Source organism: Natrinema sp. LJW11, from assembly GCF_056135975.1.
This window is the reverse complement of record NZ_JBWBDM010000010.1, coordinates 56,200-112,667: the sequence shown is the minus strand read 5'-3', so window position 1 is coordinate 112,667 and position 56,468 is coordinate 56,200. Positions and strand designations below refer to the sequence as shown.

52 protein-coding genes and 11 pseudogenes (1 of these 63 running past the window's edge) are annotated in these 56,468 nt (G+C 53.3%); 31 read left to right on the top strand and 32 right to left on the bottom strand.

The window, feature by feature from the left end; all coding sequences use genetic code 11:
- Nucleotides 1-31 precede the first annotated feature (31 nt).
- From AC0QDI_RS22200 to AC0QDI_RS22180, 5 genes are all read left to right on the top strand, one after another.
- Nucleotides 32-616, top strand: a complete 585-nt coding sequence (locus tag AC0QDI_RS22200) for a DUF7504 family protein (RefSeq protein WP_474671916.1) — start codon at nt 32-34, stop codon at nt 614-616.
- A gap of 14 nt (nt 617-630) precedes the next feature.
- Nucleotides 631-870, top strand: coding sequence for a HalOD1 output domain-containing protein (locus AC0QDI_RS22195; RefSeq protein ID WP_474671914.1), 240 nt, complete (start codon nt 631-633; stop codon nt 868-870).
- Nucleotides 871-1,190: 320 nt separating this feature from the next.
- Nucleotides 1,191-1,835 carry a helix-turn-helix domain-containing protein gene (locus tag AC0QDI_RS22190; RefSeq protein ID WP_474671912.1) on the top strand — a complete coding sequence of 215 codons (645 nt, stop codon included), beginning with the start codon at nt 1,191-1,193 and terminating at the stop codon, nt 1,833-1,835.
- A gap of 49 nt (nt 1,836-1,884) precedes the next feature.
- The gene (locus AC0QDI_RS22185; RefSeq protein ID WP_474671910.1) at nt 1,885-2,184 is read left to right on the top strand and encodes a HalOD1 output domain-containing protein; all 300 of its coding nucleotides are present in this window, start codon (nt 1,885-1,887) and stop codon (nt 2,182-2,184) included.
- Nucleotides 2,181-2,552, top strand: a complete 372-nt coding sequence (locus AC0QDI_RS22180) for a DUF7522 family protein (RefSeq protein ID WP_474671908.1) — start codon at nt 2,181-2,183, stop codon at nt 2,550-2,552. The genes AC0QDI_RS22185 and AC0QDI_RS22180 overlap by 4 nt, the downstream gene beginning before the upstream one ends.
- 37 nt (nt 2,553-2,589) lie before the next feature.
- On the opposite strand, the gene AC0QDI_RS22175 is transcribed toward AC0QDI_RS22180, so the two are convergent.
- Nucleotides 2,590-2,838: a MarR family transcriptional regulator gene (locus AC0QDI_RS22175; protein WP_474671993.1), complete on the bottom strand. Its 249-nt coding sequence runs from the start codon at nt 2,836-2,838 to the stop codon at nt 2,590-2,592.
- A gap of 357 nt (nt 2,839-3,195) precedes the next feature.
- Between AC0QDI_RS22175 and AC0QDI_RS22170 the strand changes: the two genes are divergently transcribed.
- On the top strand, nt 3,196-3,444 hold the full coding sequence (locus tag AC0QDI_RS22170) for a HalOD1 output domain-containing protein (RefSeq protein WP_474671906.1): 249 nt from the start codon (nt 3,196-3,198) through the stop codon (nt 3,442-3,444).
- A gap of 115 nt (nt 3,445-3,559) precedes the next feature.
- Here the strand turns inward: AC0QDI_RS22170 and AC0QDI_RS22165 are convergent, their stop codons facing one another.
- Nucleotides 3,560-3,946 carry a MaoC family dehydratase gene (locus AC0QDI_RS22165; RefSeq protein WP_226777680.1) on the bottom strand — a complete coding sequence of 129 codons (387 nt, stop codon included), beginning with the start codon at nt 3,944-3,946 and terminating at the stop codon, nt 3,560-3,562.
- Between the two features lie 667 nt (nt 3,947-4,613).
- A complete protein-coding gene (locus AC0QDI_RS22160; RefSeq protein WP_474671991.1) occupies nt 4,614-4,883 on the bottom strand; it encodes a PadR family transcriptional regulator in 270 nt (89 codons plus the stop codon).
- A gap of 169 nt (nt 4,884-5,052) precedes the next feature.
- Between AC0QDI_RS22160 and AC0QDI_RS22155 the strand changes: the two genes are divergently transcribed.
- Nucleotides 5,053-5,610 (top strand): TATA-box-binding protein, encoded by a 558-nt coding sequence (locus AC0QDI_RS22155; protein WP_474671904.1) that lies wholly within the window; start codon nt 5,053-5,055, stop codon nt 5,608-5,610.
- Between the two features lie 52 nt (nt 5,611-5,662).
- The gene (locus tag AC0QDI_RS22150) at nt 5,663-5,821 is read left to right on the top strand and encodes a DUF7563 family protein (protein WP_425607556.1); all 159 of its coding nucleotides are present in this window, start codon (nt 5,663-5,665) and stop codon (nt 5,819-5,821) included.
- A 137-nt stretch (nt 5,822-5,958) separates the two neighbouring features.
- Here the strand turns inward: AC0QDI_RS22150 and AC0QDI_RS22145 are convergent, their stop codons facing one another.
- From AC0QDI_RS22145 to AC0QDI_RS22125, 5 genes and pseudogenes are all read right to left on the bottom strand, one after another.
- Nucleotides 5,959-6,243: a hypothetical protein gene (locus AC0QDI_RS22145; protein ID WP_226777678.1), complete on the bottom strand. Its 285-nt coding sequence runs from the start codon at nt 6,241-6,243 to the stop codon at nt 5,959-5,961.
- Nucleotides 6,240-6,782: a hypothetical protein gene (locus AC0QDI_RS22140; protein WP_226777677.1), complete on the bottom strand. Its 543-nt coding sequence runs from the start codon at nt 6,780-6,782 to the stop codon at nt 6,240-6,242. Before AC0QDI_RS22140 ends, AC0QDI_RS22145 begins: the two co-directional genes overlap by 4 nt.
- A 499-nt stretch (nt 6,783-7,281) precedes the next feature.
- Nucleotides 7,282-8,562 carry a tyrosine-type recombinase/integrase gene (locus tag AC0QDI_RS22135; protein WP_474671901.1) on the bottom strand — a complete coding sequence of 427 codons (1,281 nt, stop codon included), beginning with the start codon at nt 8,560-8,562 and terminating at the stop codon, nt 7,282-7,284.
- Nucleotides 8,563-8,729: 167 nt separating this feature from the next.
- Nucleotides 8,730-9,140, bottom strand: coding sequence for a hypothetical protein (locus AC0QDI_RS22130; protein WP_474671899.1), 411 nt, complete (start codon nt 9,138-9,140; stop codon nt 8,730-8,732).
- 104 nt (nt 9,141-9,244) lie between these two features.
- Nucleotides 9,245-9,945: pseudogene (locus AC0QDI_RS22125) on the bottom strand (IS5 family transposase); the annotation flags it as partial.
- 40 nt (nt 9,946-9,985) lie between these two features.
- Here AC0QDI_RS22125 and AC0QDI_RS22120 point away from each other — a divergent pair.
- Nucleotides 9,986-10,621: pseudogene (locus AC0QDI_RS22120) on the top strand (IS6 family transposase).
- Between the two features lie 16 nt (nt 10,622-10,637).
- On the opposite strand, the gene AC0QDI_RS22115 reads toward AC0QDI_RS22120, so the two are convergent.
- Nucleotides 10,638-11,315 carry an IS6 family transposase gene (locus tag AC0QDI_RS22115; protein ID WP_474671897.1) on the bottom strand — a complete coding sequence of 226 codons (678 nt, stop codon included), beginning with the start codon at nt 11,313-11,315 and terminating at the stop codon, nt 10,638-10,640.
- A gap of 535 nt (nt 11,316-11,850) precedes the next feature.
- On the opposite strand from AC0QDI_RS22115, the pseudogene AC0QDI_RS22110 reads away from it, so the two are divergent.
- Nucleotides 11,851-12,671 (top strand): annotated as a pseudogene (locus tag AC0QDI_RS22110) (IS5 family transposase).
- A gap of 84 nt (nt 12,672-12,755) precedes the next feature.
- On the opposite strand, the gene AC0QDI_RS22105 reads toward AC0QDI_RS22110, so the two are convergent.
- Nucleotides 12,756-14,666: a TRAP transporter permease gene (locus AC0QDI_RS22105; RefSeq protein WP_474671895.1), complete on the bottom strand. Its 1,911-nt coding sequence runs from the start codon at nt 14,664-14,666 to the stop codon at nt 12,756-12,758.
- A gap of 124 nt (nt 14,667-14,790) precedes the next feature.
- The gene (locus AC0QDI_RS22100; RefSeq protein ID WP_474671893.1) at nt 14,791-15,795 is read right to left on the bottom strand and encodes a TAXI family TRAP transporter solute-binding subunit; all 1,005 of its coding nucleotides are present in this window, start codon (nt 15,793-15,795) and stop codon (nt 14,791-14,793) included.
- A 132-nt stretch (nt 15,796-15,927) separates the two neighbouring features.
- Here AC0QDI_RS22100 and AC0QDI_RS22095 point away from each other — a divergent pair, with 132 nt between their 5' ends.
- On the top strand, nt 15,928-16,557 hold the full coding sequence (locus AC0QDI_RS22095) for a flavin reductase family protein (RefSeq protein ID WP_474671891.1): 630 nt from the start codon (nt 15,928-15,930) through the stop codon (nt 16,555-16,557).
- A 159-nt stretch (nt 16,558-16,716) separates the two neighbouring features.
- Entirely contained in the window at nt 16,717-17,901 is a 1,185-nt protein-coding gene (locus AC0QDI_RS22090) for a CaiB/BaiF CoA transferase family protein (protein WP_474671989.1), read from the top strand.
- A 1,524-nt stretch (nt 17,902-19,425) separates the two neighbouring features.
- On the opposite strand, the pseudogene AC0QDI_RS22085 reads toward AC0QDI_RS22090, so the two are convergent.
- Nucleotides 19,426-19,643: pseudogene (locus AC0QDI_RS22085) on the bottom strand (2,3-bisphosphoglycerate-independent phosphoglycerate mutase); the annotation flags it as partial.
- A gap of 46 nt (nt 19,644-19,689) precedes the next feature.
- Between AC0QDI_RS22085 and AC0QDI_RS22080 the strand changes: the two are divergent.
- Nucleotides 19,690-20,325 (top strand): IS6 family transposase, encoded by a 636-nt coding sequence (locus tag AC0QDI_RS22080; RefSeq protein WP_474671889.1) that lies wholly within the window; start codon nt 19,690-19,692, stop codon nt 20,323-20,325.
- A gap of 14 nt (nt 20,326-20,339) precedes the next feature.
- Here the strand turns inward: AC0QDI_RS22080 and AC0QDI_RS22075 are convergent.
- From AC0QDI_RS22075 to AC0QDI_RS22065, 3 genes and pseudogenes are all read right to left on the bottom strand, one after another.
- Nucleotides 20,340-20,626, bottom strand: a pseudogene (locus AC0QDI_RS22075) (2,3-bisphosphoglycerate-independent phosphoglycerate mutase); the annotation flags it as partial.
- Nucleotides 20,627-20,799: 173 nt separating this feature from the next.
- A complete protein-coding gene (locus AC0QDI_RS22070; protein ID WP_474671887.1) occupies nt 20,800-21,591 on the bottom strand; it encodes an IclR family transcriptional regulator in 792 nt (263 codons plus the stop codon).
- Between the two features lie 167 nt (nt 21,592-21,758).
- Nucleotides 21,759-22,759 (bottom strand): annotated as a pseudogene (locus tag AC0QDI_RS22065) (IS630 family transposase).
- A gap of 356 nt (nt 22,760-23,115) precedes the next feature.
- Here AC0QDI_RS22065 and AC0QDI_RS22060 point away from each other — a divergent pair.
- From AC0QDI_RS22060 to AC0QDI_RS22050, 3 genes are all read left to right on the top strand, one after another.
- Nucleotides 23,116-23,295 carry a DUF7837 family putative zinc-binding protein gene (locus tag AC0QDI_RS22060; RefSeq protein ID WP_474671885.1) on the top strand — a complete coding sequence of 60 codons (180 nt, stop codon included), beginning with the start codon at nt 23,116-23,118 and terminating at the stop codon, nt 23,293-23,295.
- 381 nt (nt 23,296-23,676) lie between these two features.
- The gene (locus AC0QDI_RS22055) at nt 23,677-24,267 is read left to right on the top strand and encodes an RNA polymerase sigma factor (RefSeq protein ID WP_474671884.1); all 591 of its coding nucleotides are present in this window, start codon (nt 23,677-23,679) and stop codon (nt 24,265-24,267) included.
- 18 nt (nt 24,268-24,285) lie between these two features.
- Nucleotides 24,286-24,843 (top strand): hypothetical protein, encoded by a 558-nt coding sequence (locus AC0QDI_RS22050; protein ID WP_474671882.1) that lies wholly within the window; start codon nt 24,286-24,288, stop codon nt 24,841-24,843.
- Between the two features lie 440 nt (nt 24,844-25,283).
- Here the strand turns inward: AC0QDI_RS22050 and AC0QDI_RS22045 are convergent, their stop codons facing one another.
- The 4 genes from AC0QDI_RS22045 to AC0QDI_RS22030 all read right to left on the bottom strand — a co-directional run bounded on the left by AC0QDI_RS22045 (nt 25,284) and on the right by AC0QDI_RS22030 (nt 26,910).
- The gene (locus AC0QDI_RS22045; RefSeq protein ID WP_474671880.1) at nt 25,284-25,793 is read right to left on the bottom strand and encodes an HTH domain-containing protein; all 510 of its coding nucleotides are present in this window, start codon (nt 25,791-25,793) and stop codon (nt 25,284-25,286) included.
- 132 nt (nt 25,794-25,925) lie between these two features.
- Complete coding sequence (locus tag AC0QDI_RS22040) at nt 25,926-26,126, bottom strand: HalOD1 output domain-containing protein (RefSeq protein ID WP_474671878.1); 201 nt, start codon at nt 26,124-26,126, stop codon at nt 25,926-25,928.
- A gap of 133 nt (nt 26,127-26,259) precedes the next feature.
- Nucleotides 26,260-26,421: a helix-turn-helix domain-containing protein gene (locus AC0QDI_RS22035; protein ID WP_474671987.1), complete on the bottom strand. Its 162-nt coding sequence runs from the start codon at nt 26,419-26,421 to the stop codon at nt 26,260-26,262.
- 252 nt (nt 26,422-26,673) lie between these two features.
- Nucleotides 26,674-26,910: a bacterio-opsin activator domain-containing protein gene (locus AC0QDI_RS22030; RefSeq protein WP_474671876.1), complete on the bottom strand. Its 237-nt coding sequence runs from the start codon at nt 26,908-26,910 to the stop codon at nt 26,674-26,676.
- A 306-nt stretch (nt 26,911-27,216) separates the two neighbouring features.
- Between AC0QDI_RS22030 and AC0QDI_RS22025 the strand changes: the two genes are divergently transcribed.
- Entirely contained in the window at nt 27,217-27,777 is a 561-nt protein-coding gene (locus tag AC0QDI_RS22025; protein WP_474671874.1) for a TATA-box-binding protein, read from the top strand.
- 52 nt (nt 27,778-27,829) lie between these two features.
- Here AC0QDI_RS22025 and AC0QDI_RS22020 read toward each other — a convergent pair whose 3' ends face one another.
- A complete protein-coding gene (locus tag AC0QDI_RS22020; protein ID WP_474671872.1) occupies nt 27,830-28,105 on the bottom strand; it encodes a HalOD1 output domain-containing protein in 276 nt (91 codons plus the stop codon).
- 100 nt (nt 28,106-28,205) lie between these two features.
- Nucleotides 28,206-28,865: a helix-turn-helix domain-containing protein gene (locus tag AC0QDI_RS22015; protein ID WP_474671870.1), complete on the bottom strand. Its 660-nt coding sequence runs from the start codon at nt 28,863-28,865 to the stop codon at nt 28,206-28,208.
- A 172-nt stretch (nt 28,866-29,037) separates the two neighbouring features.
- On the opposite strand from AC0QDI_RS22015, the gene AC0QDI_RS22010 reads away from it, so the two are divergent.
- On the top strand, nt 29,038-29,199 hold the full coding sequence (locus AC0QDI_RS22010; protein ID WP_474671868.1) for a DUF7563 family protein: 162 nt from the start codon (nt 29,038-29,040) through the stop codon (nt 29,197-29,199).
- 94 nt (nt 29,200-29,293) lie between these two features.
- Here AC0QDI_RS22010 and AC0QDI_RS22005 read toward each other — a convergent pair whose 3' ends face one another.
- Nucleotides 29,294-29,602, bottom strand: coding sequence for a thiamine-binding protein (locus tag AC0QDI_RS22005; RefSeq protein ID WP_098727586.1), 309 nt, complete (start codon nt 29,600-29,602; stop codon nt 29,294-29,296).
- Between the two features lie 152 nt (nt 29,603-29,754).
- Nucleotides 29,755-30,577 (bottom strand): annotated as a pseudogene (locus tag AC0QDI_RS22000) (transposase).
- 521 nt (nt 30,578-31,098) lie between these two features.
- Between AC0QDI_RS22000 and AC0QDI_RS21995 the strand changes: the two are divergent.
- The 6 genes and pseudogenes from AC0QDI_RS21995 to AC0QDI_RS21970 all read left to right on the top strand — a co-directional run bounded on the left by AC0QDI_RS21995 (nt 31,099) and on the right by AC0QDI_RS21970 (nt 37,260).
- A complete protein-coding gene (locus tag AC0QDI_RS21995; protein WP_474671866.1) occupies nt 31,099-31,758 on the top strand; it encodes a hypothetical protein in 660 nt (219 codons plus the stop codon).
- Between the two features lie 1,046 nt (nt 31,759-32,804).
- Nucleotides 32,805-33,869, top strand: a complete 1,065-nt coding sequence (locus AC0QDI_RS21990; RefSeq protein ID WP_474671864.1) for a sodium:calcium antiporter — start codon at nt 32,805-32,807, stop codon at nt 33,867-33,869.
- A 145-nt stretch (nt 33,870-34,014) separates the two neighbouring features.
- Nucleotides 34,015-34,170: a hypothetical protein gene (locus tag AC0QDI_RS21985; protein ID WP_474671862.1), complete on the top strand. Its 156-nt coding sequence runs from the start codon at nt 34,015-34,017 to the stop codon at nt 34,168-34,170.
- A gap of 271 nt (nt 34,171-34,441) precedes the next feature.
- Nucleotides 34,442-35,376 (top strand): annotated as a pseudogene (locus AC0QDI_RS21980) (cation diffusion facilitator family transporter).
- Nucleotides 35,377-35,432: 56 nt separating this feature from the next.
- Nucleotides 35,433-35,825, top strand: a complete 393-nt coding sequence (locus tag AC0QDI_RS21975) for a SpoIIAA family protein (protein WP_474671860.1) — start codon at nt 35,433-35,435, stop codon at nt 35,823-35,825.
- Nucleotides 35,826-36,072: 247 nt separating this feature from the next.
- Nucleotides 36,073-37,260 (top strand): sodium:calcium antiporter, encoded by a 1,188-nt coding sequence (locus AC0QDI_RS21970; protein ID WP_474671858.1) that lies wholly within the window; start codon nt 36,073-36,075, stop codon nt 37,258-37,260.
- A 41-nt stretch (nt 37,261-37,301) separates the two neighbouring features.
- Here the strand turns inward: AC0QDI_RS21970 and AC0QDI_RS21965 are convergent, their stop codons facing one another.
- From AC0QDI_RS21965 to AC0QDI_RS21955, 3 genes are all read right to left on the bottom strand, one after another.
- Entirely contained in the window at nt 37,302-37,550 is a 249-nt protein-coding gene (locus AC0QDI_RS21965) for a hypothetical protein (protein WP_474671856.1), read from the bottom strand.
- Nucleotides 37,551-38,331: 781 nt separating this feature from the next.
- A complete protein-coding gene (locus tag AC0QDI_RS21960; protein WP_474671854.1) occupies nt 38,332-39,234 on the bottom strand; it encodes an ABC transporter substrate-binding protein in 903 nt (300 codons plus the stop codon).
- A 433-nt stretch (nt 39,235-39,667) separates the two neighbouring features.
- Entirely contained in the window at nt 39,668-40,120 is a 453-nt protein-coding gene (locus AC0QDI_RS21955; protein WP_474671852.1) for a hypothetical protein, read from the bottom strand.
- On the opposite strand from AC0QDI_RS21955, the gene AC0QDI_RS21950 reads away from it, so the two are divergent.
- Together AC0QDI_RS21950 and AC0QDI_RS21945 are read left to right on the top strand one after the other, a co-directional pair.
- A complete protein-coding gene (locus AC0QDI_RS21950) occupies nt 40,119-41,174 on the top strand; it encodes a hypothetical protein (RefSeq protein ID WP_474671850.1) in 1,056 nt (351 codons plus the stop codon). The two genes, AC0QDI_RS21955 and AC0QDI_RS21950, sit on opposite strands and share 2 nt — an antisense overlap.
- Before the next feature lie 1,484 nt (nt 41,175-42,658).
- A complete protein-coding gene (locus tag AC0QDI_RS21945; protein ID WP_474671848.1) occupies nt 42,659-42,826 on the top strand; it encodes a helix-hairpin-helix domain-containing protein in 168 nt (55 codons plus the stop codon).
- A 444-nt stretch (nt 42,827-43,270) separates the two neighbouring features.
- On the opposite strand, the pseudogene AC0QDI_RS21940 reads toward AC0QDI_RS21945, so the two are convergent.
- The 3 pseudogenes from AC0QDI_RS21940 to AC0QDI_RS21930 all read right to left on the bottom strand — a co-directional run bounded on the left by AC0QDI_RS21940 (nt 43,271) and on the right by AC0QDI_RS21930 (nt 47,054).
- Nucleotides 43,271-44,413, bottom strand: a pseudogene (locus AC0QDI_RS21940) (tyrosine-type recombinase/integrase).
- Nucleotides 44,414-44,776: 363 nt separating this feature from the next.
- Nucleotides 44,777-46,356: pseudogene (locus AC0QDI_RS21935) on the bottom strand (transposase).
- 63 nt (nt 46,357-46,419) lie between these two features.
- A pseudogene (locus AC0QDI_RS21930) lies at nt 46,420-47,054 on the bottom strand (IS6 family transposase).
- A 1,063-nt stretch (nt 47,055-48,117) separates the two neighbouring features.
- Between AC0QDI_RS21930 and AC0QDI_RS21925 the strand changes: the two are divergent.
- The 3 genes from AC0QDI_RS21925 to AC0QDI_RS21915 are packed head-to-tail and all read left to right on the top strand — an operon-like array spanning nt 48,118 to nt 50,390.
- Entirely contained in the window at nt 48,118-49,281 is a 1,164-nt protein-coding gene (locus tag AC0QDI_RS21925) for an amidohydrolase family protein (RefSeq protein WP_474671846.1), read from the top strand.
- The gene (locus AC0QDI_RS21920; protein ID WP_474671844.1) at nt 49,278-49,676 is read left to right on the top strand and encodes a Rieske (2Fe-2S) protein; all 399 of its coding nucleotides are present in this window, start codon (nt 49,278-49,280) and stop codon (nt 49,674-49,676) included. The genes AC0QDI_RS21925 and AC0QDI_RS21920 overlap by 4 nt, the downstream gene beginning before the upstream one ends.
- Before the next feature lie 45 nt (nt 49,677-49,721).
- On the top strand, nt 49,722-50,390 hold the full coding sequence (locus AC0QDI_RS21915) for an RraA family protein (RefSeq protein ID WP_474671842.1): 669 nt from the start codon (nt 49,722-49,724) through the stop codon (nt 50,388-50,390).
- Between the two features lie 527 nt (nt 50,391-50,917).
- Here the strand turns inward: AC0QDI_RS21915 and AC0QDI_RS21910 are convergent.
- Both AC0QDI_RS21910 and AC0QDI_RS21905 read right to left on the bottom strand, forming a co-directional pair.
- Nucleotides 50,918-52,084, bottom strand: a complete 1,167-nt coding sequence (locus AC0QDI_RS21910) for an MFS transporter (protein ID WP_474671840.1) — start codon at nt 52,082-52,084, stop codon at nt 50,918-50,920.
- 234 nt (nt 52,085-52,318) lie between these two features.
- Nucleotides 52,319-52,666: a hypothetical protein gene (locus AC0QDI_RS21905; RefSeq protein WP_474671838.1), complete on the bottom strand. Its 348-nt coding sequence runs from the start codon at nt 52,664-52,666 to the stop codon at nt 52,319-52,321.
- Nucleotides 52,667-53,775: 1,109 nt separating this feature from the next.
- Here AC0QDI_RS21905 and AC0QDI_RS21900 point away from each other — a divergent pair.
- Nucleotides 53,776-55,446: a BCCT family transporter gene (locus AC0QDI_RS21900; protein ID WP_474671836.1), complete on the top strand. Its 1,671-nt coding sequence runs from the start codon at nt 53,776-53,778 to the stop codon at nt 55,444-55,446.
- 157 nt (nt 55,447-55,603) lie between these two features.
- Nucleotides 55,604-56,026, top strand: a complete 423-nt coding sequence (locus AC0QDI_RS21895; protein WP_474671834.1) for an EamA family transporter — start codon at nt 55,604-55,606, stop codon at nt 56,024-56,026.
- A 137-nt stretch (nt 56,027-56,163) separates the two neighbouring features.
- Here the strand turns inward: AC0QDI_RS21895 and AC0QDI_RS21890 are convergent, their stop codons facing one another.
- Nucleotides 56,164-56,468: the end of an IclR family transcriptional regulator gene (locus AC0QDI_RS21890; RefSeq protein WP_474671833.1), read on the bottom strand. 460 nt of this gene lie beyond the right edge of the window; only the last 305 of its 765 coding nucleotides appear in the window; its start codon lies beyond the right edge, outside the window — the gene reads right to left on this strand; it ends in the stop codon at nt 56,164-56,166.

The following is a 56,468-nucleotide window of genomic DNA, read 5'->3' as shown; positions in this document are numbered from 1 at the left end:
AGAGCGCAGGGCTTCGAGTAATTAGAAAATCATGGACTTACAGAGAGGGAATGGGGATGAGCCGGAAACAGGAACGAATACGTTGATACTCTCGCCACTGTCTGACTCACAGGACGAGTTAGATCGGAACACGAATCCAAACTTTTCGGGAGAGGAACCTGTAGTGTTCGTGGCCTACAACCTATCGTCAAAGCAGATTATCGATTGTTGGCGAGATCAAGCGGGAACACTACCGGAAAATCTGGGTATCATTACTGCCGGAGAGTTAACGCGGTCTACATCAGTACGAACTTCCACAGTAGAGCTAAGTGATGATCTAAGCATTACAACAGTAGAGTCTGACGATTTATCCGGCCTTGGAATCGCAGTAAGTGATCATCTTTCACGCTGGAATAACGAGTCCTCGAGAGTATGGTTTTACTCGCTAACCCCTCTCGTACAGTCCATTGGTCTCAAGCTGGCATTCAGGTTTCTTCATGTTCTCGTAGGTAGAGTGAGGAGCTCTGAGGCTATTGCGTACTATCATATGGATCCATCAGCCCACGACATAGAGACGGTTACATCTCTCCAATATCTCTTCGATAGATCAATAGGGCTTGATGCCAACCGGAAATAACTCGTTCATATCCCATGAGCTACACAACCGAAAAGCAAAAAGACGAAACGTACTGTCATGCAATCATTCGTGCAGTAGCTGCTGTTGAAGATCGAGAACGGACAAATATCCATCCACCGCTCTACAATAGTGTTGATCCAGAAGCGCTAGATAGATTGTTTCATGCAGAGAAAGGACGAGTGACTTTTTCCTATCATGGTTACGAGGTTGCCGTAAAAGGTAGCGGTGAAATTCATCTCCGAGAGATCGATTGATAATCTTTCATGTATAGTTCGCGGATTTATTATGGAAAAATAACCACCATCCAAATTGATCGTTCGGGGTTCGACTCGACCCCACACGTTGTCCTGTGTGGACCGACATCGGCGTGTGGGCGCGTTTCGATAACGAACAGGTGGTATAACATCGAAACAACGAACAGTATTATGAGCAATATACGTGGGTTCAATGGATCGGACTTATACTATAATTTGGGAGGTATCTATCTTGCAGACTGTACCTTGTTGGAACCTACGTTACCCATTGGTCTGCATATCAGTGCTAATAAATTGACTTTCACTATAAATGTTAACCTATGAGTGTTACTGCTGAGTTTACAATCCCTCTTGCTGGAGTACCTGGCAAGCAAATTTTCGACTCACTCCCTGATGTGGAGATCGAGTTAGAGCGCATTGTACCAACTAATGAATCTGCATTACCCTTTTTCTGGGTATGGGGAGGAGATGGAGAGAGCTTTCAGGAAATTGCGGAACAAGAACCTGAAATACAGAATATGTGCCTGCTTAAAGAAGTTCAAAATGGCGCGCTATACAGCGCGGACTGGCATCCTGATGTAGATTTTATTGACATCCTCAAGGAATGCAATTCAGTAATACTCGAAGGTAAGGGGACGACTGATGGCTGGTTCTTTCGACTGCGTGCGGAAGACAGGGAAGATATTACTGACTTTCAACAATCGTTTGCTGAACTCGGAATACGGGTTCAGCTGCAGCGGATCTATGATTTAGAAGAACGTACTGAAGGACGCCATTTAAGCCTTACACGGAAACAGAGAGAAACGTTGACAATGGCCTACGAAGAGGGCTATTACGAGGAGCCTCGAGAGGTTTCCCAAGAGGAACTTGGTGAGATGATAGGGATCACTTCACGCGCTGTTTCACATCGGCTTCGGCGAGGGACGAGGCAACTCATTGAAAGCACCCTCACTTATACCCTGTAAATAGGGAATCTGCCTATTTAGAAAGAGAGCGAGTTGGTGTACTGGTGAAATGGTTCCCGAAGATAACAGCAACGAACACGATAAGGATAATGAAAGTACGGAAGGAAACGTGCATCAGAGTCATTGGAATGAGTCAACGGAGCGACCAAGTATGGTTGTCATTCGGTCATTAGCAGCATGCTCTGGAAAAGATCCACTAACATTAGACCCAATTAACCACAGTGCTGATCTTGAGGCGTTAGACAAGCTATTCGGAAATGGAAAAACCGATATCAGTGTCTCATTTTCTGTAGATCAGTACGAAATCACGATTACTGAGGGATGTATTGAGGTGAGAGAGTGTCCATGAAAGAACTTGCCACTGAGATTCACAACGTCTTGGATCGTATTGTCGGGCATGATCTGAAAGCACTTGGGTATTATACACCAGACGATTATGGACCGATCTATCTTTGTGACGAGATGCGTGACGAGTACACAGAAGACGAGGTTGAAGCCATCCTCAAAAATGCCCTACTCGAGACAATCAGCCAACCTGCGCACGAGGATCTACATGACGAGAGACTATATGTAACAATCCGAGTCTTCGAGAAAAAGGCTGACATTGCGATAACAACCGGAGAAAATTCTGGAGTGATTTTTGCACTTGATCCAGAAGGCGAATACTCCTATCAAGAAATTATTGATACGGTGTACGAAACAGTCGATTTGGACTAACGCACTAAGCGGGTACTCTGTTAAGAGATGAGGGAGATTACTCTGATAGTGAATATAGCTTCTGACGGGCATCTTGAAAGCTCATTCTCTCCACTATCACCCCCTCTTCCTCGAGTCTTGCGATAGCATATCGGACAGTTCGAGCCGCTAAAAGCGTCTCCTCTACAAGTTGTTTTTGGGTAAGTTCGTCTTCGTATTTGAGGACTCTATACACCAGTTTTGCGCTGGGTGGCAATTCCTCAAGTGCAGTTTTCTCTGTAGGAGGGGTCACGAGGTATGCTATCATTCCCTTCTGATTGGGCGGCTTAGAGAGTTTCGGTTCATTCATCAGATGTCTTCCGATTTTAACAAGTAAACACTCGACACAGCTTTCGGCATTTACTTATATTGTGTCACATGATGGCACAGTATGGTAGTGCGAATAAATGTAGAAGACGAAGCCGCCATCGAATTATCTAATATTGATGTCACTGTATATGGTGACTCTATAGAATTTTCGGTAGACGGAACAATTTCGGAGGTGCCAGACAGGATCCTGACCGAACTCTCAGGCGAACAGCTATCGCCAGTAGAAATATCTTTCAGTCAAAAATAATATATCGGAACAACTATCTTAGGCCAGCCTAAGCGTAATACTATACAGATGACGGAACACGAAGCAGAGTCCTTCTCAAATACTCCTAATAGCATCCAAATTGTTGAAACCATTGCTGAGCAAGATGGCAGAGATCCGACCGAGGTTGACTTCACGCTGAATGACCATGTGAATCCTGATGCGCTTGATTCGCTCCTTGAGACCGGGTCTGAAGAATTAGTTGTCACATTTACAATCGACGACAAAGTCGTTACAGTCGCCAACGATGGGACAATCGAAATAACAGACGAAGAGTAGCCAGCTGGTTTTTCAACAGTAAGAGGGAGGCATAGAACAATTCGCATAGCGTTCCTTTCGCTCAATTTGGACCGAACTATCCGTTCACTACACGCACGTATATCCGTTAATCGAGTTACTCGTCTTTCCAAATAATTCCGTTAGTTGCCGAGGTCAACACAGTCTCATCATCCGCGTTCTCACAAACAACGTCTGACGTGAATTCGTAACGGTCATCTCGTTCCTTAACTGTGTCAAACGTTGATCGACACGTGATTGGTTCGCCAGTGTAGACCGGCTGATGAAAGTTGAATTCCATCGTACTGGCTAACACTTCGTTGTCGCTACCCAGTTTCGTCGGCAGAGTCGCGGTCAATAATCCCTGCACCATCACCTGTCCGTCTTCATCCGGCTCGGTATGACGGGGTTGATCGTCACCAGTGAGTTCTGCAAACTGCTGCACATCTTTAACTGTAAACGTTCGCTCAAATGTTCTCGTCTCACCTTCAGTTGGCTGAGTCATCGGAATCGACTTCGAGAAAGAGACTCGTAGTATAACAAGATAACGTTGACGAGATAAACGAGTTGTCTGCATGCAACGTTCCCTTCCGCTACTGACGCGCAGTCCGGGAATTGCTTGGCTATACTGAGCAAGATGTGCTTCACCTATACTTATCGAATCAGGGTGCCTACATAGTAGGTGTGAGAGCTGTACTATGACACCCTCCTTAACTGATTAACGCTCGGTACTCATCCTCCAACTCAACCAGATACATCTCCGAACTAATCCATCCATCTCAATCACCCAATTAGAACAAACACCTGCAAGCTCCGAACATATCTCAAACAATCCCCTCATCAAACCCTCACTCCCGATCCACTAACTGCACCTCACGGGAGATCCTAGTACAAGACTCAATATTTTATACCACAGCCGGCTTACGAGATTTATGCAAGAACGCGGCCTTCACATTCTCGAGTTTCCTGCGGATCACCACACGCCCGTCTCAACCTAATCTCTCTTCGGTAGCTCACTACCCCTCTGCTTTAACCATTGACCAACTCCTTACCGTGGATCTTCAGACCTGGTGAGACTGACGCCGATTCTAAACCAACCATACCACATAGTATCCTATGTAACTTGCTTAACAGCACCTATGAAAACAGAGACGACTTCTCCGTAGAATATTTTAGAGATACTCCTCCTCCCACTCAAGGCGCTCACTGATCAACTCCGCCCCATCATCAGTAATCTCATAGAAGTTAGTCCGACGATCCAGCTGGCCTTTCTCGACAAGTTCTTTGTTGACAAGGGTATCCAAGTTCGGATACAGCCGCCCATGGTTAATATCCGTACTATAGTATGTCTCAACCTCATCCTTCACATCTTGGCCAGATGGCTGGTCAGTGCCAGCAATCACGTACAACAGATCTCGCTGGAATCCCGTCAAATCGTGCATTGGCAGGTACTCAAATACTCTCATCGGTCAAGCAGCTAATCGTAACTCGCCACATACATCCTATAAGCCTCTCTCTACACGCCCTACAAGCTCTTCTACGATTTCTACGGTAGTTGCGTAGCCGCCTCCGGAATTTATAACCCATCTACAACCTCTAGTCTATCTACCGATGACAGATCTGATAGATACCCTCTCTACAGAGAATGTGGTTGCTTCTACTAGTATTGACCAAGAACTCAACTTAGAAGCATTATCAAACGATCTTAACGGAGTAGACTATAATCCAGAGCAATTCCCCGGCTTAGTCTACAGAACACAGAACCCAAAAGCCGCATCTCTGATTTTCCGCTCTGGAAAATTGGTCTGTACCGGAGCATCCTCAGTCGATGATGTGAACTCCGCTATTTCCATAACCTTCGAACAACTCCAAGAGCTAGGGATCGAGATACCAGATGATCCCGAGATCATCGTTCAGAATATTGTGACTAGCGGAGATCTAGGGGGTACATTGAACTTGAACGGGGCTGCTATCGGGCTTGGGTTAGAACATATTGAGTATGAGCCAGAGCAATTCCCTGGATTGGTTTACCGTGGCGAGGATTTAGATGCGGTAGCTCTCCTCTTTGGGAGCGGGAAAATCATAATCACTGGAGGCACGGAAATCGATGAAGCAAAAGACGTTATTCAGAATATTGCCTCAAAGCTTCAAGACTTAGGTCTGCTGTAAAGTAGAAATGATCAATATATCCCAAAGGCTACCGAACCAGAGATGAAAGGAGATGCCTGAATGTCAAAATTGCGGCACTCATGTTACTGTACAATATGCTCGTGTGTTCACTCCGGATGGCGTTGATGAACCACGGGTCTGTCCACAGTGTCCCGATAAACTTCGAGATGGCGCAATTATTCGGGAGGCAAAATCACAACGCCGGGGATAGAATACACCGTACTCTACACCGGACATGGCAGTCCGTTTTTCTTCAACTTGATCTCGGCTGACTTCCGCGGTTGCTATAGGACGCTTACTAAGCAAGATAGGGAACAGAAGGTATACCTTAGGCCACCCTCTATTCTATTAGAACTGGTTCATCACCTTTCTTGCAATTTGTTCAGCTTCTTCCCCACGCTCTACATCCATCCCGACAGCAATCTCTTTGACCCCTTCACATGGATCAATCAGAATCACCCGGTGAGCGTTAGCAAAGCCCGGCTGTTCGTAAGTCTTGTACGGATTCACTCTCACTTCCGCTCCCGACTCTTCGTGATCGAATCGAGCGATCAGCTTGAAGTTCCCGGAGAATTTGTATGTGGTAACTTCCCATCCTTCAGGAAGATCATCTGGTGGCTCTGCTTTTCTCATCGTTTCCCCTCTACCTTCGCAAGTCCCTCTTCAAGCGTGCCCTCAAACCGCCAGTCTGCGAGTTCAAATGCTCGTTCTGTCTCCTCTCGAGAATCCCGAGGGAAATCATCGCGTCCTGCTATCTTGACTCGCCAATCTAAGTACTTCGTGTCTGAGACCTCCACCACGTAGAGGAAATCCTCATCTCCGTGGATCCCGCTTGCTGGGTCTTCTACGCCGTGGCCGAGAAGATAGGATGGAGTTGGCGAACACTCCTTCCAAGAGTCAACCTTGAGGACTTCAGCAACCGATTTCGGCGATTCGTTGTAACTCCCACTCTTGTCTCTGAAGGACTGTTCCAACGACCAAAGCTTGTCTACGAAGACGAATTGAGCAGCCGTATATGCTGCAGTCCTCTTTGCCATTGTTACCTGCAAGAGTCGTTTGAGGTGATCGAGATTCGAGAGGACGTTTTCAGGATTTCCATAGGAATGACGGAAAACCTGAGAAGCGTATTCCGATTCTTCTTCAGTGAACCGGAGTTGACAGCGGCAGCTCATAGCGAGTACCTCGTTGGATCAAGATCGGTGTTTCTCGAGATTGATCTGACTCGTTTGACCTGATATTCGCCGGTTGCTCGGTCGCTCTCACCCCACGAACAGATCGGACAGCCCTTTCCATGTAATAACTTCTCGCGTTTTCCCATCGACATCTCGTTACAGAGATAGTAGAACCCCCACGGCTCGCCACACAACCCACAAGTAATGTCGTTCATCATTCATTCCCCCATGTCTGTACGACTCGATACGAGTAATTCTCCTGGCTTGGCCCACATACTGCGTGTGTGTGGGTCGCTATACTATCGGCTAAGCAATTCTTTTGGACTTTCATAGGTAGTAACCTCGAGAATCGGCTGAATTACGCGTTGTATAGCCGATTCAATACTTTCAGAACCACACCAAAACAATCAAATTTTTTAAGAGTAGTTGAGATGAGTTCCAGACTGTGCCGACACAGATGGTTCTCTATTGTGTAGGTGCTCGGCGCAAGATCACATAATTATGACTCGGCGGTGCCACCAGGCCCGAACTTTCGATAGGCCCGTTTCAGGTCTTCCTTCGTGAACCGGAGATATTCTTTCGTCGTGTCGAGAGAATTATGACCCATGATGTCAGCTAAGTTCTTAATGTCCATTCCGTTCTTGAGTGATTGAACAGCGAAGCCATGTCGAAGGCCGTGAGGAGTGATCTTATGCCGAGGATTCCCATTTGCGTCTATATACATCGTCTCCTGAATTCCAGCTGCTTCCGCAGCCTGGAGCACGGTACGATTGATCTGCTGAGGGTGGAGTTGTTCACTTTGCTCAGTCAGGAATATATAGGGTGACTCTTCGGCGTACATCGAGCTATTTCGGAGGCCGCCATCAAGCCAGATATTCAACCGATCACTGAGATCTGATTGATAGAAGACAGTCCGGTTCTTCCCGTTTTTACCTCTTACGTCGATGTAGCCCTCGTCTCTATTCAAATCGCTTATCCTGAGATCCACGACCTCTTGTCTGCGCATCCCTGTCTGCCACATCAATTCTATCATCAGTTCATTTCTGATTGTCGGGCTAGGTACGTTTTCCAAGAGCAGGTCTTTTTGCTCCGATGTGATGTAGAAAATCTCCTCTTTCAACTCCTCGCTCTTCCGAGAGGGTTGTTTGTAATCGACGATGTCTGCTTTGTCCAGGTTCACATCGTCTGCTGGATTTTCGTCTAGGCTTTTCTCTTTTTCATGAAGAAAGGTCAGCAAGGTCGAGACTGTCGAGTACCTATCTATGACCGTTCCATTCGAGTAGCCTTTGCCAGTGAGGTAGATCGCGTAATCCTCGAGATCGAGCGGTTCCACCTCAACCAATTCGCTCTGGAGATCCCGTTCAAGCCACTCTGAGAAGAGGATGAGTCCATATTCTCTCGTTTGAATCGTCGTCTTTGTTTTTGTTGCTCGCACTCGCCTGAGGAATTTCGTTGCCTCATCAAGAACGAGACACTCTACGACATCGACGTTCTCGCATGGGTTGGTAGTGACACTCCCTTCCTCCGCCAGATAGCCGTAGTATCTTGTGAGACTCCAGAACACGGTATTCCTGATCTCGTTGTAGGGCTGTTCCCAGTTGTGCTTGAGCCACACAACGAACTCTCTCAGATTATTCCCTGTGACCGTTTCAGCTTCCAGTTCAGTGGTATCGAGACACTGAGAATAGAGGGTGAGGGCCGTCGTATGGGACTCAATCGTGGACGCTGCTAATCGGCGCTCTTTGCACTCTTCGATGAAGGTGTCTGCAGAAGCTATCATTGTGCTTACTCTCGTTTGTAGTAGTGAACGAGCTCGTCCTCACTCTCTGTTTGACAGATTGAGTGAGTCGTATTCCGCAATCGTTGGACAGCCATCTCGACAGCCGATTCGTCTGCGTCCAGATGTTGAGCCAGATCTTCAACCGAACCAGTATTTCCAGGCTTCCCCTATAGCTTCTTCGCCTCTGCTTTGTGGATGTCGTGGATCGAGGTAGGTAGTTGCTGATAGACGCGAGTAACCAACTCGTCAAGGTCATCATCACCATAGCGATTAGCTTCGATAGCTGAAAGCCGCCGATCCATCGAACTGAGTTTGGTGGTAATCCCACTCAGCTTCTCGAGGATCTCCTCAGATGAATCGTCTTGGTGGTACGATGACTGAGGTTCGCCATCATTGGCTTCTGCTTGAGCTATCTCTTTTTCGGCTGCCGTTCTGAGGAAGTGCGAGAGGGTTGCATAATCGCTTTTCTCGACAAACGACTCCCATCCTATCTTCTTTGCATCATTAACTCTGAAGTTGACCTGTTGCTTTTCATTATCTTGGTTAAGATCTTGCTGTCCATTGTTTTCTCTACGCATCTTTTGTTATTTGATATACCATATAATGGTATGTTTACCAATTATATAAATGTATGGACGTTCATCGGCATTCAGAGGATGGGGCCTTGTTTGAACGCGTGATTTCACGGGTGTGAGTCCTCTATTGCGCGTTCGATGTTGCGGACGGCGGATTTCATGACAAGTTCACGGAATTGACCGAACCATGTTCTCGACCAGAGCGTATCGCCGTATCTGCGTTGGAGTCCGAAAAACACCGATTCAGCGTTTGATCGCTGGTGATACGCCCGATCCTTGATGAGCAAATTTCTCGCCCACCCCACATTCCAGGGTCTCGCTGCGGAATCAGCGGCGTGATACTTTCTGCACGCAACCTGGTGCGAATCTCTTCCCAATTGTAGCCCTTATCGGCAGCGACAGTCGCCAAATCGTCGAGATTCCGCACTAACACCTGCCAGCCGACCTGTGTATCGTGCGGTTGTCTCATCGAACAGTGTATATCAAGAATTGCACTGGTTTCACAATCGATGAGCAGCGTCGTCTTCACCGCCTCAAACGTGTAGTCCGTCCGTTTTGCGTAGTGCTGGCTGGCTTGGACGCGATCGACACCGGTTGCGTCGATCGCCTGCACATCACCGAGATCATACAGTTCGACGGACTGATCGAGGATCGCTCGCCGCCACTTCATCGGAATTGCCTGCTTTCGCGTACACACCGTCGAGAAGTGTGGAACCGTTTCAGGCGTCAATCCGAGTGATTTCGTCATTCTCGGCATCTCGCGGAGGACGTCAATCAGCTTTCGGTACGGATGGCCGGCGCTGTTTCGTTAAGCATGAAAAGTGAGGCGGCACGATTTTGTGGTGTCCATGCCAAAAATCCGCCGCCTCAGTGGGTGTAGCGACTGGATCAATTTGAGTTTTGTGGAGCGAGAGCGGACACCGCGCCAGCTAATAGAGCTTGGTATTCGACTCCATCTTGCTGGCCTCTCGCTTTCGAATACCGTTCGAGAATTGGAGAAGTTCGGTGTCGAACGCAGTCGTAAGGCAGTCCACGATTGGGTCCACAAGTGCAATCTACAGCCGGCGGATGACGAGAAGTCGAATCACGTCGCGCTCGACGAGACAGTGATTCAAATCGACGAACATCGGTATTGGCTGTACACTGCTATCGATCCGGAAACGAACAATATTCTCAATATACGGCTGTATCCAACGACTACGACCGCGTTAACAGAACGATTCCTGCAGGAACTCTCTGAGAAACATGATCTCGATGATGCCGTGTTTCTCGTCGATGGAGCAAAACATCTCCAGACTGCACTCCGTCGATCTGGGCTTCGATTTCGATATGAAAAACATGGAAATCGGAACGCTGCTGAACATGTCTTCCGTTAGATAAATCGACGTACTTCTTCGTTCTCAAATTGTTTTAGTCATGCACAACCGTCAACAGCTGAATCATGGCTCCAAGCCTTCGCCGTCTGGCACAATGCTACAAATTAAACACGACCGGCACTGTCTAGTTTAGCACCTCGGCGGGAGTCTGTCCGTTGAGTGACTGGTGCGGTCGTTGTGTGTTATAGTAGTGTACAAACTGTTCAAGCCATTCTCTAACGCTCGCCCGACTACCCACCCACGAGTTATGGAAGCGGTCAACTCTCATCTTCAAGGTGTGAAACCACCTTTCGATCAGGTTTCTTTCGACGTAGTTGAGCTGACCGCTCAATTCTAATCGAGAGAGGGCAGTCAGATATCCGTAGCCATCGACGAGAAACACCGTGTCAGAGAGATCGTGTTTCTCGGTCAATCGATGGAGGAACGCAGCGGCTGGATCGGTGCCTCGGCGTCCAAAGACTGCGACATCGAGAATCAACCGTGAGTCTAGGCCGATTGCAGCGTACACCCAAGACCAATCGCCGTTAATCTTGACAGCGGTTTCATCAATGGCGACCCGCGACGGCGAAGCCGTCGGCGGGTCTGGCACGCTGTCAGCCAGCCGATGTACCCAGTGCCAGATCGCTTGATGAGAGCGTTCTACGCCGATCAAGCGAAGAATCGCTTGTGTCTCTCGAAGCGAACAACCGGTCGCGTGGAGACGAACGACGAACACCCTGACGGGCGTCGCCGTCCGCTCACGCTCCCAAGCTTCATCAAATTCCGCCGCGTAACACTCGCTGAGCAGGTCTGCGAGCATCATCCTCAACTCACTCCACGACCTGCTCGCTTCTCAAACCGCGCTAACTAGACGGTGCCACACGACCTCACTGGTCCATGAATCGGGAAGTCCTTCTTGACGTACAGCGGCGTATCATCCGATTCATCGTATCTACGTTTCACCTAAACATATTCTCACATATGGGACCAATCCGATGCTGGTCTTTCTCCAACGGAACCACACATTTCAAACTCTTGTCCTCAAGTGTGTCGATTACATCTGCTGAGTGGAACTCCCGGTCGGAATACACCGTTCGAATGTCGACGTACTATTCAGCAATCGAAAGCAGTCGTCAAGCAACATTACCAATATAATAAGACTTATTATCTCCAAGGTATGAATTCGTGTCGGCGTACTCGGTACTTACGAGTGATAGACACCAATAATAAGGGTGTGTTGTTTCCAATATCATCGATGAAGTGTGTCTTATCGGCTGCGTTGAATCACTAGACAGCGTCGGGGAATGTCAGTAAATCGAAGGAGTTGAAGCGGGAGACTTCAGTTGTTCGTGACCTAAATATCCCGTTTCACCGAGCATTGTGTCTCGATTGCTCAAAGAGTTACGGGTGAACGAGGCGAATCCGCCGCCCCAAGCGGTGGCGGCGGATTCGCCGACTATACCCTTGTTTCGCTGCATTGTCTCCGTATTTACCTCGATACGTCCTACCGGATGACGATCGATCTTCTGAAGGAAATGCCGCAAATAACAGGGGAGATCGGCCTTGACGAGGCCGATCTCTCTGCGCCTTCCATGCTGGGTAAGGCGTTTGATCGGATCGAGATGAGCGTCTGTCGAGTGCTGCTACGCCAGTCGGCGCAGCTGCACGACCCCTCTGGACATGCTGCAATCGACGTAACGCTCTATGAACGAGATCGTGCTAGCCGCCACTACTGCCACCGAACAAATTATCGCGTTCAGACGCTCAAAGTGACAAAATCGTCGATACAGCAACGCAAGCTGTGCTCGATCTTCACTGCTCGACGACGTTAGAAGGTAGCGACGCAGACCTCTGTGAGCAGATCGCCCGCCGAAATGCGGGCGATCTGCGGTCTCTGGCCGCTGATAAGGGCTATGACAAGCAGCAACTCCGTGAGCGATTTCGTGAACTCGACATTCGCCCGCTGATCAAACACCGGATCTTCGCGCCGTACGATCACGCACACAACGCCCAAATTGACGATGATCGGTACGCTCAGCGGTCAATGACCGAAACCGTCAACTCCGCCGTCAAGCGCTCGCTCGGCTACGCCGTGCGAGCGCGTAGCTGGAATCGTGAGTTCCGTGAAATTGCTCTGATGTGTGTCGTCTACAACATCAAACGTGCCGTCAAACAGTGAAATCCTCCGCCTTACAGCGATTCAACAGAGCCGTCTTATCATACTGTTTTTATTGTCGGAGAAAGCGCCGTCCCGCCTACGCCGTTACCCGAGTCGGGCGGAGACGGACGTAGTGATTGATCCGATGTACTGGGCAGTAAACATCACGATCAGGACGCCTAGGATGACGAGCGAGACGGCGATATTGGGGTAGACCATGACCACGAGACCGCCGGCAACGTAGATGGCCCGAACCACGCTGTCGACGTATCGGTTGGACCCCCATGTACTCGGGTAGTTGATCCCATGGGTGATAGTGATCCCACCACATAGGATGATACTCGCGACGAGGATACGTGTGGTGATCCCGCCCGCGATGAACAGTTCAGGGTTGTAAAGGAATACGATAGGGAGAACGAACAGGACTGCAGAGATCCTGATTGCCGCAAAACAGGTCCGCCAAAAGTTTGCCCCGGCGATACCGCTAGCGACAACCGCTGCCGTCGCTATGGGTGGGGTGATAAATGAGAGAATGGCTGAGTAGAATACGAAGTAGTGCGCGGCAATATCGGGCACCAGGAACGACTCGACGAACGTGGGTGCGACGAGGATAGCGACAATAGTGTAGGCCGCGACCGAGGGCATCCCCATCCCGAGGAGGATGCAGATAAACATCGACATGATCGCCGCAATCAGTAGCGTTCCGCCCGCGATATCGATCAACGCAAGCGTAAGCGATCCCGGCAACCCGGTGGCGTTGATGATATCGACAATACCAGTGATCAGGGCAATGATGATCGCGATAGGTGCGAGGATGATTGCTCCATATCGAAAGCCATCGAGTGTCTGAGTTGACGAGGAGACGAGCACGCTTGTGATCGCCTCGCCGTTGGATACGACGGATTTGAGCAACGGAAACACGTAGCCCGATACGACTTGGACGAAAACAGTGACCATTGCCGCGGACATGATCGTCCACTGTGCGATACCGAGCGTGTAGACGAGAACCACGAACGGCACCACGAACTTGAGAACATCAAATGCCAGTTCGACATTCGACTGACCCGTGTCGACGTCGACGTCAATATCGGGCGAGAGGCCGCCCGGCGAGTATCGAAGTGCCGCGTAGTGGACGCCGACGGCAACGGAGACAATGAAAATTACTGCTGGGAGCAATCCGGCAGTAACGACGTCAAAGTAGGTTATTCCCAGCAGCGACGCCATCACGAACGCTGCCGATCCCATGATCGGCGGCATTAACTGCCCGCTGGAGGAGGCGGTCGCCTCGACACCGCCTGCCGCCTCGGGGGGGAGGCCGCTTTCTTTCATCAGTGGGATTGTCACTGACCCGGTCATGGCGGCGTTCGACGACGGCGACCCGTTGATCGAGCCAATAATCATGCTGGCGACGACGGCGAACTGTGCGACGCCGGAGCGCGACCACGTTGCTACCCGGGAAACGCCTTTCATGATCAGGTCAAACGCGCCGTAAGCCTGAATCAAACCAGTGTAGAGCAGGAATAGTGCGACCCAGGCGGCAATGATTCGGGAGATGCTTCCAAAGAAGCCGGTGATGTCGAGGACGTATACCTCGAGCAAGCGTGTGGGACTCAGGCCGCTGTGGCCGAAGATCCCGGGTATGAACCCGCCCCCGAGACCGTAGAGGGTGACAAGGCCGGCTACGACGAGGAAGGCGACGCCAAAGGCGCGGTACGCGAGGTACGCGATCGTGGCCACTAGGAGGGCAGCAATCACGTACTCGTGCATGAAGTAGACCCCGGGCCGTTCGTAAAATAGTGGCCAGAAGTACGCCGTCACATAGCTAATGGTGGCGACCGTGATCACACCGAAGACACCAAGGACCGCGACCGTTCGGGTGTCGTCCTCGGCGAGGGATTTCGAGGCTTCGTTGACGATGAACACGAGCGCGCTCCCGCCGACGAAGAGGATGGTATACCGTGGCCGTGGGATCCAAAGCGTGATTGCATAGACGAGGATAAATGTCCAGTACAACAACGAGAGCCCAATTAGCGGCCAATCTAATCTAGTCGTAGTCTCTTCCAGCTCAAACGAGTTTCCTGTGGACATAGTAATATGGTGGTGTGTGGTCTGAACGGTTCCTCCGTGAAGAACACGACAGTTACAGGCTCGCCCCGTTGTCCTCGTAGAACTGCTGTGCGCCCGGATGAAGGGGCATATCCTCCGACAGCATGCTGGTCATGGCCTCAATGTCCGTGTGGTCGGGATAGGTATTGTCCGCTTCGCGGACGACGTTGTTCGCCTCGTGGCTCACCCGGCAGAGTTCGGCGACGGCGTCGTTTGATACGTCCTCACCCAGATATATATGAAATGGCATCGGCCAAGAGACGACCTCGTTGACGCCAACGTCCTGTTCCCATCCGTAGGTTTCGATCGTCTCAACGAAGGTCGAACTGGTCGCCTCGATGCCGCTGATCAGCGTGTCAGTGGCCTCGACGGCGTGGAGATCGTTTCGTGCGTCGACTTCGTCGGTCCATCCTGCAAGATCGGTATTGTTGGTCCCGTAGATGAGAACAACGTCGACGCGGCCCTCGTCGATGGCACCAGCGACTTCGCCAACCTCAAGGTTGACGACCTTCGGTTCAATGTCCTCCCAGACGCCAGCGTTTTGTAGCACTTCCTCGGCAAGTCGACGTAGGCCGAAACTAGGCGGCAGCACGTAGACGTTGACGTCCATCTCGACGATATCGTCGAACGTCTCGACGCCGCTATCTGCGGTCGCGACGAAGTAGTGTTGCAATGACGTTAGATGCATAACCTGTTGTGCTAGGCTCTCCACTGGCTGCTGGTCGAAAGGTTCACGCTCGTCCTGGGCACGCCGGACAATATCAAGTCCTGCTGAGTAGCCGTTGATATCACCGCTCGCGAACTGTCGAATGCTCGCCGGATCGCCAGAGTTCTGCTGGACGCGAAGCCTGATGTCCTCACCTTCCTGTTGAACGGCACGTTGGAGCGCACTTGTCGACTGTGCAGAGGAAGTCCCGCTTCCGGGGTTGGAGACGCTGAGAGTGGTCATATCGCCGTTACTTGAACATCCTGCGAGGCCAGCGATCGATGCACCAGCCATCCCTGCGAGGAACCGTCGACGTCGTACTGAGTCGAACATAGATCGTATTGGACAGACTTTAGTTATAGTTCTACCGGTTTTATAGATATTGTCGGGTTGAACTCTCGTTGGGTCGGATGGGGAGCAGGCGTAGCGAAAGAACCAAATCAATCGTTCGTCATGCGATAAATGATGCCCGTCTCATTTAGACCCAAGGAGGTCGAAAACAGGAAGGTCTATCGAACGCTGGTCGGCACTGTCGTTCCGCGTCCTATCGGGTGGATTTCGACGTGCGACGCCGACGGTAACGCAAACCTCGCCCCGTTTAGCTTTTTCGGCGTCGCCTGTGTCGATCCGCCGATGGTCCACTTCACGCACGGAACTACCGCCGATGGGTCATTAAAAGATACTGCGAACAACATCCACGAAACGGGCGAATTCGTTCACAACCTTGTAACTGAAGAGACTCTGGAAGATATGCATAACTCGAGTGCGTCATTCCCACCAGATGAAAGCGAGTTCGACGCCTGTGATATCGCGGCTACTCCTTCGAGCACCGTCGCCCCGCCTCGCGTCGTAGACTCCCCGGTATCGTTCGAATGTTCGCTTCACGAGGCACTCGAACTTGGAACGCATACGCTGTTCATCGGCGAGATACAGTGCGTTCACTTCAACCCCGCCGTCACGACGGCCGACGGCGAACTCGATATTGACAAGTTCGACGGCGTCGGCCGGCTCACTGCCGGCCGCTACGCAACACTTGAGTCCCAGCTCTCACTCGAGAGCGTGAAAGCTGAGGACTTCCCAAAGGAGGCGAACTGATCTCGTTGTGAGCGGTCACCTGATGCAATCGACATCTCGTGTCGCGGGGGTTTTTAGTCCGAAGTAAGGGCGTATTGAGCGGTGCACACCGCCCTTGAGGCTGATTTCGGCGGCTTAGGTCCACAAGGTCTTTATTCGTTGGGCAGAATCGCACTTGATATGAAGCCGTTAGACGATGTTACTGTCGTCGACTTCACACAGTCGATCGCTGGTCCAGTCTGTACCCAACTGCTTGGTGAGATGGGGGCGACCGTTATGAAGGTCGAACCTCCATCAGGTGACAACTTTCGCAGTCTTATGGGCGGCAGCATGTTTACACCCTTCAATCACGGAAAACAGAGCATCTGTATCGATATGAAAACCGACGAGGGGCTCTCAGTCGTGACGGATCTCGTCGAGGAAGCCGATGTCATTGTCGAGAGCTTTCGTCCCGGTGTCCTAAGGACGTTCGACCTGGATTACGATTCGGTCTCGAAACGAAACGAAGACATTGTCTACTGTTCGCTGACTGGGTTCGGACGAACCGGACCCTACAGTTCTTACCCCGGTTACGACCCCTGCGTACAGGCCGTCTCAGGTTTGATGGCGATCACCGGCTACATGGACCGACCGCCCGTACGTATCCGAGCAAGTCTCATCGACTGTGGAACCGGCGCGAACGCGGCATTCGCGATTCTTGCCGCGATCCGACAGCACGACCGAAACGGCGAGGGAACTCAGATCGACATTTCCCTGTTTGACGTCGCCATCGCTTGGATGTCGTACTGGATCTCGCGGTACGATCGGACGGGAGAAATCCCCGATCGCGCAGGCGGCCGCGGTATCGGTAGCGCACCGAACGGTGTCTTCCCAACGGGTGACGGACACATTTACGTGGCGACACTCTCGGATGCGATGTACGACCGACTCTGTTCGGTGCTTGACCGGCCAGATCTCCTCGAAGACGAGCGTTTCGAGACTATCGACGGGCGTCTCGAGCATCGCGAACTGCTTCGCGACGAGTTCACTGCAGAGTTTGCCGCCCGTGATGCAATCGAACTTGAGGGCGAACTACTAGACGGGGGTGTTCCCTCAGGTGCCGTTCGGACCGTCGCGGAACTCGTCGACTCCGATCCCCATGTTGAGGAACGCTCGATGCTTACCGAATCGTACAACCCCGAAACCGATGAATCGGTCATCGCACCAGCTCTCCCGTTCAAGTTTAGCTCTCCCATCCACGACGGATCATTCTCTTCGAACCCGCCGAAAAAGGGTGAACAGACCACAATGGTTCTCGAAGCGCTCTCCTATTCCGACGATGAAATCGACCAACTGCTTGAACGGGACGTCGTCTTCGTGGACTAACACCGGGGACTATTGTATCTGCGGACAGTTATCCGCGATCTGCAGACTTTTACTCTCCGTAGGAGCGTATAAGACCGTTTGTTTTGGTTCCATAGGTCTATTGGGGCGACAGACTTCAAAATGAGACAGACTCTAATTGCTTGCTTCGTCCGACGGTCGCACCCATCTGCGTTGAACGCCGTGGAGTGTTGATTTCAAATCATTGAACAAGCCGCAGTATTTCCTGAGGTCTTGGGCTACACTTCGTTTCGCAATACGATAGAAATTTCGACCATCGCTCTCAAATCGAAATCGATTTAGAACTCATACTTGATATAACTAATATTAATTAAATACCCCAAGTGATTTGGGGGACAGACGCGATTCATATTTTGGTAGTGGCCGAACCGATACCCAGAGGAGCCGTCTGTCGTCTGCTTTCAATTACATACATACGTTTGTAATGTAAAACGAATACCTGTCCACTTGAGGACCGCTAACGTCTCTGGCACGAATCGAAATTAGACATTTATTTCTCATAACGAAATATATTCTATATCGACGCTATACCTGAGTTTGCCTGAGACCGGGTATTTACGCGGATAGAAACTTTATTGGCGATATGCCTTACAAGACGAATGATATAGTATTTCGAGATGTGAAATTCCTTTCGGAGACCGCGAGTTACTATTGAAACCCCCTCGTATAAACACCCACTTTCGTGAAAATGTCGCTCACTACAGTTGCGCAAGTACCTTTTTCCGCCTCGGGTTCGCTCGCTGCGCTCGCTCACCTCTCGTCTGCTCACGGTCGCTACGCGACCGTTCGCATGGCCCGCGGGACCCCCGGTCCCGCGCTGGCGCAAAAATATACGCTAAAAAGACCGCCTCCGCGGGCTTCGCCCGCTTCGGCGGTGAACTGCTCGTCACGGTAACTCCTTCACCTATATTGATCATTAGAGGGCTCTGTCAAGATTGTGGACGACACACGCAAGGGCAAGTTCACGAACAGCCACCACCAATGTCGTAAATGGACGTACGCGCCGTATCTCCGCTTGAGTCGAGATTCACCGTTTCACTCCGACTCTGTTGTCCGTTAGAGTTCAGCATCTTGCTGAGCATTCCACGCTTTCTACAACGATAAGAACTCACGACGTTTGATGGGTGGTCGAATCCCATTCTTGCGGGCCATTACTCGAATATGTTGATTGTCGTACCACCTTGTCTACAAGCAAAAATCTGACTTGAGTTGCGTTGCGGTTGACGAAAGATAGTGCGATCTCTGTATCGCGTTTTTGGGTGGTTGTAACGCAAAAATTAAGGGACGTGTTTGATTCGTATCAACTAATAGCGTGCTGAATCGTTAGCTTTGCCAGTTTCGTATAGTGTTTCAAGGCGTAATTTCGGTCGAACCCTGATGCATCGATACTAACGCTGCTGTTTGTCGGGAGCAGCGAAACAGAGCCCCGACGGCGTCGACGGCCGACTCGGTTGTCTACTTGGCATCCCGGTTCACAATCGCGTCGTAGGCCTGTTCCCAGTTCTAGTCGAGGTCCATCGCATGATACGCTCCGAGATCATCACCACGTCGCCAGTGCCATGGTCGGCGACGACGTTTTCAAGCGTCTCGAAATACTCTTGACTACCCGCTCGGCGAGTGTCCCGTCAGTCGGTGATTGCGTGGGTGACCGCTTCGACGTCGCGGTCAGCTGCCAGTTCGATTAGCGCATGTATATGTTTTTGGTCAGAGTAGACGGCGCTGTTTCGTTAAGCGTGAAAGAAGTGAGGCGATACGATTTTGTGGTGCTCTATGCCAAAAATCGACCGCCTCAGCGGATGTGGCGACTGGATCAATTTGAGTTTTGTGGAGCGAGAGCGGACACCGCGCCAGCTAATAGAGCTCGGTATTCGACTCCATCTTGCTGGTCTTTCGCTTTCGGATACCGTTCGAGAATTGGAGAAGTTTGGTGTCAAACGGAGTCGCAAGGCTGTTCACGATTGGGTTCATAAGTGCGATCTACAGCCCGCTGGTGACGAGAATCCGAATCACGTCGCACTCGACGAGACGGTGATTCAACTTGACGAACATCGATATTGGCTGTACACCGCTGTTGATCCAAAGACGAACAAAATCCTCCATACGCGGCTGTACTCGACGACTACGACCGTGTTGACAGAACGGTTCCTGCAGGAACTCACTGAGAAACACGATCTCGACGATGCCGTGTTTCTCGTTGATGGGGCAAAACATCTCCAAACTGCACTCCGTCGATTCGGGCTCCGATTTCGATACGAAAACCATGGAAATCGGAACGCTGTTGAACGTATATTCAGAGAGATAAAACGTCGAACCTCTTCGTTCTCAAACTGCTTTAGTCACGCAAAACCGTCAACAGCTGAATCATGGCTGCACGCCTTCGCCGTCTGGCACAATGCTACAATCTAAACACGACCGCTCGAAGCTACCATGATTCCTTCGTTCTCGCGTAACGAGCCGTCGACGATCGAATCCGAAATTCGGGTGTACTCCTGGTAGAGGATCCGATCGACACCGATGTTGAAGTAACCGGCTCACTGTTGCCTATCTGTCCCTCCGGCAAGCCGCCGTGATAGCCTTGGACCTCGAGTGTGCCGTACCACCGACATCGGTATATCGGTCAAACACGGGTGTGTTGCCGGCTGCGACGGCGTTCATTCCGCTGTTTCTGAGTTCCCCACCCATCGACGATGGTCAACGCTGCGTCCATGTGCGACGTCTCGCCTGCCAGTCGTAACTATAGTAGTCACTGAAATCAATGCACACCTGATCGCATGATAACGATGCGATCAGCGTGTAAATCAGTTCAGTGATTACTATAGCTGTCTTTATCGACGACACCGACACTCGGACGATATCACTATTGGCGAACCATCGAACTCCTCAGGCGTGTGCAAGGTTCAACTCAAGTTCGTTGACGACGCTGCGGGTCATGTCTGGAATTTCCTGTTCGAAGCGCTCGCCCTGCATCCGATGGCTCGGGCCAGCGACGGCGAACGCACCGAGAACAGTTCCATCTCCGGCAAGTAGCGGAACGGCGACAGCGTGTAGTCCGTGCGTGCTCTCGTCGATGTTCCGTGCGTAGCCACGTTCGCGAATCTTTTCGAGTTCCTCAAACAGTGTCTCTTCATTAGTAATTGTCTCGCCGGTCGCTGGCGGCAACCCGTGCCAATCGACAATCTCGCGCGCTCGATTTTCGGACATGCTCGCTAGGATGGCTTTGCCGGCAGCGAGTTGATGCATATAGAAGCGCTTTCCGATGCGAGCGCGACTGAAGACGCCGTTTTCGCCCGCCTTTCGTGCGAGAATGACAGTCTGGCCTCGCTGGTCAGTTGAAAACTGCACGGTCTCCTCAGTAAGATCAGCAAGTTCGCGGACTTTCGGCTGGATATAGTGGCGGCCATCGATCTGGTGGAGCGCGTAACCGCCGACGTCCAGAAATCGCAGTCCGATTTGGTACTTGTTTTCGTCCCGGACAACGTAATCGTGTTTCAGGAGCGTTATCAGGTGTTTGTGGATTGTGCCCTTCGACTTCCCAACTGCCTCGGCCAGTTCCGAGACGGTAGCGCCGTTTCGTGCTTGCAGTTCGTTAACAATTGTGATTGATGTTTCGACACTCTTAATCGTGGGGGAGGAGAGCCCGTGGTCAAGATCACTGGTATCGTTCGTGGGCATGGATGTCATCTATCGCGTGTATACTCATAAGTTTACGCAGTCGAAACAGATCGGGACATTCGTTTCGCGACAGTGTTCCGACACGCTTTCCCTTCGTCGATTGTACAAATATGTATAGCTCAAAACCATGAAAAATATCGCACTTCGTGGGACCGCTATAGCAGTAGTTAGAAATAGTTGCTCACTTTTGGCGTGGGGAATTGATCGAGAGCTGTATCAACCGCTGTCGTCAGCTCGTCAAGCGAATCAAAGAAGCGGTTGCTAAGAGACGCTTGAAGCTGTCTCCAGCATTCCTCGACAGGATTCAACTCCGGCGAATACGACGGCAACGTCACGAAGGCGAGGTCGTCACGGGCCGCAAGGTCCGTGACGGCCGACGCTCGAAAATACGGCGCTCCATCCAACACAATAATCAAGTCATCTTCGAACTCTTTGCATAACGCGAGAATGAAATGTTTTGCGTGATCGGCAGTCACGTACTCCTTAAACCGAAAGAAAAAGCGATCACCGTCTTCGGTGATCGCGCCTAAGAGACACGTCCAGTCGCGTTGTCCAGATAATTCAACTGACGGTCGCGTGCCGCGCGGAAACCACGCGGCACGCGGCTCAACTTGGACGGATTTCTTGGTTTGATCGATACAGACTACTGTGGCGTCCATCTCCCGCCGCTTTTTTTGAGTTCCTCGCGGAACGTTTCTTGGTCTTCAGAATCTGATTCAGCAGCTGTAGGGCGTGGTTTTTGATAGCTCAATCCCGCTTCTTTGAGCAACCGCCGGCAGCTCGGGGTTGAGTACTCGACATCGTAGGTCTCGTTGAGATACTGCTGGACGAGCGCCGGCGTCCACGCCGGCGCGTCTACCCCAACTTCTTCGGGAGATTCGTGGACAGTTTCTTCGAACTCTTGCTGCTCTTTTTCTGAGAGTTTCCTCTTTCTCCCAGACCGGTGAGTATCAGTAATAGCCTGCTCAAGCGACTCGTCAGTGTCGAGTCGCTTGAGCTAACTGTAGATTGTTCGTCGGCCAGTGTTGTGCCACTCGGCAAGTTCGGTTTGCGTGACGCCGTTCTTGTACTCAATTGCCGCTAACAACCGTTGTGTCGGCTTCTTTCCCTCGACCTTGTCGAGTGTGTCGTGAAGTTCTTCGACGGAGATCTCGTCGAGGTGATCCATTAGAAATAGTAACAATCTATGGGCTGAAATTTCTAACGGTTACTATAGGAGGTCACGCTGGAAACCTGTGAGGTCGTCCATGCAATGGTCTCTCACCCCTTAGAAGTTGTTATATGCAAAATACAGATAGGTATGTGAGTATTATAGCCCTCTCTTTATATGCGAGCAAGGTAAGGAGAATGCTTAGAATCTGACCTTCGCGGCCTCATAGGATGCCTATCTCGTGATCAACAAGTTTGTTGAATTCCTTCTACCAACACTCTATAGGACTCTTTTACTTTCACTGGGGCCGGCACACCTTTTTCACTCGAAAGATCAAACACATCGAGCTGTGGATTCCCCCTGTCACACGCTCCATGGCTTCACCCCGGTTCCCTATAGCAGTCGAAAACCAGACGCTCGGAAACTGCCCGTTCTGTAACGCTAGAATCCCAGAACATCAATACATCATCGAGTTCGTGACGAACGGCAAGCAACGAGTATTCGCAGAATGTCCTGAATGCCGTCAAGTCGTTGATCCGGAAAGTGCCGATTGACTACACAGGAGTCACCATCGATTTCGCTAGGGGTAAAACCTCCCCGTGAACAATAAGCACGCCTATCCAACGGCTGTTTCAGCAAGAAAATTGTCGATATAATGATATTTCAACAGAGCCGAACGATTGTATAACGCCCTCCGCCAAGCGTGTCAAGAATGCCTCGGCCCCGTGGTTTCGCAATCGAGGAGCCGCTAGCAGAAGAATTCAATACGGTCGCAACGCGCGGGTGTACCACCTCACCCCTACTCGCTCACCGCTACGCCGGTTCGCTCCTTGAGAGTGGACTTCCTGTTTCCACGACGCGCTTTGCAGACTCACCAATGGCGAGCCCATCGGCGATAGACTTTTACGTCGTTGCTACAAATATGTAGTAATTTGATGGCCCATCAGCCCACCATCTCCGAAGAAACCGAATTCGATGGCCTGCCTCGCCGACTCCCAGACCAAGAGGCCGTCCTCATCGGGCGAGTCGGAGGCCACACCGAGTTCAGTGGCCTGGTAGCCTACTATATCCACGATCGGGGGAGCATCCTGCTCGGTCGGTACGAGAACCGGGAATTCGTCCCGGGGTATACGATTGAGTGTGAGAGTCGGCTGATATCAGCCTGTGTTCGGGAATTCAGCACGGCCGACGCAGAGACCGAGCTATCAAGCGTTGGGAAAGCCCTCCTGCAAGCATGGCACTTCGGTGATCTCACACCGCTGAGCCACAAACAAGCCCACGTCTACGCGCTCCGCGAGAAAGCAGGCTTTAGCCGGGACGCAACGGCTGCAATCCTCAACATCTCGCCGAGCACCGTCGATACGCATCTACAACGAGCGAAGGAGAAGCTGACCGCAGCAGAGAATCTCGTCCGGTTCGCTCGGGTGGACTCGGACGAACTCGCTGATGTCAATCCAGAGTTCTTCGACGAAGCCGTGGTCGGAGACGAGGCTAACAGTTCAAATGACATCACCCCGCTCTCGTAAGATGCGAGGAACCGCTGAATGAGTCGCTTTCCGTCGCCGACGCTCGCAGACCGTATCGATGATCGAATTCAGGAACTGGAAGATGGGTTCGTCCGTCTCGGAGACAAGGACACTCCATTCACGCTTCAGGGAGGAGGAGAACCCTTAGAAGAGGCTCAGCAGCTTCACAACGAACGTGACGAGGAATCGAACGAACCAGTCACGAGGGCCGTGTCGAAGTGGCGGGCGGACATGATGGGCTTCGATTTCCCGTTCGTCGATACGATTCCACTTGAGGAACAGTGCAGTCGGGCGAACCAGGTGGCCGAGTTGGCGACCGAGGAGGATGTTGTCGATAGAATCGACCGCGCTGTCGCGTTCCAAAGTGACACCGTACGGGGGAAGTACTGGCGTGGAGTAGGGTTGATCGAGATCGGGACGGATCCGGACGACTTCCCCGGTTTCCAGGCAGGCGTAGTACTCGCCCACGAAGTGGGCCACGCGTTCTACGACGCGTGGAGTCCCGACAGTGGCATCGAAGAGCAACCACGACTCTTCCACGACAGACGAAAAGGAACAGGCTCAGGTACTTTCTGAGCGGCTTCACGGACCGATGATCGAGACGGATGGGCCATTCGTGGATTACCGGAAGGGAAGTGACGAGGAACTCGCTGCTGCCGTGTTCGCGTCTCGAATCATCGAACCGACTGCTGCACAGCGGATTGCCCCGGACGCAGTGCGTCGATTGGAGGAAGTCTTCGGTAACCTCTCTGACAATCTGTTTTGAGAGCTCAACCCTTCTGTGTAGATACGGCTTGAGAGTCCCCAATGTATCCCCGAATCCTCGATGATTGCGGCAAATGTTCCAGTAATAGCGGCCGCCCTATTCACGGTTTGATGGCTACAACGACCGGGGGCCTTCCGGAGCGTGAGTCGACCCTCAGTCGGCGACTCGCGTTCGACTGGACCGACTCTCAGTCGCTTCTTCAAATATCACCGGGTGAACCAGAAGAACGACTGATAGTAGTAGGGAGCCATCACTGCTCGCCTTCAGCCGAATGTGAGTCCGGTTGGTCCGTTGACTCATCCTCGTTGGCCCATGTTTCGAGGTGACTCAGACAATCTTCGATAGTCTGCACCCGGTCTGCTTCGGAACAGGGAAATACGGCTTGGAGGTCGTTATCTTCGTAGACTGCCAAACAAATGATCGGGAAGACCACTTCCTCCCACGTTTCATCACTGAGCATCGATGTCGCCGTCCGCTTCCTGAATGCTGGGCCAAGACTATGACCGTTTTCTTCTGCCCATGCTTCGAACTCAGCGAATTGCTCGAGGACGTCGTTCGCGGGAGATTCCTGGACACCGTCTGTCGGAATCCCCACGGACCTTCCCCAGACCTCGATCGTGAACGATGCTATCTTCCCGGTCTCCTCAAGCTGACGTAATCGAGTGATGAGTTTTCGTTGTCTCTCGTGTGCGCCGTCGGATATGTGACTGCGAACACGCACTTCGACCCGTGGTTTTGATGGGGCATGTTCAACTGGCATAGGGATCCTCCCGGGAATCGAGAGTACGCGTGTGAGACGGGAAACTCTTTGCCGCCCTGGAATTCAGGAAGCTGGTATCCTCGCCGGTACAGGCACCCCATCCGCCAACCCAACCGTCTCGTGAGCTCGCTGTTACTCGTAGACGTGCTCGTGCCCGGTGACTTTGAGGACGACACCGTACCCCTGATGCTTAAACGCGAGCGAGCCATCGGACGGCAGACGCCCGTTCGCGAACAGCGAGTCCAGTGCGTCTGGATCGATGGTTTCGTACAACGGCTCGATGTCTGTTGTCTCCTGTCCCGAGACCGAAGAGAGCGCCCGAACGATTGACAAACACGGACCGGGAGTCCATTCAAATGTATGCTGTGGCTCAATATGGCTGTAATCGCTCGAACTCATCAACCCAGCTACAGGCTGGGCTGGGATATTGAACGAGTTTCCACAGGGAACATCTCTATGTGGCCCTTTATTCGCGCTCGAAGGGGAGTAACGTTTGGGCAATGAGATTGCGGATCCCTCGACGGAGTCGGTCGGAGACCGCTCGATACGAGATCTCGAAGTGCTCGCCGAGTTCCTCTTGGGTCGTTTCGCGTGGCCGCTCGAAGTACCCTTCTTGATAGGCGACTATCAGTGTCTCTCGCTGAACCGATGTGAGATCGCGGCCTCGGCCTTCGACGTGCTCAGCGAGGTCATAGAGTCCGGTGAGTGTAACGGCAATCCTATGTATTTCGAAGAGTTGTTGAAACTGGACGATGCTCTCTCAGTCTTGTGCGCGGACCTTGAACCGTCATTGTTCGGCGGTCCCGATTGACTCGACGATCGTCCCATCTAACTGTTTGATTCCTTTGATTACATCCGCATGCGGAGACCACTCTGCCTGTTACAGACCACCGTTCCCCACTGCCTCCAGCAGTTTGACATCGGCGAAGGCGGGTTCTTCGGTGGCGTGGGCCAAGACGATGTCCGGTTTAGCACCCCATACCCAGAAAAACGGTGACGCTTTCTCACCAGTCGGGGCGATCCGATCGACCTCGATCTCTATGTCTGAGTTCTCGACGAGCGCATCGCCGAGTGGCAGTGCGTCTGGCGGGATCGCGAATTCAGCAATAAGAGCCATTCTACCCCCGACTATGTGCTACTCCGTTACTGGAGCACCGACGTGGGCGCAGAAGTGGTGGAGGACCGGCTGTTAATCACCGCTGACAGCGCGCTTCCGGTAAAGAGTCTATCTCCTCGATTCCGATGGGAGGGGAAACCATTGGTTCCTGACAGGCAGGAAGAAGTCTTGAAAGCATCGCCGATAACAGAGAAAGCCATCACGCTATGGTTTTGATAGCCTTTCCAAGAAAGTAGCTTTCAGAACCATCTTTCATAATTAGAGAGTGCTAGTTTGATACTGGTTCGCTAGAGATACCTTTGCAACATGACTGAACCAGTGGAGACTATTGAAATTCAGAATGTTGTTGCGTCGACGGGTATCGAGCAAGAGCTGAATCTTGAACAGTTAGGACTTGATCTTGGGGAAGCTGACTATGACCCTGAGAATTTTCCTGGACTTGTATACCGGACACAGGACCCGAAAGCTGCTGCCCTCATTTTTCGGTCGGGAAAGATTGTCTGTACAGGAGCAAACAGCGAAGAGACAGCACGCGGATCACTTAGCATAGTCTTCGATGAATTACGTGATCTCGGAATTGATGTCGCTGAGTCATCACCAACCGAGGTGCAAAATATTGTTGCAAGCGTTGACTTCGGTCACCGTCTCAACCTGAATGCGATCGCCATCGGTCTTGGACTCGAGAATATTGAGTATGAACCGGAACAGTTCCCTGGACTGGTGTACCGTCTTGATGAGCCATCAGTCGTTGTGCTGCTCTTTGGAAGTGGGAAAGCCGTCGTCACTGGGGCTAAGACCACTGACGATGTGACCGAGGCAACTAAGGCTGTTGAGACAAGGCTAACGGACTTAGGCCTATTTGAGTGATGTCAGCCGGAGACTGGGTTAGAAAACAGATTCTCCTTGTTGCACAACAGTATCACTCTGTCCCATCAATCAATTCCGTGGTGATATTAGCATTTCTATCAACATGTACGTTGTATCCGCAATAGGTGAAAGAAACACTCCCTTCACGTTCGAGACTTGCCGAAGCCGTTGACTGAAAAAGTGAATTCAATGCATCAGGATCAATTACAGAATGCAGAGGTGGCGATAGTTGAGTGGGACTTGTTCCTTCGCGATTAGCAATTTCTTCAACGATTTTCGTACCCAGATTCGGTGTAGACTGCTCTTGGTGATACGTCGCTTGAGGCATTAACAGGTGACATTTCGGCATAGTCACTCTCAAATCTACCGCAGCATTATGCGGTCGATTAAATAGGGGGAAAAGGGAAGGAAGTTTTCTTAACTACTTATTATGAATTGAAGTATTGCTTGAACATCTTTGCCTTAATTGTTCTCAGGTGCGAGGACAGGGTTGATGGTGTAATGCCAAGCTCCTCGGCAACCTCTTCAGCGTCGGCACCCTCCGGGTCAAAATAACCCATCTCCGTTGCAGTTTGACCGACTTCGTGCTGACGGTCAGTTAGTTGAATATGAACACCTGTTTCTGCAGTTTTACTCTGATCATCGTCACCGTATATTTTATTTATTTTACACTCCACATCTTCTTGTTCACAATACGTCTGAAAGTTCGCAAGTTGGTTCCTATCTGCCGCATGTAATCGAAGACGCCATCCGCTATCAGCATTTACAACATCAAGAATACGTAAACCACGTTCAGCCATTTCCGGCGTGATAACTTTCACCTCAGAACTAAGACGTACACGATAGATACGATGGTCATTGAATTTGGAGATAGATTCCCAATCAGTTACTGTAGAATCCGAATCAAGCTCTGATTCAAATGTCTGATATGAGGGTGTCTTTACTGAGTAGAATAACACTGGCGAATCAGAGAATGTTGCTGGCTGAGATTCGATTCCGATATGGAGGTCTGGTACGGCATCAAGTGTTGAAGTTAATGTAAGGTCTGGATGTTTAACCGTAATTTCAGCGATATAGCTTGCCACCATGTGTGTGACACGGCAGCAAGGATCAGGAAAAGTATTTTGAAGTCGTATTGCACTCGTATCTATCGGGAACAAAATACCGTGGAGGAAGATGATAACTCATGGTTGTATTTTGTCTAGTCTGATACGAATATAGCTGTGGCAGTTAATCTCATCACGTTATACAAGGGCCGACATGGAAGGAGAACATATGCCTCATTGTAGTGACTGTGACGCGTTTATCACCCGAGACTTTATCCGAGTATTCGGTATTGATGGCGAGGTCCACGGCTGTCCGAACTGTATGACTTATCGAGAGCTACAGGTTGGAAGTGGTGTATCGTCAGAGCAGACGTAACTTTGTCTAATCACGAATCGATCACGCCATCTTATGCAAGTTGAAATAAGCAGCGTCGTACTGAACGGGGCCTCTCAGGGCTGGCGGATCCACGCTACATGTTCTTCTCTGGGTCGCGGCCAAGTACACTGGCCACAGATTTAACGCGATCCTCGGCGTGCTGATCACTTCCCTGGTCATCAACTTCAACGGATGTGATAATTCGATCGGCCTCAACTGCGTTGTGTGCCGCTTGGATTGCTTCGAATACCTCATCGACGTCGTTGGCTTCGATGACCGTGTCTGTTGCGGTCATTTTGTATGAGATATCGAACTCGTCTAGTGCGTCGATAGCCTGTGCGATGTCTTCGGACAGACTTCCGTCGTGGACTGGGATGACCTCGAATCTGGCGATGATAGTCATGAGTTTTCACCTCTAAATGTGCATGGTGGGGTCGACTACCCCACGTAGCACGGTTGTAGTACGAGAACAGTGTCAATAGAGATTCGGGGCCATCAAAATTTCTGTCTGTATATTTTATTTAAGTGTTCTGTTGAATAAATGCTAAATTACGCTTATAACGGCTCACACAGCGATTCTATATTGATGAGGACGAACATCAGGACAATCTCACGGAACTGGCGATACCAGCCCAGCGCTCGCACAGCGTCGCCGAGCGAGCGCTTTGTTGTTGAGTACGTGGTTTCGGCCATCCAGCGCTGAGAGTAACCTTTTGCCCGGATGAGCGAGTTGTTCACGACTGCATTCGGTGATGAGCCGCGGTAGTGAACAAGGTACTCAACGTCATGTGCGGAGATTTCGTACTCAGTGTGCCAGTCTTGGAACCCGTTGTCGCCAACCACGGACTGCAGGTCGTCCGTCGAAACGCGGACGACCTGCAGTCCGTCCTTCGTATTGTGCTTCCACCGTGCTGTGATATGGACATCAAGAACAGCGAGCGACTCGGTATCAGTTAATGTCGTCGCGTTCAGCGTCTGAACGATATTTCCTGACCGCTGGCGGAAGTACGACGAAGAACGGCGGCGGTCAAAGAACGTGCTGTCGAGAGCAGCGTGACCAGACTGGGTGTTGCTGCGCTGAAACGCGCAGCAACACCCGCCACACCCACATTTTCAGCCGGTCGAACGACTTGTAGATCATGCTGTAGTCGGGGAGGTTCTCTCGATCGAGACCGAGTACATCACGAACCTCGGTCATATACTTCAACCGATTCGGTGTTTCACGGTAGCTGTAGCCTTCTTCGAGCCGGAAATAGTGTAGGACGGCATGGACCCAGCGGGCGAACTCGCCGCTGGCGGGTTCGCCCGCGTGCTTCCCCAACGCTTGTTTAGCTGGGTCACGACACTGCTCAACGAAGTCGAGGATATCGATTCCCATAGGACAGAATCGAATTCCACGGCCTCACCTTCTAAGCCAGTGATATCGGCTGATTAGATCGCTGTTCAACAGAGCAAGCACGATCTGGTTCACGATCCATACACGGGCCGGTGGGACCGTGGCTGGACAAATGCTCTCGGATATACGCGGTCCCATTTCACACCTGACTAAGGACAACCGGCTGAATCCGGTTCTGACGAACGGGAGACACGAAATATTCCGCTTGGCCGGGCGGAGAAGAAACGTGAGCAGTTCCAGAAAACCGGGATGAATGCGAACGACACGATCGATGCAGCTCTCGTGTATTCTGGGCTCGATCTTGATCTCGGGTTTGAGGATGGAACGATCACGGCGAACTCTTTCGAGGATAATGTAGTTACAGGAGCTGTTTCATCTGTTTCGGGAGCAGGGCGCTCTTCTCGGAGACTCAGTGATTCTTAAACCAGATTTCGGGCAGAGGTCGTTCATCCACACTGTATGCCGATAAATCAGTCACCGTCCCAATGTTGCCACCAGTTTGTGTGCCAGTTACCCACGATGTTGTAGTCTACTCTGGCGTTCTGGTTGACGGCACGAGCTTCGGCGAGGTGCCGATCGCCTACGCCGGCATGTCGAACAGGATCCAAACGACGACGGCGAAAACCGAGACCGGCCGATACAAGATCACCGGCGAGGTTGGGAGCACGAGCAAGACCGACAGTTCGCTCGAGGGCGGCTACGCGCTTCGGGTCTTGGATATAGAGCGTGTCGGTGGTGCGACTATCGCGAGTGATTTTCGAGCAGAGGCCGATCGACTCGAGCAGCGGATCAAAGCACAGCTCAAATTGAGCGAGTCGGAATGGGGCCAAGAGGGGCAAGACAGCAATGAGGACGGTACCGGTGGAAATGATAGCAGGAGTGGAGACGATAATACCGGCGGCAGCGGTGAGAACGGAAACAATAATGGCGGGAGTGATGGAGCGCCCAAGAGTGGCAGTAATACTGGTGGCAAGGATGCCGGAAATCGAGACAGTGTCGAGACCGGATCTATCTTAGAGCCTATCCAGTACCAGCAACCGGTAGACGGCGCGTTCATCCACGGCCCGCCGGAGAGCGGGAAGATCTACTCGGCGCGTATGCTGGTCTCACGACTCCAACAAGCCGCGGGCCAACTATCGACCATGTATATCGACTGCTGGTAACGCTATTAGGAGGACAAGTGTTCGTAAAGTTAGATATAGTGCCACATTTCACGAAAACGCCGACAAGGGAGCCCATGTTAGACACTCTCTGATTCCCATGAGAGCGGTCCGAGATCGGGTGTGACAATATGGCTATTGACGACACGGTAGGCGATCTCGGGGATGGCGAGGTATGTCACACGGTGGCTCGCAGGGTGTTGCTACGATCACGTTTGTCTGCCTCGCCATGTAGGAATTCAAGAGGAGAGGAAAAAGGTTATCGATCTGTTGATAAGTATAGGGAAATTGGACTGGGAATATCCGTAGCCAACGTGATGTACACGCGCAGCAGGCAGTGGGCTATATCTTGGCCACGCAAATCGGCTGCTGACGACGCTATCGGGGACACAAGTTCCGTAAGAAAGCACCGGGAACGGCCGGTGCCTGAGCAAGCAGGGGCCGTGAATAGTCGTCCGGCCCGGCCAGCGATCCAGACGCTGGCCGTATTATCCCATCTTGAACGCTGTAGGGCTGAAAAGATAAATCTTGGCTGTCGTGCCTATCACAAGGAGTTCGCTAGGCAAACCCACGTGGAGAAAGTGTCACAATACTTTTTGGTGGCAGTAATACTACTACCACATGTAGGTACCCGACACACCTCACGCCTACACCAAAAGAAATCGGGATCGGCTGGCCGCGAGCACGGCCAATTAATTATCTCCCGATTCGCCAGACGTTGCGGCCATCACGATGGCGACCAGCACTAGGCCAAGTGCGTTCCCTTGTGTCAGCAGAGCCATACCGCCGTACACGAGTGCCGCGCGTACTTCCGGAGTGAGGTATTTCAAGAAAGTATTATATTTTATTTTTATAAGTATATAGTAGTGCGATTTCTTTATTCAGAGTTTTGTCTGAAACTGTGCCGGATGATCCGCTAAGTACATCCGCGAACCTTATGCTGACACGTCTAGCATCTACCCGTAATGTTTGCGGAGCAGTGCTGAATACACAGCCCACAGAAGTTTGTATGTCCTACACGGGATTGGGAACGTGGTTCAGGTACCCCTGTGGCTCTGGGTCGGCGGGCTCATCGTCGGGTCTTTGCGGCTCACTGGGGAGCCGAACAGTTCTCAAAGCCGTTGACGAAACTCCGTCGCCAGTGGGGACTTTCTGCGGTCGCGGGCGGTGCGTTCGTCGGCCTTGCGGCGGCCAGTCCCGAAATCGGTATTAACGTCGTGAGTGCGTATCAGGGAGTCTCGGACATCGGTCTCGGTGTGATGTTCGGCGCGAATATCGTGACAATTCCGATAATGGTGACAACTGCTTATATTGCTTCTCGAACGGCATCGCTCGGGAACAGCAATACTACGGGGCAGCCACAGTCAAACACGGCTGATCGAGACGGGTCTCACGAGTCTCCAATGGACGACCATGCGCAACATCGTCAGGAACACCTTCTGCATGTTGATCGCACGGCAGTCACCGTATTGGCACTTCCATATCTCGGAATCGTAGCGGTAGCTGCCGTTCTGACGCTTCCAGCCCCGCGGCGAGGGCTCCAGCCCCTCGATGCTGGTGTGATGGCGGTTGTCTACCTTGTTTTTCTTGGCCAGGCAGTTATCCGCGGTCGGCAAGAGAGCGAATCTGTCGAGTGGAAGAAACGAGAACTCGCTCTGGCGAGTGCCGGACTAGTCGTCTTGGCGGTCGAGACGTATTTGGCAGTTCGAGCAACTGAAAATATCGCCACAGCGTTTGGTGTTTCAAATCTCATCAGCGGACTATTCATTACAGCTATCATAGCGGCAACACCGGAAATCTTCGCCACGTGGAACGTTGTGCGAAGCGGGCAGGTCACGGCTGGCACGACCAGCGTCCTCGATGATCACGCTGTGACGATGACTGTCGCGTTTGTCCCGCTTGCACTCACCACAGTCCCCATTGAGAACTTCCAGCTCTACTGGGTGAATCTGGTCTTCGTGGCCACGATGCCAGTGGCCTATGCGATCCTTCTCCACTTCGGGACTGCTGAACACGGCTTCAAACGGTGGCAGATCGCCATGTTAGACGGGATTTATGTCCTATACATCGCAATTGTCGCAGTCTGGGTTCTTAACCTCATTACAATTCCGTGAAGTTTGTTCCTTGTACTGTCCGAGGGGATCAACCAGATTTCTTCTGTAATGAAGGGTGGGGGTTCGCTACGTCCGTATGCGAACTGTTCAACTGTCTTTGAACCGTCACCTTCACCCTTTTATGTCTCCCACAGTAAACTTGTCTATGGGATTCCGTGACTCGCTCATGGTCTTTGACGATATCCTCGAAGGAGAGATTACAGGAAGACAAGCAGCTATTATAATCGCTATCTGGATGGGGGCTATTGCCCTCTTTGGGCTGATTTCCTATGTCGTGGTATTCGTAATTATGGGAGTCTAACGTTTCTGTCACTTGCCCATGGCTATCGTTCAGTATCTCACCTGTACTGGCCGATGGAATCAGACGGAGGTCGCCTGCAACGTAGAGTGAGAGTTTTCTATGCATGTGTGTTTACTAATCGCTGTGGGTCCTCCCAGTATCAGTACTGGTGTAGTGCTGGTATCCTTCTCTATTAATGATTTATACGCAATTATATTGCTAACTCTTATCCAAGAATTCGAGATTTATGTCAGCTATTTTAATAAAATGGGGCTATCAAAGGTGGAGCAAGATGAACGAACACGAGTCGGCCTATGATGGATCGCACGACGACCATAACCACGGACACGGGGGATCATTGACGAGCAGCCGGAAGCTGGCTGCCGTCTCGATCATCAACCTCCTCGGATTCCTCGCTGAACTTGCTGGCGGTCTACTATTTGGTTCAGTCGCGCTCCTGAGCGACGCCTTTCACATGCTATTTGACGCGCTCGCATACGTGATGGCGTTCGCTGCCGCCCACATCGCCGACAACTACGGAGATAGCGACCGCTGGTCGTACGGCCTCCACGTCTCGAACCACTTGCCGCCTTCCTCAACGGCCTCTTATTGCTGCCAATGGTCGGGTTCATCCTCTGGGAATCCTACCAACGGTTTCTCGATCCGGTAGCAATCGGCACTGGCCCCACGCTCGCCATCGCAACGGGTGGCCTGCTAGTCAACGTCGGCTCAGTGTACGTCCTACAGGGCGGCGAGATGAGCCTCAACGAACGAGGGGCGTTCTACCATCTCCTCGGCGATGCCGGTGGTTCAGTTGCCGTCATCGTCTCTACGATTGTTATCGAGGTGACTGGACTCCAGATCATTGACCCACTCGTCGCTGGGCTAATCGCCGTCGTCATTACATGGTCGGCGGGAAAAGTACTCCGTGGGAGCAGTGCGATCTTCCTACACCGGACACCATTCGAACAGCACGAGGTACGGGCTATCCTGTGGAAGGTCGATGGCGTGATCGCTGTAGACGATCTGCATGCATGGCAGATTTGTAGTCAGATCACGGTCGCCACCGTCCATCTTGAGACCGACGTGGAGACGATGGCTGAGGCCGAGACGGTAACCCAAAGAGTCCACGAAGAACTTGCCCATCACGGCGTCGATCACGCTACTGTCGAACTGTGTCCCGGCTATGGCGACCGCAGCACGTACCTGAACAATCACGCACACTAACAATGACAGACGATTTTGCCTCCGAGTTCACGACCACAGAGTGGACGACATCCCCTATGTTCGAGATTCTTCAGGCGACCAAAGACAACGTGGTCGCGGTTCGGATGGGAGACGGCACGCCCGCCGGGTATCGGGAGTTCTATAACCTACTCATCGAGAAGACCGACGAGTTTGGGACGGTGCATGTCTACGAAGAGACAACGGGATGGACGCTATCGACGTATCTCTCGCACTTGCATGGCGTGGTCCCCGATCTGCGAACCGGGCCGAAGTTCGACATTGGCCGGTATGCCGCAGTCGGTGATTCCCGCTGGGTTAAACTCCTTTACTACCAGTGGCGTGTAATCGCCCCAGTCTGGCCGGTCTCGCCGGACGAGATGCGCTACTACGGGCTGTCGGAACGCGACCATGCGCTTGGCTGGGTAATGGCTGCCAACCCTGCTAAATAGATATTTTAGCGAAGTAGTATTGAATGAACATACTAGATTTGTAATCTATATTTAACGTAGGAAGTAGACAAAGGAGAAAATTTGCTATTGCTATGTATGTGTGCGTACTTCACAGCGTGAGAGTGTTTACCTGTCACTGGATGATTCTCGTCATCAGTCCACCATTTGAGTCTCCGTGTATACTTTTCCAAGGGAATTGTATACATGACGCTTTGGTTTCATATGCGAGTATGACGTGCGTTCCCATATGGATCGAACACAGATCCTCACCGTGGGACTCATCGTGTTAGTTGCTGTTTCGCTTTCCGTTACCCCCGTCCTTGCACAAGAGGAGAGTGAAGAGGGTGGAGAAGCAGAAGGGGAAGGAGGAATCGAGGGCCTTATTGAGGGATTCGTTGAAGGACAGGGGCTGGTTGGTGCAGTACTCGTTCTTATTGGCGGCGGCATTTTATTGACGTTCTGCGTCGAGAAGTTGATCAGTTATCTCACGAGAACGGCGTTCGGCTTGAAAATCTCGCTGTTCGCACTTGCGATTGTCTTCACGGGATTCGAATTCGACGATACGATCCTTGCACTCGTGCTCTCTGCTGGTGGCCTTGAGGGTGCTGCACTCGGGACGGCACTGGGGACTGGCTTGGCGATTATCGGCGTGACACTCGCGCTCGCGGCGATTATCAAACCATTCCCGGTCGATATCCCGTCTGATTACGTCGTCCTCTTTGCGCTGGCACCACTGCTGTTGATCCCGTTCGTCCTCGTTGGGACACTGACGTTCGTTCACGGGATCATGCTGCTCGGCGCGTTCGTCGTAATGTTCGGCTACATTATCGTTCGTGAGTACCAGCGCGATACACCTGTCTTCCGGAACACCGAACTTGGGAAAGAAATACAAGCAGACGGTGGTGTCGCCCTCCCATCATCAGTCTCGCAGATTCCCGAGGATCGGCTCGTCGGCAGGCGTCCCGCTGCTGGGTGGATCTGGCTGGGTCTGTCGATCCTCGCGTTGGTGGGAATCGTGTTTGCATCAATGCTCTTGGAGGCGGGCTCAGAAGTGGTCATCGACGGCTTCGGTATTGACGAGACTGTCTTCGGCGCGACCGTGCTGACAGTGATCCTCACCTTCGAGGATCTTATGTTGACGATTGAGCCGGTCCGACGAGGTGTTCCTGAAATCGGCGTCGGAAACGTCATCGGAAGTGTCCTCTTCTCGGTCACCGGTAACGTCGGCGTGATCATGTTGCTGAGTGATCTCGAAATCTCTCAATCCGTGCTGACGTTTCATCTCCCTTCGGTGATCATCGTGACGGCACTCGCGGCATACTTCCTCTACGAGGGCGAACTGAAACGGTGGCAGGGGTTCTTGCTCGGCGGACTGTATGTTACCTACTGGCTGATCGCCATCCTCGTGTTTGGTGGTGTACCGATTGGCGGGTAGTCTTCTTTTGACAGATATTGGCGAGTTCGATTGTGTCTCCGTTACTCGAGCAACAGCGACGTGACGGGTTTGGACCGGCAGTACGACGTCCCAAGGTCGCCGTGGAGAACGTCGCCGAGCCACGAGAGGTACCGGGTGAGGAACGGTTCGTCGAGTCCGTGCTCGGCGCGGAAGACCTCGACTTCGAGCTCCGACGGCGGGGTCTGTCGCTGCTCTCGCAGGATCGTGTGGGCCGGATCGCCGGGCGTGAGGACGACGAACCCGTATGTGATCAGCGACACGAACGTCATGACAGCTGTCAGCGAGCCGAGCGAGGAGCGTTCGTATCATGGCAGCGCCGTCAGCCGTCTTCCCCACCGTTGGAATCGGCGTACTGTCCGGTATTCGAGGGGCGGAACTGACATCGATCGGCCGTCGCCGCTCCGCGACCGCTCGATTGGTTGTGCGAGGTCGCTCGCAGCCGACGCGTTTCGGGCGGCTCGACGGAGCTCGGTGCACTCGGGGATTCGGGATTGGTGTATATCGACATCAATTTGACTTTTCTTACTGAAAAATGGATTGTATATGTTGTGCTTCCTGACGGTACATCCAAGAATAGATGACGGACTCACTGGACCCGCTCTCGGACTGTGCCTCCCGAATGACTGAGACCCACACGGGCATCAAAATTATTCAACAGCTTCAAATAGGCAACTCGCTGCCATTGAGCATCGCTAAGAGTACGATTCGAACCGAATATCACGATGATAACTATCCAGAGTGGCTCCCCGTTCCGGACTCGTTTCTCGGGATGGTTCGACTCCTCATCTACCGGGAGATTACGGAGAGAGCTATCGAATTCTGGCTCGATATCAAGAACTTGCCGAACCGTTCGGGCTGGATCACATCCCTGATGAAACCGTGCTGTCTCGAATATGGCGCAATCGCTTCGACAACGATGTCCGAGAGTTCGTTCGGAGGATTGCTCACTTCGTCGTCAAAGAGGTCCACAACCGGGAATTATCAGTTTCTACTGTCCGGCCGAAAAGTGATATCGATGAAGAAAATTGTTCTACCAAGGATGACGAGGTGTTAGGACTTATCCGTCCTCTGCCAATCACTCGGGACGTATTGCCGGAAGGTTGGCTCCCGGGATGGACCCAGTGGCCGAAACGCTTGCTCATCTCCAATTCGGAACTCGTTGATACGGGTTTGGCCCGGTCCAGTGACGTAACCAACGAAGGCCATGGCCAGCGGATATGCTACATTATGGTAGGCAGGGTTAACCGGGATGACGGCGTATTCGTTCCGGAGCAGTGGTGGTGGATTCTCAATGCCGTGGGCGACATGGGCCACCAGTGTATCATCGGCAACGTTGAGAAATGTCCCGCGATCAGTCAAAGTATACGCCTCACTCTCTGCAGCCATGGTGAGCGTGGTTCCCATCCCTTGACCAGACTCACTATACCACGATCCCGTCGGCTCAATCCCCGCCTCGTTCCACAACTGGTGTTCGCGGAGATGGGTTCCCGAGCGATCCCCCCTTGACAAGAACGTTGCCTCGGCATCGGCGATGGCCTTGAATGCCTCGATTGGTTCCTTTCTAGCTACACTGGCAGGGTCGTCTGATGGACCAACTATTAGAAAGTCATTGACCATGACCGACCGCCGATTAATGCCGTGTCCCTCTCGAAGAAAAGCATCTTCCAGTGGGCGAGCGTGGACGAGAACAAGATCGCAATTACCATCTCGGGCAGTTCGAAGAGTCGCTCCTGTTCCACGTACGATTGTTTCTACTCTCGCTCCGACCAACTGTTGAAAGCCTGGGAGTAACTCGTCAAGAAGTCCGCTATCGCGGGTTGTCGTCGCCGTCGCGAGCGTCAATGTTTCTCCGGATACTCCGGTCTTATCCGGTGCTGAGCTACCACCAATGCAGCCTGCGAGCGAGAGCGCTCCACCAACACCAAGTATCTGTACGTACCGCCGACGATTCATACAGGCGTCAACCATCTCTGTTTACAAAATATTTCTGTGTAATCGTATTTAGTTACAGTCGAACAGACCGAATGATACGTGAATTCCTGTACTTACCGCGATTTTTACAGGCTATTCTGAAAAGAGAAATCGAACTACTATCGCTGCTACTCCGCTATGTCCGGCCCTGTTTCGTTTCGCACACACCATGGACAACATGGCGTGATAGTATCGGCGACACTCCAGCGGCCGCTTCCTGACCGTCTCGGATGTCGCTGTCTATGTGTCCCGCGCGCTCGCGACAGGTACGCCATACACACTAGAGTCCTGCTGTATTCAAACAGGGTTGGTGTCCGACGGACGCTACCGGCGTCCAGCGGGGCGGGGTGTTGGAAGTGGGCGGAAATACGCACCCAGAACAACCCGAAACTGACCGCCATTCTCGAGGAAAGCATCAATGCCACCTGACGACCACGATTGCGAGCACAGTTCTCCGCGCGAACAAATCGATGCACTCGCCGACGAGTACGGCGTCGACGTAGACGACCTGCTCATCCAGAGTCGGCGTCGCGACCCGAAGTACAAGGGCACCAGCGCCGACCACGCGAAAGCCGAGTGGTTCGGTCGTCTCTGGCGAGAGGCCGTCGAACAGCGCGAGAGTGACCGCATCCACGTCCGCGACGTGCACTACACCGTCTACATGAGCAACGCGGACGTGGAACCACCGACAAACTGTTCGTGGGAGGTCTACGACAACACACAGCACTGTTACGGCTATCTCGAGGAATGTGCCGTCCTCGCTCGGATTCTCGGCTACATTCCGCTCGACGGCATTATCGACAAGCGCGCCGATACCAGGACCGTCACTGAGTACGGCGAGCACACACTCGCGCCCGATCCCGATCATGTCGCCGCTCCCCGGGGTTTCGACGCCACAGATTCCCCATCCAGAGGCTCGCGCCGACTTCGTGTTCGACCGCGAGCGAGTAGACTACTCGGAGTGGGCCGCCGACTGCGTGGCCGCGAGCGCACGCGAGCAACTGTCGTTCGACGAGGCCCGCCAGTCGCCCTATCACATCGAACTGTGGTCCGAAAAGACGCTCCCCGATTACATCCGCAACGAGGGCGGGTTGGCCGCCGACTGTGGCTGTAACGTCGTCGTGGAAGGCGAGGGTGACCTCTCCCTGACCGTCGCGAACGAACTGGCCCAACGGATCGAAGCCGCGGGGAAGCCGGCGGTAATCCTGTATCTGGCCGACTTCGACCCGAAAGGCTACGATATGCCGGCGAACATTGCGGGCAAACTCGCGTGGCTCAAGCAACGCGGCGACCTCGAGCAACGGGTGACGATCGAGCGGCTGGCCGTGACGAAAGCCCAAATCGAGGCACTGGACCTTCCGCGAAAGCCGATCGAGGAAAGCGAGGCCACCGGAACCGGTGGCGTCGCGTACAATCGCCGGGTGACCGAGTGGGAACAACAGCACGGCGCGGGCGCGACCGAGTTGAACGCCCTCGAGCAACACCCCGATGAGTTCCGCCGAATCGTTCGCGACGCGCTCGAGCGCTACACCGACCCCGACCTCCCGTCGAAGAACGACCGGCGCGGGGACCAGTGGGAAGACGATGTCGCCGACCGCGTCGCCAGAGCGCTACAAGAGGCCGGCGTCGACGACGATCTCGAAGACGTAGACCAGTGGCTCGAGGAGTTCAACGACGCCTATGCGGAGGTCACGGACGCCTTCGAGCGCCTGCGCGGGATGATGGATGACGAGTCGGCGATCGGCGAGTGGGAGTCGATGGTTCGAGAGGTTCTCGCCGCGACCGAGTTCCCGTCGAAACGGTCCCCGACGGCGAGGCTGCGTTACCCGATGATCCGATTTATGACTCGAGTCGGTCCTACGCCGAGAATAAGATGCGGATCGATCGGTATCGGGCGGCTGAGTAGCCTCTGTCGGCGATAGAGCGTGACTTACAACAGCCGAAACTCCGAACTTCCACAGGTACACCCACCCCGTGACCCGATCGGCACGACAGCCCCATCTTCTGAATGGAATACCGCGACCACCTTTCCGCAGTTTTTGCAGATGCCGGCTGCTTTCTGTGTTGCCATTGCCATAGCCATTGAGAGAGACGCGAGTCATATAAGCGAGGTCGAACTTCGGACGGAGTATCACGCCTGTTTCAACGGCCGTAACAACTGCACTCAGTAGCAGACACAAATCCCTCGAAACCGCCTTCTACGCCGTCGTCGCCGTGGGAACACTCGCCTACTACGCCCACGGCCGCCTTGCCTCCATACAGAACCCCGTCGCCGCGGCCGTTATAGACTCATGACGTGCTTTTCACGGCCGCGGCCGGGCGTACAAGCGCGGGAGAAATTCGCGCTTGTACTTGCCACAGCCGGGGATGTTGCGGTCCCAAGGGCCTGGATTCTCAGTGGTTCAGTGCAGGCATTCGGTACGAGGTACGTGTGCCGTATCGGTTCGCTGTGCAATCTGCCCCCTTCTGTTCTCGGTTGGGACGCGAGTACCAGTAGGGCAGATCGTATAAACGTGTGATAGTACCACGGATAACTATTGGGCCATCCATTGCAGGCGTATGAGGAAAATCTGAGTGGGTTCACTCGCCGTTTCAGAGACCGCGAATCTCCGATTCCCTGCTCGTGGTAGAAGACGCGAACGGCGTCGGGCCGGCAACCTCGAAGGCGATCAGCCGCGAGTACGAGCCACTGCACGCCTTTCGCGAGATCAATCTGGCACGGTGAGAAAGTATCTCGGGTAGCAGCGAACGAGCGGCTGCGGCCATCCGCGAGCGGGTCGCGTATCCGGCGGCCGCCACAGACACGGTGACTACTTTTTCAGGGTCGTACACAAAGGGACAGACGCGGTCGGCAAGACGCGCCAGTCTCCCTACGGGTGCGAACAGCCCGAGTGGGGTCGTTCTGGTTCAGTGCTGGTACGTTTAATGGAGTTGTGTGCCGGTGCGATGCAGTGTGATAGTGTGAGTCATACTTAAATAGTCGTTACCCTGTCGAATTCAGGCAGGCGACGCCATCTGCGAGTTCGTGGCTCGCCTCCTATAAGCGGTCTCGAAGACGATCGCCGGTGAGTACGAGACGGCTGGGGCAGTGTTGGAGCTGATTTGAAACTGAAATTAGACTGAGACTCGATTCGGACATGCTGGACAGGTCATCAACCCGTTTTTGATAAGCATGTATGAGCCACCACAGTGAGGGCACAAGCTACCAAGTTCCATCTCCGATGCATGGAGCACTCCGCGAAGTGTATTTAGCATTTGGCGCTGGTCAGCCTTCACCTCTGCCAGTTGATGGTGCAACTGTTCGATTTCCGCAGCCCTCGCTCGGTTACGGATTACTTTCGCCCCTTGCCTCTGTTGTGACATAGAGTATAGTACGCCTCGCACGGGGAAAAAGCAGACGTTCAGTATGGTATTCTTCTGGACGACAGTCGGGCCGGCGACGGGGAAGGCGATCGCCCGCAAGTACGAGTCGTTAGACGGGTTGCGGGCGTCGAGTAGGGCGCGGTTGGAAGATGTGTACGGAGTGGGTGAGGAGACGGCCGGGGCTGTTCTTGAACGGGCTCGGGGCGAATAGCGACTACTCCGCTGGCCGGAGCTTTTCGTACACGATCATCACGACAAGCAGGACGCTCGAAACGACGATCACCGCCGAGATTGCGGTGAACGCCCAGTTTCCGAGTGTCTGTATCGCCACGTACCACCACATTTCTTCGACGAATTCGTACTTCAGTGGGAAATCGTTCCCGGTCCAATGGAGCGAGAATCCGGTGAACAGGTGCGCGAACGCGGCGGCCACCGTTGCCTGGATACCGACGGCGAACGCCCACGGGGTCAGACGGTCCGCCAGCGCGACTATGCGACCGCGTTTCGGTGAGTGTCGCCGGCAGCGGGTGAGTGACGAACCGTTGATCCGCTGTTGGTGATACTCAGTCTCGCGGCCACAGACCGCGCACGAGTCAGCCGTTTCTATATTCATTGGTACGTGAATTTCATAGTTGAAGGTATCGGGGACAGGTGGCTACTCCCGAACCTCGTCGATACTGTCAGAGACATCTTTCATTTGGAGGTCCGTGTACGACTCGTGCGTGGTTTCGATCGATTTGTGACGTAGTGCCTCTTGGGCTTTTTCAGACATGCCGTTGGCGTACAGGTCGCGTCCAAGCGCCCGTCGTGCGCCGTGTAGTGTGAGGTAATCGTAGTCGCCGTCGGGATTGATGTTCGCCTCTTTCGTGAGCCGTTTCAACAGTCAGCGGACGCCCTCTTTCGAGATCGACGGCGGTGGCACCTCGTGTTCGCGGTGTAGCCGCTCGAGGACCGCAGTCTTCCCGGCCTCACCCCTACCCTCGAGTGCCGAAAACACCCGTTCCTCGCCGAGTTCTTCGGCCAACGCGCCCCTTTTTGATCCGTAGTGGCCAGTCGGGAATACGGGCCACTCGTCGGTCGGCGGCTCGAGGTACTCGTACCAGCGCTCGAGGACGCTGTGAACGCTTTCGGGAAACGGCGCGTCTTCGTACTTACGGGACTTTCCGTACACTTCGATCAGTCGCTTTTCGAAATCGACGTCCGACCAGCGGAGACCGGGCCGTTTCTCGTCTTTCGGATCGGCAAACAGTTCGGCCCCACGAGCGCCGGTGCCGCCGAGCATCACCACGATCGCCCGGTCGCGTATCGCTGTTTTCGCGTCGGTGCGGATAGTCCCCTCGAGCGCCATATCGACGCGTTTGGTCGCATAGGCCGCGAGTTGCTTTCGGTCGTCCTCAGACCAGTACTGCGTTTTCCGTTTCCCGTCGTCTTGGGGGAGTGGGTCCATCGCCGTGTTCGTGTTCGCTGGATTCGTCTCGAGGTGCTGTTCACGAACACACCACGAGAGAAAGGCGCGCACGTAGGCGAAGTACGTATTCGCGGTGGACTCCGCAAGTTCGTCCTCGATCTTGGACTGGTCGTACAGCCACTCGCTGTAGTCGCGGATATCTTGGTCGGTCAGCTCGTCGACGCACTCAACGCCACGTTTGTCTCGGCAGTGCTCCGCGAACGACACGAGCGGCGAGCGCATGGTCGTCTCTGACCCGTCGGCTTTGATCTTGTACTTCAGGTAGTTCGTGACCGCCTCTTGGACGGTCGTACCCTCGGAGTTACGGCCTCTCTTGCTGGGTATAGACATTCGTATGTGGGGTACAGTATCGACCTTAGTAAAGTCCCTTGGTTAAACTGGTATTTAATCAAGTGAATGTGAAATCGTCCCTCGCGGTTGATTTCGGCAGTCTCCGGTGCTCGAGCATACAAAACCACATCTCATAAAGCAAATACGGCTATATGGATTTTTCTCGGCGGCGACCCCACAGTTTCGGAGGATGGGCTATTTCGGGGAGATATTCGAACAGATTCGGGACGTATCTACCGATATAGTTCATGGTCAGAATGGATCGCTGAGTAGAGGGTCAGAACTGTGCGGAAACCGCTCCAAATACTCGTCGTCTGAGAGTGTTTCCACTCACGGAAAAGCAAACCGAGGCCCCTCCTTACGTTAGTCAGGAGGAATCAGTGCAGAAGAAACCAACTCAACACACTCTCCTGCTGTCAGGACAGGTGCATAGTCAATTTCCGGGTCAACCTGGGCCTTCAATAGGAAATCAGTGAGTCGCCAGATATTGTGGAGAAGTGCTGCGAATACGAAGTAGAACAGGCGCACACGGTAGTCTTTTGAGGAAGTCTTTGCTAAGAAGTCGTTCTTGATACTCTTATACTCGTTCTCAATCTGCCAACGTGAACTATATCGTTGACAGAACGCTTCAGCCTCCGCAGGACCGACCGGTACGTTCGTTGCAAACACTGCTGTCCCACTTCCTTTTGTTGAGGGTACGTAGAGAAACCGCATTGCGTGTGATCCATGGGTGACGTGAACAGAGACAGACTCAACAGCAACATCTTGCCCATCAGCTTCCATTGTATCGATAGCTTCTCGTTCTGTACCGAACGTTCGCTTTGGGATGAGATAGTTTACACCTAGATTCGATAACGTCTGATACACGTTCTTTGAGTCGAACTCAGCATCACAAAGCACTGTTTCGATCGGGAGGTGTTCCTGGGCTTGGCGTACAAGCTTGCGGACAACCCGATGAGTCTGGTTAGGTGGATTATCATCCCATTCTGAACTCTCACGAACTGGTTCGACGGCAAGTATGATTGGAATATTTTGACCAACAATCGAGAGCGTCGCAAACTTGAACACCTTTCCTTCGCCATCTTTTGACCCGCTGACCATTCCCATCTCCGAGACATCGCCGTAGTATGGAATAGTCGTAATATCGATCGCGACGGTAACTGGACGGCGGAATGAAACTTCTGACTGAATTACTGAGAGGAGCCGTCCTGTTGCTTGTTGAAATTCATCTAGTAGATTCTTGGGATCGAATTGCTTGACTGTCCGAAGATGGGTATCACCGTGGGGACCGTATTCTTTGCCCCGGCGAAGTTGAAATCGATTTGCTCCCTATGGCGTCCCACACCCAGACATTCCAATGAATGTTTGAAGTTCAAAAAAGCGGTTATCGCTGTAGGTTGCGTTCTCAGCTCTATCAGAGTCAAATGCGTTAAATGCATGATCCGTGCGAGCTGAGTCGTCCGGGTGATCTGAATGTCGGTAAAGGTGGGTTCACTCTCAGATTCCTTGTCGCCCGGTTCGTTGAGGGATGGCTCAATCTCCTGTAATGGACGTACTTCAGGAACAGAGAACTCCGCATCATGAATTAACCAGACCAGATCGTGAGCCCCATTGGTGATGAAGGTGCGGCCCGCCTCATCAAGGCGATTCCGCCAGGCCCGTGAGAGGACAGATTCACTAGGTATTCGTTCTAGATTGAACAAGTCAGCAAGTTCTTGTTGGCGTGTCAGTGACCGATAGCTTTCTCCAGTGATTTCTCGATAATAGAAGAGTTTGACCATTCCGCGAAACGAATACGGAGCAGGATGCCACTCTGGATATTGGTCATCTGGAAAGTTAAATAGATGTTTTAGTTCTGCAAACGCATTATATAGACTAACTCCCTCTCGAAGACGATTTTTGAGTGCAATTGAAATAACGAACGTGTCCAACATTTGGGATATATGACACTATTTGTGCTTATGGACGAGTGATAAAGAAGACTATGTTTGGTTAGCTGGTAGTGTTCAGATTAGCTGATTCCATGCGAAGGCGAACAATCTGAGCCACTGATCAGCAGTTTCTGCGTAAGCATTACTAAAGCAGTCTGAGAAGGATGAGGTTCGACGTTTTATCTCACGGAAGACACGTTCGACACTGTTCCGATTCCCATGTCGTTCGTATCTGAGATTGAGGCCATGTCGCTGACAGGCGTAGTTCAGCGATTTATCGCCATCGACGAGAAACACCGCGACATCAATGTCGTGTTTCTCGCGTAATTCCGTGAAGAACGCACTGGCTATTACCTTGGTTCTAGTCGGCTCAAACTTTGTATAGACTAATTCGTTTGACTCTGGATCGACAGCGGCGTACAGCCAATACTGGTCATCGTCAAGTCGGATCACCGTCTCGTCAACCGCAATATGATCCGGACTTCGACAGGAATCGGGCTGGAGATCTGCCTTGTGAACCAATTATGAACCGTCGATCGAGCCCGTTCAACACCGAATATCTCGAGAACTCGAACAGTATTCGAAAGCGCGAGTCCAGCAAGATGGAGCTGAATACTGAGCTTCATCAACAGTCGCGGTGTTGCTTCTCGCTCCACAAAATCCAAGTCGAACTGGCCGATACTAGGTCTGAGGCGTGCGTTTTCGGACATGAATCACTTTGAAAACGCCACGCCTCACTTCTCAGCCTTATCTGAACAGCGCCTCGCACTCGCTCCCAAGATTCATCAAATTTCGCCGCGTAGCACTCGTTGAGCCGGTCTACGAGCGGCATAGCCAAACTAGCTCTACGACCTGCTCGCTTCTCAAACTGCGATAACTAGACGGTTTCGGGGCATTTAATCACTTATATAGGTGGTAATTAAAACAGAAGTGTTACAACCATACGTCTGTAATTGAGCTCTGAGCCCGAACTCTCGGGCTAAGTCGCCCGAAAGACGATAGTCGAGATCACTCCTATCAGTAATTACTACACTACGCGTCGGTACGGCGGTGGCGCTGCCCTACAAGCTACCGCCGTAGTGTCTGGAGGAAGTGTAAGCCGTCAGCTACCAGCGATGGGAACCAGCAGGGGAAACACTACTATCAGTAATGTCCGTAGTCAATATAGACCGTTTAATCCAATACCGTTTTGCAATGCGAAACAATGTGATGAATGGGTAGTCCACTAACCCACCCTATCAGCGTAGAGACGTCACCCAGAAACAGCTTCACCACCGTCTTGGGCGGGTACGAGTCAGACACTGACAAAGGGGGTTCACCGGCAGTTTCGCCATACAAAAATCAAGCACAGAGCAGGTGATCCCGAACCATAGTCAAAGGGCCCGACTAACGTAAAATAAAATTTTTTGAAAATTGGACGCAGTAGAGGTTCTCTGAGACGGGCGAATACACGAAATGTCGGGGAGAGTGGCCTCACGAAGCATATAATTCACAAAATGAGGAGTTGGCGAATTGGGTGACCTACGAGAACGGACGCGGCGTATGTCTCTACCGTATACAGAGCGGACCAACAGCCCAATTCTTGATCAATGCGGGAGCAGGTCACGACCTTCATTACTCTGCAACCGATCCGGCTACGCTAGCGTAGTCGACATACTACACGCCACCCCACGAGGATTTCATGTGATAAAGCACGGTACCAATGAGATGTTCTCTCTTCGGAGCCTCGATAAGGGAAATACTTATAACGATCGTGAACAACAGCCACACTGTATGGCCAGCAACACGGACAGTCTAGCCGAACGTAGCGAGCAGGCGCGAGATAATCCCCTCGCCGACACGCTCAAGGAGGTACCAGTTATCGACATGGACGTTCACACGTCCTTCCGCAACGAAGAGATCCAGCGCGATATGCTGGACCACCTCGAGGACCCCTACCGAAGAGAGGTCGAGTACTACCTGCAGCCTGATCGGTCGTCGTACGACGGTCTCTACCCGACGGACAACTACAACCGCGATATCAGCGGGAAACTGCCGACCGAACTGATGCAGGTTACGGACCCACAAGAGGACATCGACGATGTCCTCTCGCGGGAGTTCCATGTTGATTATCCAATCGTGAACATGCTGCCGGAGCTCAATATGGTTCGGCAGACCGACAAGGCGGTAGCGCTCAACCGAGCCGCGAACAACGTTCTCATCGAACGGTTCCTCGATGGACAGGAGAACTTCCGTGGATTAGCGTCCGTCGTCCCCCACGACCCACAAGCGTCAGCCGAAGAAGTTGACCGTGTAGCACAAGAGGACCAGATCTGTGGCGTGTTCTTCAATTCGTCTGGCGTCAAGACACCGCTCGGTGACCCGAAGTACGATCCCATCTATCGAGCGGCCGAAGACAACGACCTACCGGTGGTCTACCACGGTGCGGCGGCTCCGGGGCTGGCACTGGATTTCCCGATCCTCCAACACGAACTGCAGACCTACATGGCGAACCACTCGCTGGCTCACGTCTACTCGCAGATGCTGAACCTCACCAGCCTGATCGAGAACGGGACGCCAGCGAAGTTCCCCGATATCGACTTCGTGTTCCAGGAGGCCGGCGTGGCGTGGCTCTCGCTCATCTTCCGCCTCAACCGCGATTACAAACAGCGCCGGAGCGAAGTCCCGCTACTGGAGAAGACGCCCGAGGAGTACGTCCGTGACCAGTTCTACTTCGCCACTCAACCCCTCGACGAACCGAACGATCCCGGGATGATGAAGCAACTCATCGAGATGTGGGGGCCGGACGTCCTCATGTTTGCGACGGACCACCCGCACTACGACATTGACAATACCGAGGCACTGCTGAAGTACCTGGGCGACTTCTCGGAGGACGAGCGCAACGACGTGCTGTACGGCAACGCAGCCGAGGTCTTCGATATCGACGTGGAAGCATGAGCACTGAAACCGCAGATCTGGCCCTCAAGGATAACGAACACGTCGTCGCTCGTGCGGACGAGTTAGACGACGGCGATCGGATCATCGCCCTGCTGAATGGCAAAGAGATCGGCGTCTTCAACGTCGACGGCGAGTTACACGCCTACCCGAACTGGTGTGCACATCAGGGGGGCCCCCTCTGTGAAGGGGTTCTCAGTGGGACCGTTGAGGGGACGTTCGATCGCGAGTCCCTCGAAACGGAACTTGAGTGGTCCCGCGAAGGCGAGATCCTAAGTTGTCCGTGGCACGGCTGGGAGTTCGACGTCACGTCCGGCGAGTGTCTCGTCGACAAGGGCTGTCGACTTCGGTCGATCCCGGTCCGCGAGGAGGAGGACTTCGTCATCGTCACCGTCTGATCGCGCATCGTCCGCACAACATCCCATCAACACGACATCCATACTATGACCAACGACAACACGACTGATTCCGACCTGCTAGCTGCGTACGAAGACCTGTACACGCCCGCAATCGCAGACGTCCTGCACGACTACGGCTACGAAGAACAGGGGCTCGATCCCGAAATTACCCCGCTCGAACAGGGGATGAGCATCGTCGGTCGAGCGTTCCCCATCGTCGGCCGTCCGAACCGGAGCGTCGACTCCGACGAGGTGCTCGGTCGCTTCCTCGAGATGCACGAGGACGTCCCCGAAGGCGGCGTGATGATCTACGACACGAACGACACGACGTCGGCCCACCTCGGCGAACTCGAGGTGACGTCGCTCCAACCGAACGGCGTCGCCGGTGCGGTCATCGACGGTGGCGTTCGCGACACGAGCGTCATCCGCGAGCGTGGGTTCCCGGTGTTCAACCGATACACGTCCCCGGTCGACTGTATCTTCCGCTGGGAGCTGATCGACTGGAACACCGATGCCGTGGTCGGCGGTGTCCGCGTCACGCCCGGTGACATCGTGGTTGGCGACGACGACGGCATCGTCGTCGTTCCCGAAGACATCGCCGAAGACGTGGCCGAAGACGCCCACGAGATGGCCGAGTCTGAGGACGCGGTCCGAGACGCGCTGCGCGAGGGCGTCGAGGCGACGGAGGCCTACGAGGAACACGGCACGTTCTGAGTACCGCAGCGAAACCGGCGAAGACGCGGAGGCCAGACGCCGAAGCCGTCGTCAGCGGTTTCCAGAGGCCGTCTTCGCCGCGCAGACCTCGAGACCCGTCGTCTCTCCGTCGAGTTCGACGATGTCGAGACGTTTTCGATCCCCATAGCACTTCTCGGTACGAGGCTCGACTCTAGAACGGTATCGTTACCGGCATTGATGCGGCGGCCGTCGGCGCCGTTGTTGGTGTCGGCTGTCTCAACGACTGGGTCGTCACTGGTAGCCGGTCGTTCGACAACTCGCAGGTCTCATCGGTGCGGTTCCGGTCCTCTCGTTCGACACGCTTCCCAGCCTCGGGCGCGACCGCAGTACGCAGACGAGCGAGCTGACGGCCACTGTCGGAGCTGTTTTCTACCTTGCTCAGGATTCGCGTCCGCATTCTGCGGCGGCGTTCCGGATTCAACTCTCTGATCGGTCGATTGTCTCACCCGGACGTGCCTATCGCACTCGCATGTCGTTGCTCGTTAGTCACCGCGCGAGCGCCGCCGTTATCTCACCCGTGCGAGCCAGAGGAGCGCGGCGGTAGTGAGACCGAAGCAGACGAACAGGCTGGTGAACGCCGCTGAATACCCGAATCGCGTCGCCATCGTCCCGATGTACGCGGGCCCGAGGCTCCCGACGGCGAAGTACACCGTCCGCAGCGCACCGAGGTCACCCCCTAGCGTCTCGTCGGAGAGCATGTCAGCTAAATAGATGTACATGACCGGCCAGATCGCCGTCAGGCCGACGGCATACGCGAACAGTGCGGCGGCGAGGCCCGGAAGCGACTCCGTTACCACCAGCAGTGTCAACCCGACGATACCGAATCCCGTCGCAGCGATACTGGTCTTGATGGGAGTCCAGTACTCGCTCACTATCCCGGCCAGTGGCGTAACCACCGTTCCGATGACGAATATGAGCGAGAACCCAACGGTAGCTTCGAACGACGTCAACGACTTCGCCGTCTGTAGATAGGTCGGGAGGAAACTCGCACTCCCCTGCCAGAGAAACATCGAGACGGACATGACGAGCAACACGGCGTAGGTCTGGCGAGACTGGAACAGCCGACGCCCGACTGTCCGCAGATCGAGACGGGTCCGCGAGACAGTGTAGGTGTGGCTGTTCAACCGATGACTCCCGACGGTGATGAACCCAAGTAAGATGAGGACGGGAAGGAACGCGTTCCGCCACTGTGTCGTCCCGACGACGGCGACCGCCAGCAGCGCCGACAGCGCACTCCCGAGGTTGACCGCGGCATCTCGAACGCCGAACGCTCGCCCTCGCCTCTCGTCGAAGTGGGTTCCGAGGAGGACGAATCCCGCCGTCTCAAACATGCCGTACCCGAACCCGATGAGTCCGAGGCCGACGACGAACACGGGGAACGTCATCGCGGTCGCGAGCAGGAGAAACCCCGCAATCATCACGCTCTGGCTGACAAATAGGATGATACCGGCCGACAGTCGATCAGCGTACCGACCGCCGGGGTACTGAGCGAACGCGTTACACGCCCACATGAACGAAATCGAGATGCCGGCCTCGGCCGACGTGATCGCGAAGTAGTCGATTATCTCCGGGAGCATGGGTGCGACGACGAGGACTCCCGACAGGGACACCACGAGACCCAACGCATGGACGTTCAGTTGCTTGCCGCTGTAGTCACGAAAGATTTCGAACATCTACTATTTTGGTCACTTGATCTGGATTCGCTCGTATTACTTTCTGGTTAGGTGGCTACACTTGGGTCACCCGCCCGCGTTCAGTTCGAACCGTACCGAGGTGCGTTCCTACAGCGAGGATACTCTCCGCATCGTGACGGCTCGAATTCGCGATTAGACTGTCTATACGTGTGCTGATACACAATGTTTTGACACGCAGTTAAATAAAACTGCCGAGGATGGTCGGTCGGATGCTCAGTCGGTGATCGTCACGTCCGACTCCACGACGGCGCACTGGAACTCGGCCGCAGTGATGCCAAACACCGTGTTGGCGTCGACGTCTCGAGTTCGGTCCACCGTCTCGACAGGGCGGCCGTCGACGCGGACCTCCCACTGGCTGTCTTTCGACGGCGACGGATCGATGAACTGTATCTGACAGTCGAACTGCGATTCGAGGCGGTCGACGACCGTGTGTACGTAAGTTCCGTCCTCGAACTTCGGGGCGTCGTAGCCCGGCAGATCCAGTTCCTCGCGGATGTCGACGTTCTCGTCCCACCACGGCGGGACGTCACCACAGTCGCTGGTATCGGACTCGTTTTCCATAGCAGACTATCGCCCACCTATCACAATGAAAGTTCGGCTCGCCGCGGTCGCCGTGAGGGCAAGCCGATCGCAGTGATCGGCGACTCGAGAACGATCACTTCGACCGAACTGAACGGCTCCTCGCGGACCAGAATTCTGAGACCGGTAGTCTCGAGCAGATATGTCCTGCCGATGGTAATCGCGATAGTCGCCAGTCGTGCCCAACGCTGCGTAGTACGCGCGGGCTCGCTGGCCGAGGGGGGGCCACTCGCGACGCCGGTGCCAATATCGCTGAGACTCGCGTCCGTCACGAACGCCACTACGATCATCTCTTATAAGAGTTTGATTAATGTTTCAGTTTCTGAATTATACGCCCACACCTATTCTCGCGATGTTTTTCCAATTTTGTCTGAGGTTTCACATCACAAAACGAGTCGATCTCTGCATTTACAACCGTACCAGTGTATACTACTGGTGACGTTACCACGACTACGAATACGATCGGTATGGAGAATTCACTACTGTTGGGGTCTGAACGTGCGATACAGACCGTTGGAGCTGGCAATTTCGCATCACAAAATTCTCTACAATAGATAAAGAAAAGAATCGGAACATCGGAACGAATCGCACCTCTCTCTCTCTCTCTTTGAGAGCGATTCCGCGAGCCGAGAGACCGGTTCGCTTGCTCGGCAGTAACCGATACGCATCTCAAAGACCAGCTAATCCTGTCACTTCTGAACTGTCCATGACAGAGCTAGAAGCGTGACCCGATAACTAGAGACTGTCTTTCGGATACCCATTCTACACCGTCCGAACTCGGTCTGCGTCGAAGTTGAGTCCGTGATCGGTTCACCGTAAGAGGCGACAGTCCAACAGGCCAGAAAACGCATTATTTTTGATGGGAACAATTATGTGTGTGGAATGCAAACGTAGCGCTATGGTGCAAGCCATTCACTCGCAGGAGTTATACGACCGGTACGAACGGTTGTATACGGCTGTAACTACTGCTATCTTGCACCAACGCGGCTACAAGGTGCAGGCGATCGATACGGATCGAACCGAGAGACGAGGACCGGGCATTAATCCATGATAACAGCTCACGTGATCACGACCAGGCAAGGTGCTAGACCATGAAAGATCAACTAATTCGAGAAAAATTCGCATCGTTTTATGATGAAATTGATATTACCGTATTCACCGTTGGAGTCGCACTGACAGCACTTCTCACGGTGTTCCTCGCGTTCCGATCGGAGACGGCAGCAAATACCATCGAGTCGGTAAACGGGTTTCTGACCTCGAACTTCGGCTGGTATTTCCAAGGATTGGTGTTCTTTCTAGCGATATTTTTCCTCTTCGTACTGTTCGGCCCCTGGGGGAAAATCAAGCTCGGAAAACCGGATGAATCACCCGAATTCAGTTATCCCGCGTACCTAGCGATGGTGTACGCCGCGACGTTCGCTGCGGGACTGGTATTCTGGGGTGCAGCGGAAACGCTGTATCACTATCAGACGGTTCCACCGATGTCAGGCGCAGAAGCACAGTCCGCTGGAGCGATGATCAGCGCCATGCAATACACGCTGTTCCACTGGGGAATTTCGCCGTGGGTCGGACATCTCATTATCGCGGTACCGCTGGCGTTGTACGTTCACAAGCATGACGTCCCCCTCAAGCCGTCATCGGTGTTCGCGCCGTTCTTGGGAGCGGATAACCTCGACAAGAGCTGGTTGAAGATCGTTGACGTCATTGCCGTCGTTGCCGCTGCCGGCGGCGCGACCGTCACGGTCGGATTAGCCGCTCAACAGTTCATCACGGGTCTCTCGTACAACTACGGGATCGCCATCGGTGACATCGGCATTATCACGTTGATAACGGGACTGACTGTCGGGTACACGGCGTCAGCAATGGTCGGGATCGAGAAAGGGATTAAACGACTGTCGATATTCAATATCTTTCTGCTCCTGTTTATGCTGGCGGCGATCTTCGTCTTCTCGCCGGTCGCGACGATCTTCAATCTGGCTGCGGAGGGCATAGCCGGGTACATCAGCAACTTCGTTGGGATGTCGCTCTACGTCGGCGCGGTCGGCGACCAGTCGTGGGTCAGTGCCTGGACGATCTTCTACTGGGCGTGGTGGATCAGTTTCGCACCGATGACTGGGATTTTCGTCGCACGCATTAGTCATGGCAGGACCATCAGACAGGTCGTATTCGCCACTATGGTCGCGGGTACGGCCGCGACGTTCCCGTGGTTTATTACGGTCGGCGGGTTCGCGCTAGTCCTCCAGCACACCGGTCAGGTCCCGCTGTTGTCCGCGTTGTCAGAACACGGAGTGGCAGTCTCCATGTATCCGATTCTCGAACAGTTGCCGGGCGGTGAAGTACTGATTCCGTTGTTCATGCTTCTTGTGTTCACGTTCCTCGTGACGACGATCGACTCCGCAACGGTCAGTCTGGCGATCTTCACGACCGAAGAGGGAACACTGGATCCCTCCGTCGGAAACCGATTCGTGTGGGGTCTAATCATCGGACTACTCACCTCCTTGCTACTGATCATCGGCGGCGTGCAGATCCTGCAACAGTTCACGATCATCGCAGGCTTCCCCATTGCCGTTCTCGGCCTCTTCTCGTTCATCGGCTTCGTCGTCCAACTCGAGAAGACGAGTCCGATACTGCTCACCCGGGAGGAAGACTGGGACATCGCACAGGATATCCCCGATTACCTCCCGTTCGGGTCGGTCACACACGAGAAAACGAACGAGAGTGTGACCAACGAGAGCATCGATATGAGCCCGGACGAAGATTAACGGGCAGAAAGCCGGGGCGGTCGTCATCGCCCCGTCCTGAACCGCCTCGGACGGTCGATTCCGCCGAGAGTTGATGCGATTTCCTTCGATTGTCGTACCGAGCCCCTCTCCCCGATCTCCAAATCTTTTTGTTCACCATCCTCATACAACATACAGTGTGAGAGTTCCTGTGTCAAATACAGTCGTATTTGCAGTAACGGCGATGGTGCTGTACGCAGGGTGGGCGACGCTCGCCTCAGTTGCGACGAATAGCCTGCCGGCCGAACAGGCGGTCACGTACACGTACGTTGCGGGCTTGCTAGTTACCGTTGGTTACCTCGTGATCTCAGGGGACCCGGTCGCGTTCTCGAATCCCGGCGTAGGAGTAGCGCTCGCCGCAGGGTCCTTTCTCGGCCTCGGAACGATTTCGTACTATATCGCGTTAGCCGACGGATCTGCGGCGATAGCGACCAGTATTAGCGGGATGTACCTCCTCTTGACGACGATCGTTGGAGTGCTCGTATTAGGAGAAACCCTCAGCTGGGTCAACGTCCTCGGCATTTGTTTTGCCGTGTGTGCAGTGGTACTGCTTTCCCAGTAGTTCACGCACTCGAGTACGGGGACTATCGCGAATCGGAACCGTGTCCGGCGGCGTGCTCCGATCGAACGGATAGCAAACGGCGGTCCCGTCACCGTCGATGACTGATCCCCATTGAATGACTTCCGGGGAACACCCCGTCAGTACTGCTTGATGTTGAGTTCGATTATGTTTGCGGCCTTCTTCACTAGTTCGGGAAGTTCGTCGCGGTAATACTCGCCTTGCAGCCGCGAAGAGGGACTCGAGACGCTGATCGCACCGAGCACACGTTCGTTCGACCCCATAACCGGCGCCGCAACGCACCGGAGTCCGTTCCCGTACTCTTCGTCGTCGAAGGCGACGCCGGCGTCGCGGATCTCTTCGAGTTCCGCACATAACTCATCTGGATCTGTGATCGTCTGTTCGGTCCGTTTCGGGAGCCCGTGTCGTTCCACGATCTCCATCA

Bases quoted from the DNA above. Each gene is read 5' to 3' on its own strand.
- AC0QDI_RS22200 (WP_474671916.1), top strand. From the start codon at position 32: ATGGACTTACAGAGAGGGAATGGGGATGAGCCGGAAACAGGAACGAAT.
- AC0QDI_RS22195 (WP_474671914.1), top strand. From the start codon at position 631: ATGAGCTACACAACCGAAAAGCAAAAAGACGAAACGTACTGTCATGCA.
- AC0QDI_RS22190 (WP_474671912.1), top strand. From the start codon at position 1,191: ATGAGTGTTACTGCTGAGTTTACAATCCCTCTTGCTGGAGTACCTGGC.
- AC0QDI_RS22185 (WP_474671910.1), top strand. From the start codon at position 1,885: ATGGTTCCCGAAGATAACAGCAACGAACACGATAAGGATAATGAAAGT.
- AC0QDI_RS22180 (WP_474671908.1), top strand. From the start codon at position 2,181: ATGAAAGAACTTGCCACTGAGATTCACAACGTCTTGGATCGTATTGTC.
- AC0QDI_RS22175 (WP_474671993.1), bottom strand. From the start codon at position 2,838: ATGATAGCATACCTCGTGACCCCTCCTACAGAGAAAACTGCACTTGAG.
- AC0QDI_RS22170 (WP_474671906.1), top strand. From the start codon at position 3,196: ATGACGGAACACGAAGCAGAGTCCTTCTCAAATACTCCTAATAGCATC.
- AC0QDI_RS22165 (WP_226777680.1), bottom strand. From the start codon at position 3,946: ATGACTCAGCCAACTGAAGGTGAGACGAGAACATTTGAGCGAACGTTT.
- AC0QDI_RS22160 (WP_474671991.1), bottom strand. From the start codon at position 4,883: ATGCACGATTTGACGGGATTCCAGCGAGATCTGTTGTACGTGATTGCT.
- AC0QDI_RS22155 (WP_474671904.1), top strand. From the start codon at position 5,053: ATGACAGATCTGATAGATACCCTCTCTACAGAGAATGTGGTTGCTTCT.
- AC0QDI_RS22150 (WP_425607556.1), top strand. From the start codon at position 5,663: ATGCCTGAATGTCAAAATTGCGGCACTCATGTTACTGTACAATATGCT.
- AC0QDI_RS22145 (WP_226777678.1), bottom strand. From the start codon at position 6,243: ATGAGAAAAGCAGAGCCACCAGATGATCTTCCTGAAGGATGGGAAGTT.
- AC0QDI_RS22140 (WP_226777677.1), bottom strand. From the start codon at position 6,782: ATGAGCTGCCGCTGTCAACTCCGGTTCACTGAAGAAGAATCGGAATAC.
- AC0QDI_RS22135 (WP_474671901.1), bottom strand. From the start codon at position 8,562: ATGATAGCTTCTGCAGACACCTTCATCGAAGAGTGCAAAGAGCGCCGA.
- AC0QDI_RS22130 (WP_474671899.1), bottom strand. From the start codon at position 9,140: ATGCGTAGAGAAAACAATGGACAGCAAGATCTTAACCAAGATAATGAA.
- AC0QDI_RS22115 (WP_474671897.1), bottom strand. From the start codon at position 11,315: ATGATGCTCGCAGACCTGCTCAGCGAGTGTTACGCGGCGGAATTTGAT.
- AC0QDI_RS22100 (WP_474671893.1), bottom strand. From the start codon at position 15,795: ATGTTCGACTCAGTACGACGTCGACGGTTCCTCGCAGGGATGGCTGGT.
- AC0QDI_RS22095 (WP_474671891.1), top strand. From the start codon at position 15,928: ATGCCCGTCTCATTTAGACCCAAGGAGGTCGAAAACAGGAAGGTCTAT.
- AC0QDI_RS22090 (WP_474671989.1), top strand. From the start codon at position 16,717: ATGAAGCCGTTAGACGATGTTACTGTCGTCGACTTCACACAGTCGATC.
- AC0QDI_RS22080 (WP_474671889.1), top strand. From the start codon at position 19,690: ATGCCAAAAATCGACCGCCTCAGCGGATGTGGCGACTGGATCAATTTG.
- AC0QDI_RS22070 (WP_474671887.1), bottom strand. From the start codon at position 21,591: ATGCCCACGAACGATACCAGTGATCTTGACCACGGGCTCTCCTCCCCC.
- AC0QDI_RS22060 (WP_474671885.1), top strand. From the start codon at position 23,116: ATGGCTTCACCCCGGTTCCCTATAGCAGTCGAAAACCAGACGCTCGGA.
- AC0QDI_RS22055 (WP_474671884.1), top strand. From the start codon at position 23,677: ATGGCCCATCAGCCCACCATCTCCGAAGAAACCGAATTCGATGGCCTG.
- AC0QDI_RS22050 (WP_474671882.1), top strand. From the start codon at position 24,286: ATGAGTCGCTTTCCGTCGCCGACGCTCGCAGACCGTATCGATGATCGA.
- AC0QDI_RS22045 (WP_474671880.1), bottom strand. From the start codon at position 25,793: ATGCCAGTTGAACATGCCCCATCAAAACCACGGGTCGAAGTGCGTGTT.
- AC0QDI_RS22030 (WP_474671876.1), bottom strand. From the start codon at position 26,910: ATGGCTCTTATTGCTGAATTCGCGATCCCGCCAGACGCACTGCCACTC.
- AC0QDI_RS22025 (WP_474671874.1), top strand. From the start codon at position 27,217: ATGACTGAACCAGTGGAGACTATTGAAATTCAGAATGTTGTTGCGTCG.
- AC0QDI_RS22020 (WP_474671872.1), bottom strand. From the start codon at position 28,105: ATGCCTCAAGCGACGTATCACCAAGAGCAGTCTACACCGAATCTGGGT.
- AC0QDI_RS22015 (WP_474671870.1), bottom strand. From the start codon at position 28,865: ATGGTGGCAAGCTATATCGCTGAAATTACGGTTAAACATCCAGACCTT.
- AC0QDI_RS22010 (WP_474671868.1), top strand. From the start codon at position 29,038: ATGGAAGGAGAACATATGCCTCATTGTAGTGACTGTGACGCGTTTATC.
- AC0QDI_RS22005 (WP_098727586.1), bottom strand. From the start codon at position 29,602: ATGACTATCATCGCCAGATTCGAGGTCATCCCAGTCCACGACGGAAGT.
- AC0QDI_RS21985 (WP_474671862.1), top strand. From the start codon at position 34,015: ATGGGATTCCGTGACTCGCTCATGGTCTTTGACGATATCCTCGAAGGA.
- AC0QDI_RS21975 (WP_474671860.1), top strand. From the start codon at position 35,433: ATGTTCGAGATTCTTCAGGCGACCAAAGACAACGTGGTCGCGGTTCGG.
- AC0QDI_RS21970 (WP_474671858.1), top strand. From the start codon at position 36,073: ATGGATCGAACACAGATCCTCACCGTGGGACTCATCGTGTTAGTTGCT.
- AC0QDI_RS21965 (WP_474671856.1), bottom strand. From the start codon at position 37,550: ATGACGTTCGTGTCGCTGATCACATACGGGTTCGTCGTCCTCACGCCC.
- AC0QDI_RS21960 (WP_474671854.1), bottom strand. From the start codon at position 39,234: ATGAATCGTCGGCGGTACGTACAGATACTTGGTGTTGGTGGAGCGCTC.
- AC0QDI_RS21950 (WP_474671850.1), top strand. From the start codon at position 40,119: ATGTCGCCGCTCCCCGGGGTTTCGACGCCACAGATTCCCCATCCAGAG.
- AC0QDI_RS21955 (WP_474671852.1), bottom strand. From the start codon at position 40,120: ATGATCGGGATCGGGCGCGAGTGTGTGCTCGCCGTACTCAGTGACGGT.
- AC0QDI_RS21945 (WP_474671848.1), top strand. From the start codon at position 42,659: ATGGTATTCTTCTGGACGACAGTCGGGCCGGCGACGGGGAAGGCGATC.
- AC0QDI_RS21925 (WP_474671846.1), top strand. From the start codon at position 48,118: ATGGCCAGCAACACGGACAGTCTAGCCGAACGTAGCGAGCAGGCGCGA.
- AC0QDI_RS21920 (WP_474671844.1), top strand. From the start codon at position 49,278: ATGAGCACTGAAACCGCAGATCTGGCCCTCAAGGATAACGAACACGTC.
- AC0QDI_RS21915 (WP_474671842.1), top strand. From the start codon at position 49,722: ATGACCAACGACAACACGACTGATTCCGACCTGCTAGCTGCGTACGAA.
- AC0QDI_RS21910 (WP_474671840.1), bottom strand. From the start codon at position 52,084: ATGTTCGAAATCTTTCGTGACTACAGCGGCAAGCAACTGAACGTCCAT.
- AC0QDI_RS21905 (WP_474671838.1), bottom strand. From the start codon at position 52,666: ATGGAAAACGAGTCCGATACCAGCGACTGTGGTGACGTCCCGCCGTGG.
- AC0QDI_RS21900 (WP_474671836.1), top strand. From the start codon at position 53,776: ATGAAAGATCAACTAATTCGAGAAAAATTCGCATCGTTTTATGATGAA.